This is a genomic window from Megamonas sp. Calf98-2 (assembly GCF_900110235.1).
Classification (GTDB): domain Bacteria; phylum Bacillota; class Negativicutes; order Selenomonadales; family Selenomonadaceae; genus Megamonas; species Megamonas funiformis.
Window position 1 is genome coordinate 1 of sequence record NZ_FOCY01000022.1, and the last position, 43704, is coordinate 43704.

Sequence of the window (43704 nt, forward strand, 5' to 3'; positions counted from 1 at the left end):
TTAATTCTTTTCTGATAACTCCGTCGTTAATAAATTTACCACCATTTTTATAATTTTCTTCCTGTTTTGCGAGAGTATAATTATAGATGAATCTAGCAGTTCCTACAGATTGCCACAGTTTTTGTTCTTGCTCTTTTGTTGGATAAATTCTAACTTCTTTCGCAAGTATCATCTTCTATTAACTCCTTAATCATTTTTTTAGCTTTATTAGCTCTTCTTTTTCCTTGAAGTCTACAACTAAATACAGTAACTATTTGAATTAAATCTTCTACTAACTCTTGTTCTTCAGTTCTCTCTGTATTATCAATAATTTCAATTGTTGTTCCATATTTTTCACAAAGATTTTCTATCAATTCATATCCAAATCTAATTAATCTATCTTTATAAAGAATTACTACTTTCTCAATCTCTGAATTAGTAATCATATCAATTAATTGATTCAGTCCTTTTTTATTATAGTTAATTCCGCTTCCAATATCCGTTATTATCTCAAATTGATAACCTTTTGCAATCATATATGTCCTTACATTTTCAATTTGCCTTTCAAGGTCATCTTTTTGCTTAGTTGAACTAACTCTGCAATAACCAACAATTTTTTTATTTATTTTAGTTTTTATCTTCAAACCTAAAAAATTATTAAGTTGTTCTTGAGAATAATATCTTGTACCACCAGTAGTTACATAAGCAGGTTTAAAAGTATTATTTTTATCCCAATTTCTAAGAGTTTGAATTGTTTTCCCTATTTTGTCTGCAAATTCTCCTATTGAGTAATATTTCATATTATCACCTCAATAGTATTATATCATAATCTTTAAATAATTTATAGATTTTTATATAAAATTATATATTATTTATAACAGCTTTAAGCCTCCTTATTTATATTATTATCAAATTTAAAATCATTTATAAATCCTAGTTTTATACTATTAATTATATCATATTAATAATAATTATTAAATAAGAATTTATTTTTGATATTTATAAGCTTTTATTGATTAACGACAGCTTTACAAAATAAAAAAAGTGCAGAAAATAAATTTCTGCACTTTTAATTGCTTTATTCTATATTTTAAATTACTTATTAATAAGCATAGCCCTGGGCAAGCATAGCATCTGCTACTTTTAAGAAACCAGCAATGTTTGCACCTACTACAAGGTTACCTTCAAAGCCATATTCTTTTGCAGTTGTTGCTGCATTTTTGTAGATATTTACCATGATTGAATGTAATTTTGCATCTACTTCTTCAAATGTCCAACTTAAACGTTCGCTGTTCTGGCTCATTTCAAGACCGGAAGTAGCAACACCACCAGCATTTGCAGCTTTTGCAGGAGCAAAGAGAACTTTATTGTCTAAGAAATAGTTGATTGCATCAATAGTGGAAGGCATATTTGCACCTTCACCAACAACTTTACAGCCGTTAGCTACAAGAGCTTTTGCGGATTCAAGATCAATTTCATTTTGAGTTGCACAAGGAAGAGCAATATCGCATTTAACAGTCCAAATACCTTTGCAACCTTCATGATATTGTGCACCTTCAACACGTTCAGCGTATTCTTTAATACGTTTACGTTCAACTTCTTTAATCTGTTTTACAACATCAAGTTTGATACCATCATTATCTACTACATAACCATTGGAATCGCTCATAGCAATAACTTTTGCACCTAATTCCATAGCTTTTTCAGCAGCATAAATAGCAACGTTACCAGAACCAGATACTACAACTTCTTTACCAGCAAAAGATGTATTACTATCTTTTAACATTTCTTCAACGAAATAGCATAAACCATAACCAGTTGCTTCAGTTCTTACTAAAGAACCACCGAAGGATAAACCTTTACCAGTTAATACACCAGTGAATTCGTTGCGAAGACGTTTGTATTGACCAAATAAGTAACCAACTTCACGAGCACCAACACCGATATCACCAGCAGGAACGTCAGTATCTGCACCGATATGTTTTGCAAGTTCAGTCATGAAGCTTTGGCAGAAACGCATGATTTCCATATCAGATTTACCTTTTGGATCGAAATCACTACCGCCTTTACCGCCACCCATAGGAAGAGTAGTCAAAGAATTTTTCAATACTTGTTCAAAACCCAAGAATTTAATTACAGAAGCGCATACGGAAGGATGTAAACGAAGACCACCTTTGTATGGTCCAATAGCAGAGTTAAATTGTACTCTATAGCCACGATTTACTTGTACGTTACCATTATCATCAACCCATGTTACACGGAAAGTAATCATACGTTCAGGCTCAACCATGCGTTCAATAATATTAGCTTTTTCATAAGCAGGATTTTTTTCAATTGCAGGTGTAATAGATTCTAAAACTTCATAAACTGCTTGTTGGAATTCTGCTTCGTTTGGATTTTTAGCTACTACTTTGTCGTAAACTTTCTGTAAATATGCGTTTTTTAAACTCATGATTAAACCACAACTCCTTGATAGAAATATCTTTATTCACAAATCATAAAATAAAATAGATATATAAATTTTACTTATATACCTTTTCTGTATTTAACGTAAATCATTATAGCACGTCATTTTTATCTTGCATAGATATTTTTTTACAAATTTACAATTAAATACTGTATACAGTATTTCCAAACTCCATTATAGCAGGTATTTATCACGTATTTTGGCTCTTGTGTACAGTATGATATAATAGATAATAATTTAATTATTATACAGAAAAGATGTGTTATCATGAATAAATTACAAAATTATCTAAATGATTATGTACAAAAATTAGATGGAGATTGGTCTTATTTAATCTACAATCTGAAAAATCCCCAAGAAATAATTTGCTTAAATGAAAATCACCTTCATAAATCAGCTAGTATGATTAAAGTTCTTATTTTAGCTACATTATGCGCTAGTGATTTAGATTTTAATGAAAAAATCTCTATTGATTATGTACCACATGTTGAAGGTGGTGGCGCATTACAAGAAATGGATAGTGATACAAAAGTCAGCATCAAAGCTCTTGCTAGTCTAATGATTGTCCTTAGTGATAATTTAGCTACAAATATTCTCATAAAAAAATTAGGTATGCATAATATTCAAGCTTATGCTGATAAATTAAATTTAAAACAGACAAAAATTCAACGTTATATGATGGATTTTGAAGCAAGTAAGCAAGGTAGAGAAAATTATTTAACTGTAAATGATTACCATAAATTACTTTGTCATATCTATGATAATCGTCATTTAGCAAGGTTTAATATCGCATGGCAAATCTTAGCTCGCCAACAATTTAGAGACCGCATTCCTTATTATTGGGATGAAGATATTGTATTCCATCATAAAACAGGTATGCTTGATTTTGTCGAACATGATGGTGGTATTTTAGAAGCAGATTTTGGCACTTATAGTATTATTATTTTTGCTTCTAATTTAAAATCAAATGCTATCGGTGGTCGTGAAATGGGAAAATTAGGGCAATATATTTATAATTATCTAGCACAAAAATAAATTTGATTATCTAATCATTAAAGGACTGATTATATGTTTAAAATTATTTCACCTAAATTAATTTTAATTTCTATATTCATAGTATATAGTTTCCTCATCAGTGGTTGTAGTGATGAAGCTATGACTGATGATACTGTTCGCTATGCTTTAGAAAGCGAACCATCTACTTTAGACCCTGCTAAAAGTACAGCTCTCGCTGAATCAAATGTAGAACTTGCTTTATTTGAAGGTTTGACTCGTTTAGATGAACATGAACAACCTCAACCAGCAGCAGCTAAAAGTTGGGATATTTCTCCAGACGGCACAGAATACACATTCCATTTGCGTGATAATCTTCTCTGGAATGATGGTACACCTCTTACTGCTCATGATTTTGAATATGCATGGAAACGCGTACTTGACCCTCAAACAGCTTCTGAAAATGCTTATATGATGTATCCATTAAATAATGGTGAAGCCTTTTTCAAACAAGAAGTATCTGCTGACCAAGTAGGGATAAAAGCTTTAGATGATAAAACTCTATATGTAAAATTAAAAGCACCTATCACATATTTTTTAAATTTAACTGCCTTTCATGCTTATTATCCTGTACCACGTCATGTTGTTGAAAAAGACCCTGAAATCTGGGCAGCTAATGATAAAATTGTTTCTAATGGGCCTTTCGTTTTAACTCATTGGATACATTCTAATCAATTACAATTTGTCAAAAATGATAAATATTGGGATAAGGATAAAGTTAAACTTGAAAATATGCAATGGCCTATCAGTGAATCTCAATCCACTCGTGTTTCTATGGTAGAAAGTGGTCAAGCTAATATCACTGTAGAACCGCCAATCTCTGAACAAGAACGCTTGACTAAAGAAGGCTTATTCAAAATGAGTCCTTATTTAGGCTCTTATTATTATAGTTTCAATACACAAAAAGCTCCATTTGATAATCCTCTAGTGCGTAAAGCTTTTTCTATGGCTGTGGATAGAAAAAAACTTGTCAGTAATGTAATTAAAGGTGGCAAAGAGCCAGCTTATGCTTGGGTTCCTCCTGGGCTTACTAATCCTATAACTAAACAAGATTTTCGCCGTGAAGGTGGCAATCTCGTAGAATACAATCCACAAAAAGCAAGAGAATTACTCAGTGAAGCTGGATATCCAAATGGCGAAGGTCTTCCTCCTATAACTATTTTATATAATACAAATGAAATGCATAAAGCTGTAGCCGAAGTAATCCAAGCTATGTGGAAAGAAAATTTAAACGTCAATGTAGAACTTTTAAATCAAGAATCAAAAGTGTATTTAGACGCTAGAAATACAGGAAATTTCCAAGTAGCTCGTGCTTCATGGATTGGAGATTATGCCGACCCTATGACTTTTATGGACGTATATCTTGATGAAAATAACGATGGTCAATATCACAATCCACTTTATAATGATTTAATTCGTAAAGCTCAAAATACAAACAATCAAGAAATTCGCATGCAAGCAATGCATGAAGCTGAAAAAATCTTGATGGACGATGCTGTTGTCTTACCGATTTATTACACTACTCAACCTTATATAGCTCAACCTTATGTAAAAAATTATCGCTGGTCAATATTAGGCACTATCGATTTTAAAGAAGCATATATCGAAAATTCCCCTGAAAAAGCTTCCGAAAAATAAATCTTATAAGTAAAACCATTATATATTTAAATATAATGGTTTTTTCTTTTATATTTTCAATAAAGTCAAAACATTTAATTGACTCATACTTATTCAAATGCTATTCTAATAATTAGATTTATTAATAATATTTATGAATAAAGGAGGCTTCCTTTATGATGAAGACTCGCCACAAAGGCAAAATTCTTGGCATTGGTAGTTGTATTGGCATCATAGCGCCAGCTACTGCTTGTGCAGATTTTGATTATACTCCTGGCATTGAACTTTTGCATCAATGGGGTTATAAAACAAAAATCTCCAAAACTTTAAAAACAAATGAAGGTTATCTCGCAGGTTCTGATAAATTGCGAGCAAGTGAACTCAATAAATTTTTTGCTGATGATGAAGTTGATGCTATCTTATGTTTTGGTGGTGGCTATGGTTGTACACGTATTCTTGATTTATTAGATTACGATTTAATCCGCAAACACCCAAAATTATTAATAGGTTTTAGCGATATTACAGCTCTTCATACTGCCATTGGACAAAATAGCCGACTTGTTACTATTCATGGACCTATGCTCAAAACTTTATCACGAAAACCTACGCAATATACGATTTCTTCTTTTTGTCGTGGTCTTCGCATGTCTGTTCCACTCGGTGCTTTTCCATTACCTAAAAAACATGATTTAGAATCATTTTATCCAGGTAGAGCATTTGGTAAGTTAATCGGTGGCAATCTAAGCGTTATCACTTCTCTTTGCGGTACTCCTTATGAATTAAAAGGGGAAAATAGTATTTTATTCTTAGAAGATATCGGTGAAGATGCTTATGCTATCGACCGTATGCTTCGTCAACTTTGGCAAAACGGTTTACTAAAAGACATCAAAGGTTTAATCTTCGGCAATTTTTCTCATTGCCAACCAAATAAACAAGAACCTTATGAATTTACTGTTAAAGAAATTTTACAGCAGTATGCTAATTTAGCCAAAGTTCCTACAATTTATAATTTCCCAGCAGGACATGAACGCACAAATGCATTTTTGCCATTAGGTGTAAATGCTACTATTAATATTACTGAGGATAATATTAATTTCTTTATCAGTGAAGCGCACTGCAAATTACGTTAATTCTATTAATTTCATCAATTAATTTTATTTTTAGAAAGATTTTATTTATGTACAAACAAGATTTAAAACAATTAGTCTGTCAAGAAATTGATAAACTCGAACCCGTCTTATCTAAACTTGCTGATTATCTTCATCAACATCCTGAAATCAGTATGCAAGAAATAAAAGCGGTAAATTATCTCAAAAAACTTTTAGAAGAATTTCAATTTATATTCACGCCTATTCTCAAAGACACATTTTCTACTGCTTTTATTGCCACTAAAGGAAATGGAGATAAAAAAATCGGCTTTTTAGCTGAATATGATGCCCTTCCTGATATTGGTCATGGCTGTGGTCATAATCTCATTTGTTTAATGAGTCTAGGGGCTGGATTAGCTTTCAATGCTGTAACAGATAAAATTGCCCAAACAGTAATCTTCGGCTGTCCTGCTGAAGAAACTATTGGCGCTAAATTAAATATTGCCGATAATGGTTATTTTGATGATTTACAAGCATGTTTAATCATTCACCCTGATGATAAAACAACTATCGGTGGCACATCATTTGCCACTCACCCTTTAGAAATAACATTTCTAGGCAAAGAAGCTCATGTAGCTGACCCTGTATATCACGGTATCAATGCTTTAGATGCTCTTGTAGATTTTTATCAAGAATTTAAAAATCTTAAGCAAAGCTTTACTAAACCTAATATCATTGGCACAATTATCACAGATGGTGGCATAGCTCCTAATATCATTCCAGCTAAAGCTACGCTAAGAGCTACTATTCGCAGTCTTGATACAGATTATTTAGAAGAAGTCATGCTTCCACAAATCAAAAAATTAGCACAAAAAATAGCGCTAAAACATCAAACACAGTTAAAAATGCATCACTATGAGCCACTTTATAAAAACTTGCGCAGTGATAAACTATTAAATCAATATTATCAAGAAAATTTCTCTCTACTTGGCGAAAAATATACTCTACTTCCTGATGATTTTGCTGATGGCTCTACTGATGTAGGCAATGTCAGTCATGTTACTAGAACTTGTCAACCTACTATTTGCATTGGCAATAATTTATTTGTTCACACTTTAGAATTTGCTAATGCCAGTGGTTCTGAATATGCGAAGAAACAAGCATTAATTGGTGCTAAAGCTATGGCAATGACTGCTATTGATGTGCTATTTGAAAAATAATCATATTTTGAGGTCTTATTCATTATGAAAATCATACAAATTCAAATCGGTAAAGTTAAAATTCCCTTAAAAAAACCTTTTATAACAGCCCTGCGCCGTGTTGACTTTGCCGAAGATATCATCATAAAAATAATCACTGATACAGGCAATATAGGTTTTGGCAATGCTCCGCCAACTGCTGTCATCACAGGAGATAGTCAAGCGTCTGTAGTCTCTGCCATTCATGATATCATTGCACCTAAATTAATCAGCTTAGATATTTGCGAATTAGAAACTATTTGCAATCAAATTGATAAAGCAATGCTTCATAATTCTTCTGCTAAAGCTGCTATAGATATCGCCATTTATGATTTATTCGCTCAGATGTGCAATTTGCCATTATATAAATTATTAGGTGGCTATCGTACAGATATAAAATCTGATTTAACAATTAGCTTACGCGAACCTGAAATCATGGCTCAAGATGCGCTTGAAGCTGTAAATAATGGTTATACTGATTTAAAAATCAAAGTTGGCAACGACTCAGCTTTGGATTTTAAACGCATTATTGCCATTAGAAATGCTGTAGGCAATGAAATAAACATTCGCCTAGATGCCAATCAAGGTTGGAAACCTAAAGAAGCTGTTCGCCTAATTCGCCAATTTGAAGATAAAAATTTAAATATTGAACTCATTGAACAACCTGTAATCGCTCATGATACTGTAGGTCTAAAATTTGTAACAGATAATGTAGACACTCCTATCATGGCTGATGAATCAGCTTTTGGCACATATGAAGTATTTGAACTTCTCGCTAAAAGAGCTTGCGATTTAATCAATATCAAGCTCATGAAAGCTGGCGGTATTCACAATGCTTTAAAAATCGCTGACATGGCAAAAATTTGTGGCGTTGAATGTATGATGGGTTGTATGCTCGAGTCCAAAGTAGGCATTACAGCATCTGCTAGTTTAGCTGGTGGTAAATCCATCATCACTAAAGCAGATTTAGATGCAGCTGATTTACTTGCCACAGACCCTATAGTTGGTGGTATATCCTATAAACAAAATCATATCATTTTAAATGAAAACAATGGTCTTGGCATAACAGATATCAAAGACTGGGAATTTATCACTGAAATAAAATAAAGGCTAGAAAATTCTAGCCTTTTTTTGTATCTTTATAAAAAATCTCAATTAATAATTAAATTTTATTTTAATCTTTGCTATAATAAAATTGTTATGCATATAATAATTATCATTTAAGAGGTGTTTATATATGGCTAAAGAAAAAAAAGATAAAAAAGCATTAAAAAATGCTAAAAAAGATATTTGGAATAATTATTCCGCTTCTGAAAAAAAAGCATTAGAGAAACTTTGCTTAAACTATCGTCATTTTTTAAGTAAATGCAAAACAGAACGTGAATGTGTAAAAGAAATTATTTTCCAAGCTCAAAGAGCTGGTTATAGAGATTTAAAAGATATCATCACTAATAAAGAAACACTTCAAGCTGGTGATAAAGTTTATTCCGTATGTATGAATAAATCTGTTGTATTATTCAATATCGGTTCTGAACCTATGGAAAATGGCATGAATATTCTAGGTGCTCATATCGATAGTCCTCGCCTTGATATCAAACAAAATCCACTTTATGAAGATGGTGGACTTGCTTATATGGATACACATTATTATGGTGGTATCAAAAAATATCAATGGGTTACTGTTCCACTTGCTATCCATGGCGTTGTAGCCAAAAAAGATGGAACTATTGTTGATATCAATATCGGTGAAGATGATAATGACCCTGTATTTTGCGTAACAGATTTATTAATTCATTTAGCACAAGAACAAATGCAAAAAAATGCTGCTAAAGTCATTGAAGGTGAAAACCTCGATATCTTAGTTGGCTCTATTCCTCTTGATGGCGCTGAAAAAGATGCTGTAAAAGCAAATGTTTTAAAAATAGTTGGCAAAAAATACGGTATCGAAGAAGAAGATTTCCTCTCTGCTGAACTTGAAGTAGTTCCTGCTGGTCGTGCTAGAGAAGCTGGTTTTGACCGTAGTATGATCATCTCTTATGGTCAAGATGACAGAGTTTGCGCTTATACTTCTTTAGTAGCTATGCTTGAAACTAAAAGTATGACTCGCACAGCTTGCTGTCTTCTCGTAGATAAAGAAGAAATCGGTTCTGTAGGTGCTACTGGTATGCAATCTCGCTTCTTTGAAAACGCTGTAGCTGAAGTTTTGAATTTACTTGGTCAATATAGCGATTTAACATTAAGACGTTGTCTTGCTAATTGCAAAATGTTATCTTCTGATGTAACTTCTGCATATGATGCTTTGTATAAAGGTTCTTTTGATATGAAAAATATCGCTTACCTTGGTCATGGTATGGCATTTAATAAATTTACAGGAGCTCGTGGAAAATCTGGCTCTAATGATGCTAATGCTGAATATCTCGGCAATATCCGTGCTATCATGGAAAAAAATAATGTAGCTATTCAATTTTCTGAGCTTGGTCGTGTAGACTTAGGCGGTGGCGGAACAATCGCTTATATCATGGCTCTATATGGTATGCAAGTAATAGATAGCGGTGTTGCTGTATTGAATATGCACTCCCCATGGGAAATCACTAGCAAAATCGATGTTTATGAAACTAAAAAAGGATATAGTGCTTTCTTAAAAGACGCTTAAAATAAAAAAATGCCTTCTAAAGCTAAAAACTTTATGAAGGCATTTTTTATTATTTTTATACAACAGCTACTAAGGCATAAAATAACATAATATAATTTATACTCAAAGCATAAGGCAAAATTTTCTTGATAACTAAATTAGTATCCACATCTACATATTGCATCAAAGCTATATTTTGCACATCTAAAGGGTCCATCATTTTTCTCAAATTGTTCAACGATAATAGTGCCATACCTAATACCATAGGATTCATAGATGTTGAAGATATTATCACAGCACTTAGACCAGCCCCCATACCTTGCAAGTTGAAAGGCCCTTTGTATAAAACAAGTGGTGATAATATCGTGAAAAATAATAGACATTGCGTTGGCGATTTTGGCATTAAATGCAACAATAACGGTGCCATTAAATCTACAACTTCTGGAGTCTTTACCGCATGCATGAAAATCCCCACACTTGATAATAAAATAATAACCTTTGTAGATTTATAAATACTAACCTTCAATAATTCCAACATATCCATAAATGGCTGCTTGGAGCCCATAGCTAAAAAGCCATAAGATAAGGCTAAAATTAAACCTGTTTCAATATTTAATTTAAAGCCAAAAACAGCTATAAATGGTATGAAAATAGTACATAATCCCTGCCAATTTACTTTTATATTTTTCTGCTCATAATCTATGCTTTCAATATCTTTAACATATTTACTGTTCAATAAAATATAAAAAACTAAAGCTATAACGCCAACAATTGCCATGATATAATAAAAATCTTTTACTTTATCAATATTCCATGACAATAAATTAGCGTACAAAATATGATATCCAGGATTTAAACAACTACCTATCGCACTAGATAATAATAACAACACGACTGAACCTTGCTTATTAAATCCTATTTTTAACAAAATAGGCATAAATATAATAGCAATCAAAATTATCGAACTAAAATTTGTTATTATACTAGAAACGATTATTGTCAAAATAGCTACTACCCATAAGATACCTTTTAAATTATGTTGCAAATACTTTAAACATAAATGATTTATACTCTCATCTAATTTAAATTCTACAATAAATATTGCTAGCATCACACTTAAAATATAAATAAACATCGGCTCAGCTAAAGTCGTAGCTCCTTTTACAATAACATAATCAGCAATGCTATATTCACTGCCTATTATGGGAGTGCCAGCTAATATCGCTGTAACTATACCAAAAGCTGGCAAAGCACGTACAAATTCTACTTTTTTTGTTATTATTAAACCTACTGTCAACAAAAATATTAAAAAAACTAAAATGGCTAATAATCCATAATCTTCCATGACACTATCACCCACTTTATATTTTATTTTTATTCATTAGCTTTATTTAGTTCATTTACTTTGGCAATAGTTTCTGGTGATACTACAATCTTACAAGCACCAGCTTCCACTTCCATCAAATCGCCAGCTTGATACAATAAACCTATTGAACCATCATGACAAATAAAATAATTATGACTTACATATGGTATTCTTTTTGATAAATTAACACCATTATCCAAACCATCAACGGCATAAGCTTGGCTGTTATTCAAAGCATCTTGCAATTGTTCTAAATTGATATTTAGATATCTACTCATAGGTACACGTTCGCCAGTATGTTTATCATATGTGATAGTATAACCTTCTAATTCCATACTATTAGAGAATTTCTTTTTCTTATTCACATAAAACATCAAAGAAATAATATTATCATCTTCATATTTTTCATAATAAGTCATATCAACTTTGCTATATACATGTTTTTCTATCTTTTCTTTTAAATCTTCAAGCTGTGCTTCAATATCTTCATTTATTTTGTCTTCAATCTTTTTATCCTCTATATCTACTACTGGATAAGCTAAACTATATGTTTGTTTTTTATCTCCCATATATTCACTAGACACTTGAGCTGTAGATATCGAGGGCAAGAAACTAAGTAACGTAAAAATTATACATATTTTGATTATATTATTCATAAAAAAACCTCCATTAACTATTAATATCCACAAATTATTATTAATTATATCATAAATATTTAAGACTATCACAAAATAAAAACAGAGTATAACTTTTCTTTCGATAAGCTATACTCTGTTTTATTTATCTATCCTTAATAACCATTTACTACCACATCAACTTTTCCTGTATCTGGATTAATGATTAAACCATGTACGGGGATATCATTAGGAATTAATGGATTTTCATGTATACTTGCTACGCTTTTTTCCACATTATCCTTAGGATTGTGAAATGTATCAATCCATTGGGATAATTCATCTTTTATTTTATCAATAGCTTTTCCATCAATACCACGTTTTATCATAGTATCAATCAATTCTTTTGAAGTAGCTGTTGCCATACCACAACCATAATGACCAATAACCATAATTTCCTTGATATCAAATTGATAAATACAAACTAACAAACTGCGAATTACATCATCAAATTTACTAGTTATTGTATTGCCTGCCGTTTTTATCATTTTGACTTCACCGCGACGAATACCAAGTGCTGGCTCTAATAATTCAACCAAACGCGTATCCATACAACTAACAATAGCTAGATGTTTTTGTGGATATTTACTCCAAGTATTCACTTCTTGTGTATGTTCAAGATAAGCTTGATTTGCCTGTAAAACTTCATCTAAAAGCGTCATATATCTTCTTATCCAAGCTCCTTTTTTATTTATTTAATTTATAGACTACCCAATAGTAATTGTATAAAAAGCATCAAATTGCTTACTTGGTGCTAAATGCAATATACCTTTTTTATTGGAAAAATCTGTTTTTTGAGTGCTATCAGCTAAACCATACCATGGTTCAATGCATAAAAATGGTGCTTTCACTGGTTTTGTCCAAATGCCAAGATATGGAAAACCTTTGAAATTAACTTTTACAAAATGATTGTTTGCTGTATTAGTTAATTTCACTTCTTCAGAAAATAATTTTTTAAATACTAGAGCATCTTCAATAAATAAATCATGGTTTAAGCGCAATACTTTACCATAAACAAGTTTTACTGGAGCTACTCCGCCATCAAATACTCCTGCAGAATTTACATGATAAGAAGTCAATGGATTAGCTTCTGTCTGTTCAAACTCGAGTTCATGTTCATCAAAAGAGCCTTCAACGCCAATTGGACAATTAAATGCAGGGTGAGCACCAATGGAAAAATACATATCTTCTTTTGTATCAAGATTTTCTACTTTCCATGAAACTTTTATTTCTGCAAAATTAATAGTATAGGTAACTGTCAATTTAAACTTAAATGGATACATTCTCAATGTATCTTCATCATAAGTCAATGTGTATTCCAAAGAATTTTCTGTCTGTCCGCTAAACTCAAATTCTTTATCACGAGCAAAACCATGACCTGGCATACGATAAACAGTTCCATCATATTCATATTGACCATTTTTTAATTTACCAACAATAGGAAATAAGATTGGCGCATGTCTTTGCCAGTAATTAGGGTCAGCCTGCCAAATATATTCAATACCTGTATCTTTAGCTACAAGGCTATGAATTTCAGCACCATGAGTATCTACAGTGAGGCGTAAAATATCATTTTCTAACGTTTTTAACATGAAAAAAACACCTTCTTATGTTTTATTTTTTATAACAAATCTCCCATGCGTTCTTGAGGTACTGTTAAATCTAAATGATTATCTAATGCTTCTAATACTTTTCCTTCAACAGTAAAGCGAACTGCTTTTATATCTTTGAATTCTGTTAAAGAATTTACAATAGAGCCAATCAACATTAATTCCCCAGTAGAACCACCTGTGAAATTTGTTTTAAATGCTTTATTAAAATCAACAGTGGCAATATTATTATTTACTTTAACTGATAAAACTTGTGTATCTTTTGGCATGATATAGATACCTTCTTTATCAGAAATAGGTCCATCTATTAATGCTTGTACAACAGCTTTGTATTTATCTTCACGATTTAAATTTATCTGTCTTTGTGTTGGAATTAATTTTTCACCATTAGCATCAGGGAAATAAATTGTAACACCAGATACTTTCTTTTCGTTTGTTTGGTCCATATCACTTGCACTAGTGCTAGAAGAACTTACTTCTTTATTTACATTTTCCTGTACAGAGCTAGAAGAACTTTTTTCTAAATTCGTACCTTGCTCTGTACAACCAGAAGTAATTGTTAAAATAGATATTGATAAAACTGCTAATAAACCTTTTATAGATTTTATTTTTACTCTCATTATTTTTCGCCTCTCAAATTATATTAATTAATTGCTAAAATATTCGTTAATACCTTCTGCTATAGCTTTTGCCATTGTTGTTTGCCATTCATCATCACTTAATAAAGCTTCTTCATCATAATTAGTAATAAAAGCTGTTTCAATGAGTACAGCTGGCATATAAGAATGTTTTACTACATAAAAATTACAAGTGGAAATGCCTCTATCACGCAAGCCATTAGCTTCAATCATTTTTTCTTGAATGCTTTGTGCTAATCTTTGTCCTTGATAGCTAGAACCATAATAAAATGTCTGTGTGCCATTTGCAGCAGGATTTACAAAAGCATTGCAATGAATACTAACAAATATATCTGAATTTGCATTATTTCCTACATCAACACGTGCTTGTAATTCATTTCTTGCAGAAGCATTTGGACCATAAACATCGACATCACTATCTCTAGTCATAACCACTTTAGCTCCTGATTGATTTAAAATAGAAGCTACTTTTTGAGATATAGCAAAAGCTCCCTCTTTTTCTGTATATCCATTATGTCCTACAGCTCCAGAATCAGAACCGCCATGACCTGGGTCAATAGTGATTATTTTATTTTTTACATTACTCAAAGCTACATCACTAACTACAGGAGTATTCACTACACTATTAAAAATATCGATTGCTATACCTTTTTTACCTAAACTATATATTTTGTAATTATTATTTACTTCTTCTTGTAAATATATTTTTCCTTGAACTGTATCCTTTTTTTCTTGTAAAAATACTTTTTTAGCGATATTTCCATCTAATTTTTCTTGTCTTGATATATTACTTATTTGAGCATCTTCTATATTAAAAATCAATTGATATTTATTATTAGGATTTTCCTGAATAGAAAAGTTTTTTACTTCTCTATTAGTATTTATTTCTATATGAAGATACGTATCTCCTTGCTCTGAAGTCATAAGATTATGAGAAATTTTTTCTACATTTACACTACTTTTAGCCAAAGAAATATTTGGTATGACCATAAGCAACAAAACAACTGAACATAAAATTACCTTTTTTAATAAATTATACACTCTTACTACCTCTTTAATTTATTTATTATCATTTTTTAAGGACTTTAATAAATCTTCTATTTCTGCTACAGCTTTTTTTGTAGCTACTTCATCATATTTAATATCTATAGATAAATAATCTCCCTCCTTTAAATTCTCATCTAATAAATTCTTAGGAAAAACAACTTTTTGTTCATCTTCCCCTACTAATAATACAACTTTATCTTCTTCAAATCTATCAATAACAGCACTTATCATATCTTTGCCTCGATTTTATTTATATTTTATTTTTCTGTAGTAATTTTATAATCTTTACTACCATCACTTGTTATAGTAATAGAACCATTTTTATCTGTTTCATATACTTTCATACCTAATTTTTTATAACGTTCCATAGTTTGTTTATGCGGATGTCCATATTCATTACCAGCACCTAAAGAAATCAATACCGTTTTAGCATCTACTTGTTTTAGAAAAGCTTCACTTGAAGATGTTCTACTGCCATGATGAGGAGATTTTAATACTAATGAAGCGAGCTCACTACCATATGTTTTCACCATATTTTCTTCAGCTTCTTTTTCAGCATCTCCTGTGAACATCATTGTAAAATCATTGTATTTTAATTGACCAACTAAAGAATTATTATTTAAATCATCTCCAGATTTTAACATCTGTTTTGTAGGGCTAAAAACTTTGAATTTTACGCCACTACCAAAATCTAATTCATCATTTGCTGATAATTGTTGATATTTTATTTTTTTCTCTTTTATATTTTTTAAATAAGTCTTATATGTTTGTGTTGTTGTAGGGTCTCCATTATCATAAACTTCTTTGACTTCAAAATTCTTAAATACTGCATAAGCTCCACCCAAATGGTCTGCATGCGGGTGAGTTATGATTAATTTATCAATAGTTGTAATATTTCTTTCCTTCAATAATTTAACTAAATTATCACGCTCATCAATATCGCCTGTATCAATCATGATAGTTTGTTCTTTTGTTTGTATAAGCGTTGCATCACCTTGACCGATATCTAACATCTCTATTTTTAAAGCTTCGTCTTTATTTGCTGACTGTGTAGCATTATCTTTTCCACAACCCCATAAAAATAAACTGCACAAAATCATCAATAAGGCAACAATCTTTTTCATTCTATCAACCTTTCACCAATTTAATTTGATATTAAGTTATATAGCAAAAGTGCTCCTTAAAATCATCAGGAGCACTCCGCATACATCAACTATTATATAAAATTTTTTATGTATAGACAATTCGTTTTACTTTTTTAATCAATTTAGTTTAGAACTTAACTAGCCCTAAACTAATCATCAATGCCTTGTTTACTTCCTGCATAAAATTTTTATCCAGCGTGGTAACTTTCTTACTCAATCGAGATTTATCAATAGTACGTAATTGTTCTAACAATACCATAGAATCTCGTTCTAAATTACAGTATTTTGCAGGCAAATCAACATGTGTAGGCATATGTGTCTTACCTAATTTGGCAGTAATTGCAGCTACTATAATAGTTGGACTATATTTATTACCAATATCATTTTGTACAATGAGTACTGGTCGTAGTCCACCTTGCTCTGAGCCAATTACTGGGCTTAAATTAGCATAATATATATCGCCACGCTTTACAATCTCATTTCTTCTCAGCGGATACACCATTACAAGAAATTTATTAAATAATAAATTGCGCTCTTGCCTCAGGCTTTCAACTCCTTTTCTAAATAAAATATGACTAACGCGACTTTGTAGTCATTTATATTTAATATGTTTCCTCCAACATATTAAGAAATTGCTAATATCATTGATTTTTATAAAAATTACTTCTAGTATAACAAACTGTCTTGACTTAAGCTTCTTGCTTATTTAAAAATCCTATATTTTCCTATCAACTAAGCTCATTATAACATATTTTTAATAAGCATACATCTTTTTTACTATTTGTTTGCAAAATAGTTTTACAAAATTAAGCTAAATTTTTGTTATTAGGGCAATAAAATTTACTATATGTCCAAAATAGTGAACTATTGCCCTTTATTACAAATATTATCTCAATTAGTACCTTATTTAATGTCTATTTGTTTACGAGCTTTAGACAGATTTAATAAAATATCTCCTGCTATTAAACCAGCCTGTCCATTTTCTCCAGCTAAATCACCAGCAAGTCCATGTAAATAAACGCCCACTGGAGCTGACATTTTTCCAGCTAATTTTTCAGCTACAATACCCGCTATTGTACCAGCTAAAACATCACCACTGCCGGCTGTTGCCATACCTGCATTGCCAACTGTAGTTACAAATATATTTCCGTCTGGATAAACAACAAGTGTTTTTTCACTTTTCAACACAAATATTGCATTAAAATATTCTGCTGCTTTTCTAGCTATTTCCCAAAGATTATCTTTTAAATCTGAAATAGTGATATGCAATAGGTTTGCCATTTCTCCCAAATGAGGTGTGAGTATTGGCATTTGTTTTATTTTCTTTAATTCATCAGGTGCTTGGCTAAAAGCAAAAATAGCATCAGCATCTAATACTAAAGGTTTATCTAAATCAATAGCTAATTTTCTTACCATTTGACATGTTTCATCATTTCTACCAAGTCCAGGTCCCATTAAAACTACATCAAAATCTTTAGCTATATCTTTTATATTTTCCACAGCACTATCGCCTAATACGCCAGGCAATATTTCTGGCAATGGTTTTACCATGACTTCTGTATTTTTCATGGATAAAATATCATATAAACTTTCAGCAGAAATAAGTGTAGATACGCCAGCACCTATTTTTAATACAGCTTGGCTAGATAAACAAGCAGCGCCTGTATAACCTGTTGAACCTGCTAAAGTTAAAACTTTTCCACAAGAACCTTTATATACATCATCTGCTCTTGAAGCTAAATGTGCTTTTACAAAAGCTTCATCTATAGCTTCTTGTTTTATATCTTCTTTAGTCAATAAATCATTTGGTATGCCAATAGTTTTTACGATTATATTACCTGTATGTTTGCAACCAGGATACATAATCAAACCAATTTTTGGTAAACCAAAAGTAATTGTAGTAGTGGCAAAAATAGCATCACTTTCCACTACTCCTGTATTAGCATTAACACCACTTGGCATATCTACTGATAAAACAGGTCTATTCGAAGTATTTACTATTTGGATACATTTTTTAATGTTTTCTCGTAATTGTCCATGAATACCTGTACCTAGCAAAGCATCAATAATACAATCAGAAAAAGTTATTGATATTTGCAAACGAGTCCAATCACGTTCAGAAACAATATGGTATATTTCAGCTTTCATATTCACTAAAACATTGTAATTAATTTTAGCAGATGGTGTAAAATGTTCTGTATTTCCTAAAATAAAAATCTTAACTTTTGCACCATTATTCATTAAATGTCTAGCTGCTACAAAGCCATCTCCGCCATTATTACCACAACCAGCTAAAATGCAATAGCTCTGTCTAGCTACAGCTATATCTTTGCATAAATTCATAGCTTCTTTTGCTATTTCATGCCCTGCATTTTCCATTAAAGCTATTTCTGGTATACCAAAATGATTAATCGCTTCATTATCAATTTGTCTCATTTGTTCAGCAGATGCAATTTTCATATTATCATTATCCCTCCAAGATAGCTTGAGCTACTGCATATTCTTTGCAATGACTCAAGGAGATAAAAATATTATATATCTTTCTTTTTGTAGCTATATATGCAAAATATCCATAAAGTTTTACATGTGGTGCTCCATCATCATCTGGTAATATCTCAATATCAGTCCACAATCCTCCACCAGATATACCTGTACCCAACGCTTTTACTACAGCTTCTTTAGCTGCAAATCTAGCTGCATAAGAAGAAACTGCCATTTGTTTTCTAGAATTACAATATTCCTGTTCTTTTTTTGTAAAAATGCGCTCGATAAATTTTTCATTGGTTAAGGATTTTTCTATTCTTGATATTTCTATGATATCAACACCTGTACCCTTTATCATTCATACTTCACCCTTTATTTTATTTTAATGCCTCTTGTAATGTAAGTGCATTTTGTTTCATAGCCTTGATATAAGCATCAAGATCATTTTCTCCTGTTACTACAGGATCTAAGGTATAAACTTTAGCTCCTGTTTCATTGGCAATCGTTTTGGCTGCTGTTGATGAATATTGTGGTTCTGCAAATAAAGCCTTTGCCTGTAAATCATTTACTTGTGCAATAATTTCATCTAATTCACTAGGTGTTGGCGCTGTTCCTGGTTCACGTTCAATTACACCAACAATATTTAAATTAAATTCTTTAGCAAAATAAGGAAATGCTTCATGGAATGTAACAATATCTTTATGTGGTAAATTATCAATCTGATTATGCATATCTTGTTTTAAATCTTCCAATTTAGCAATATATTCTTTGGCATTTTTTTGATAAGCATCTGCATGTTCAGGATCTAATTTACTCAATTCATCAGCAATTGTCTGTACTTGTGTCATACAATTAGATACACTAACCCACACATGTGGATTTTCTCCATGTTCATCTGCTAATAATTCAATGCCTTTAGCAGCTTCAACAACTTTTAAATTCTTCTGATTATCAATTACATCTTGTAAAAAAGATTCCATACCAGCTCCATTAGCTATGAAAACATCTGCATTTTCTAACTTTTTCATATCAGCTGGTGTCATTTGATAATCATGTAAACAACCTGTTTGTGGTTTAGTCATATTTTCTACAACTACCCCATCAATTCCTTTTGTAACATTCAAAGTTTCTATATAAATTGGATAAAAAGATGTAACAATTTTTATTTTATCCTCTGAATTTGCTTTATCCTCTTGACTTGTACTTGTCTTTTCATTACCACAAGCTGTAAACACCATCATTGTCATCAAACTCAAAACCACTAATAATAATTTTTTCAAAATAAAAACTCCTTTAAGATTTTATTTTTCCTCAATCATCACCAATATATATACAAAATTATATAAAATGTGGCGATACTACCAAGGATAAAATCCTCGATATACTCGCCACTAAATTAATTTATATCAAAGTTTAATAGTTGCTGCAGCAGATAATGTTTCGCGAGCTTGTTTCATGATATCTTCAATGATTGTAGCTACAGGTTCTACTTTTTGTAAAACAGTCAAAGATTGACCAGCCTGCATCATACCATTTACTACATCACCTTCAACAGCTGCTAATTTATTTGTACCTGTTGCCATGCGAATAAGTTCTTCTTTAGAAGTTTTACCTTCATTTTCTTTTTGTACAAATTCTGTAGAGAATTTATTTTTAATACCACGTACAGCACCACCAAGAGTAAGACCTGTAACAATAGTATCTGTATCTACAGCTTCAATTAATTTTTGTTTCATATTTTCATGAACAGAACATTCTTCTGCTACTAAGAAACGAGTACCCATCTGTACACCGCCAGCACCCATGAGCATAGCTGCTGCTAAACCACGACCATCGCCGAAGCCACCAGCCATAACAACTGGAATATCTTTTATCTCTGGAATTACTTGTGTCATAAGAGCCATTGTAGTCAATACGCCAATATGACCGCCAGCTTCCATACCTTCTGCTACCATAGCATCAGCACCAGCAGCTGCTACACGTTTTGCAAGTTTTACATTTGGAATTACAGGAATTACTTTTATACCTGCTTCTTTTAATTTTGCAAAATATGGAACTGGATTTCCTGCACCTAAAGTAACAAAAGCAGGTTTTTCTTCGCAGATAACATCTACGATTTCATCTTTATTTGGTGCCATGAGCATTACATTTACACCAAATGGTTTATCTGTTAATTGTTTTGCTTTGCGGATTTCTTCGCGAACATATTCTGTAGTTCTACCACCACAAGAAATAATACCTGCACCACCAGCATTAGAAACAGCTGCTGCAAGTTTTGCATCAGAAATCCAAGCCATACCGCCTTGAATAATTGGATATTTTATACCTAAAACTTCAGTAATAGACTTTGCCATTATAATCCTCCTAAATGAAAAATCTTTTTGCTCAATTTTAATTCAAATCTTATTTTAGTATATCATAAAATCCATACTAAATCATTAGGGATTAATTATAAATAATAATTTTTGCTTGCGTGATAATTTTTTTATTTGAGCTTCACGCTTCATAGCTTCGCTTTTTGTGGCAAAAACTTCATAATAAACTAATTTAACCGGCAAACGCCCACGTGTATAGCGAGCACCTTTGCCGGCATTGTGTTTTTCTAGACGCTTTTTTAAATCATTTGTCCAACCTGTATATAAAGTACCATCACTGCATTGTACCATATACGTATAACAATTCATTATTCAGCATCTTTAATTTCTATTTTATTAATAACTACATCTTCGATAGGTTTATCCATGAAATCAGTCTGTACATGACCAATAGCTTCCACTACGTCCATGCCTTTTATTACTTTACCAAAAACAGCATGATGACCATCAAGCCATGGAGTTTTATCTAAAGTGATGAAGAACTGAGAACCACCTGTATTAGGGCCAGCATTTGCCATGGATAATACGCCAGGGCCATCATGTCTTAAATCTTTGTGGAATTCATCTTTAATTGTGTAACCAGGGCCACCTGTACCATTGCCATTAGGGTCTCCACCTTGAATCATGAAACCATCAATTACACGATGGAAAATTAAACCATCATAAAAATTATGTTCTGCTAAGTCGATAAAATTACCTGTTGTGATTGGTGCTTTATCTTCGAATAATTCAATTTCAAAAGTACCCATATTTGTTTCAAATACTGCAATACGATTTTTACTCATTGATTGAACTTCCTTTCCTATTTGTTCATTAGAATTTATTTGTTGCTCTGCAATACCATTACTTGTAAATAAAGATAAGGTAAATACAGATGCTAATAAACATAAAAATATAAATTTTTTCATCTCATCTATTCTCCATCATACTTATTTTATTTAGTGATAAAATGACTCTCTCCAGGAACTTTAGGGCACCAAATAGAGTTCATTTTCTCTTTATTGGGAAAATCTTCTGGTATTATCCAATCTTTTTCACCTACATTGTGCATAGTAATTAAATTTTTAACTTCCGTAACTTTGCAAAACTCAGTTACACCTAAATCTAAAAATTCTTCTAATCTACTATCTACAGGGAAAAATGCTATATCCATTTTTAAACCAGATAAACGCATCATTTGTTTTACAAATCCATTTTTAGCAAATACATTATTTTCTTTTGTATCACCTTTCCAATGCCACCAATTAAAATCGCCTGCATGGAAAATCTTCCAATCATTTTTTTCTACAAAAAAAGAAATTCCTTCATCAGTAGAACTAAATGAGCGTACATGTATATTTTTATCATCATAAGTCATATATTCATCTAAAATAATAGTCTTTTCTTTAGGCAATACATCAGTTACTACATCATAGCTGATAAAATATTTCGTTACCTTATCTTTAAACTCACTTATTTTAGGATTAAAATGGTCATAATGAACATGCGATACAAAAAAATAAACTTCTTTTTTATCTTGAATAATTTTGTCCACTATATTTTTTTCATCTTGATAATAATCAAAAATTATTGCACAATCGCCTATTTCTAAAATAAAACCGCTATTTAATAAATAAGTTACTTTTACTTTGTCATACATCAAACTCACCTCAAAAAGGCATAATATATATTCATTTTCACAAATTTTAGCAATAGTGTCAAGACCTGTTTATTTTTGTCAACAAAATAATATTTTTCTAGCATGATTTTCTATTTTTAGTTATAATATCTATTGATAACTTGTAAACATGAAAAATATAAGGGGTTGAACATAATGTTTAGATTTTTAACTGCTGGAGAATCTCATGGACAATGCTTAACAGCATTAGTTGAAGGAATTCCCGCTGGTCTTAAAATAAATCTTGATGAAATAAATAGACAAATGGCACGCCGTCAAAAAGGCTATGGTCGTGGTGGTCGTATGTCTATAGAAACGGATAAAGTAGATATCTTATCTGGTGTACGTTTTGGCGAAACAATGGGCGACCCTATTACTTTGCGTGTAGTGAATAAAGACTGGGAAAACTGGACTGACCGCATGTCTGTGATGGGTACACCTACATGGACTAAAGTTACAGCTGCTCGCCCAGGTCATGCAGATTATGTTGGTATCAAAAAATATAATCGTGAAGATATCCGCGATATTTTAGAACGCTCTAGTGCTAGAGAAACAGCTGCACGCGTAGCTGCTGGAGCTGTTGCTCGTCAATTTTTAGAAGCTTGTGGTATAAAAATCGTATCTCATGTAATCAATATCGGTGGTGTAAAAGCTAATACAGATAATATTGATTATGCTAATTTACAACCTAATGATAGCGATTTAAACTGTAACGATGCTCAAGCAGAAGCTAAAATGCGCGAAGCAATTCGCGATGCTGGTCAATCAGGCGATACTTTAGGCGGAACTTTTGAAGTTGTTGTCCAAAATATGCCAATCGGCGTAGGCAGTCATATTCAATGGGATAAACGCCTCGATATGCAACTTGCTGGAGCCATGATGTCCATTCAAGCTATCAAAGGCGTTGAAATCGGCGATGGTTTTGATTATGCAAATCACCCAGGCAGTCAATTACATGATGAAATGTTCTACAATGAAGATAAAACAGTTTATCGCAAAACAAATCATGCAGGTGGTATCGAAGGTGGTATGAGTAATGGCGAGCCTATTATTGTTCGCGCTTGTATGAAACCCATTCCTACACTTATGACACCACTTCACTCCATTGATATTGAAAGTAAACAAGAAGTTTTAGCTTGTAAAGAACGCAGTGATGTTTGTGCTGTTCAAGCAGCTTCCGTAGTTGGCGAAGCTATGGTTGCACTTGCTATCACTAAAGCCATGATTGACAAATTCGGCAGTGATTGCATGGTTGATGTCCTTCAAAATTTACAAGCTTATAACGAAAGAATAAAAGGATAGGATTAAAATGAAATCTAATATTGTACTTATAGGATTTATGGGCAGTGGAAAATCTATTACAGGTAAATTATTAGCTTATCGTTTAGGTTATAGTTTTGTAGATACAGATACAGCTATCGAACAAGAATACAAAACAAAAATAAAAGATATGTTTGCTAAAGAAGGCGAAGCAGTATTTCGCCAACGTGAAACAGCTACTATCCAAAAATTAGCACAAAAAAGTCATCAAGTAATTTCTACAGGCGGTGGCGTTGCTACTAAAGAAACTGATATGCAAGAGCTTCGCAAAAATGGTATCATTATAGCGCTGACAGCTATGCCACATACTATTTTAAAACGCACTGGAAATGATAAACGTCCTCTACTTGCAAAAAAAAGCAATGAAGAACGTTTAAAAACTATTATTGAACTTATGGCTAAGCGTGCTCCATTTTACAAAAAAGCTGATTTAATCATAAAAACAGATGATACAACACCACTGCAAAATGTCGAAATCATTATGAAATACTTAAAGGGTGTGAAATAATGCGCATTGTTCCCGTAAATCTCAATGAAAAATCTTATAATATCTATATTGCTCATAATCTAGAAACAACTATCATTAATTTTTTTAAAGCACAAAAATATTCTCAGAAAGCTTTAATCATCACTGATACAAATATTGCTCCATTATATGCAGACAGCGTCAAAGATTTACTCACTAAAGCTGGTTTTAATGCCAAAATTGCCATCATTCCAGCTGGTGAACAATCTAAATCTTTATCCGTTGCAGAAACACTGTATACACAAGCAATTGAACATGGTCTTGACCGCAAATCTCCTATCATTGCTCTAGGTGGTGGTGTCGTTGGTGATTTAGCTGGTTTCATTGCCGCTACCTTCATGCGTGGTGTGCCTTTCATTCAAATGCCAACTAGCCTACTTGCACAAGTTGACTCTAGTGTTGGTGGCAAAGTCGCTGTAAATCATGCTCTAGGCAAAAATCTCATTGGTGCTTTTTATCAACCACAAGCCGTTTTCATGGACTTAGAAATGATGAAAACTTTACCTACTAAAGAGATTTCCACAGGCTTAGGCGAAGTCATTAAATATGGCTTTATCTATGACCATGATTTTTATACTTATTTAACTGAGCACCAACAAGAAATTCTTCAATTGAAGCCAGAAGCCCTAATTCATATCATTGCACGTTCTTGTGAAATAAAAGCAGATGTAGTATCTAAAGATGAATGTGAAGCTGGTCTTCGTGCCATCTTAAATTTTGGTCATACTTTAGGTCATGCTATTGAAAAAGAAACTAATTATGCTATTTATAATCATGGAGAAGCAGTAGCTATCGGCATGGTTGGCGCTAGTAAATTAAGTTTTAAATTAGGCTTAATCTCGCAAGATGTAGTTGATAAAATGTGTCAATTACTTGCAAATATGAACTTGCCACTTAAAGCTAAAAATTGTGATGCTCAAAAAATTTATCAAGATATTTTCCATGACAAAAAAACTGTTAACGGTAAAGTTAATTGGGTTTTATTAGAAGATATCGGCAAAGTATGTATAAAAAAAGATGTTCCTGAAAAATTAGTCAAGGAAACTATTTTAGAAATACTGTAAAAACTTTATAAATAATGCTTTAACAAAACGAGTATTTTTTTCAAATTTGAATGAAATACTCGTTTTAATTTTAAATTCTAATTTAAATTTTAAAAAAATTGTAAAAATACTTGACAAATTTACACAAAAGTATTATAAATTTATTTGTAAAATAAATAATATTAATATTTTAATAAATGAATGCAAGTTATTTTTTTAACAAAGTATTAAATTTTATTTAGTTTATTAAGCATAGTTCCGGAGCTATCTTAAAATTTTATAATTTCCTAAAGAAGGTGTATCCTTATATGATTACTTTTTTTATTAGTTTAATCGCTCTTATTGTAGGTTTCATGATTTATGGTCGTTTTGTAGAAAAAGTTTTTGCTCCTTCACTAAAACCTACTCCTGCCATAACTCATAACGATGGTGTAGATTACATACCACTTCCAACATGGAAAGTTTTTATGATTCAGTTATTAAACATTGCAGGTCTTGGTCCAATTTTTGGTGCCATTGCAGGTGCTCTCTGGGGTCCAGTTGTTTATTTTTGGATTGTAATTGGGACTATTTTCTCTGGTGCCGTTCACGATTATCTCTCTGGTATGATTTCCCTTCGTCATAATGGTGAAAGTATTTCAGAAATCGTAGGTATCTATCTTGGCGATACTATGAAAACTGTAATGCGTATTTTCTCCGTTATCCTTTTAGTCTTAGTAGGTACCGTATTTATGACAGGTCCTGCATTACTTCTTGCCAAACTAACTCCTGATTCTTTAGATGTTACTTTCTGGTTAGTAGTTGTACTCATTTATTATTTCTTAGCTACTTTATTACCTATCGATAAAATCATTGGTAAAATTTATCCACTTTTTGGTGCTTGCCTAATTATCATGGCAGTTGGTGTTTCTAGTGGTATTATCCTCGGTGGCTGGCAAATGCCAGAAATGACACTTCAAAATCTTCATCCAAAAGATTTACCTATTTGGCCATTAATGTTTATCACTGTTGCTTGCGGTGCTACATCTGGTTTCCATGCTACACAATCTCCACTCATGGCTCGTTGCATGAAAGAAGAAAAAAATGGTCGCGTTGTTTTCTATGGTGCTATGGTAGCTGAAGGTATTATCGCTCTTATCTGGGCATCTGCTGGTATCGCTTTCTATGAAACAACTGGTGGATTAGCTGCTGCTATCGCTAGTGCAGGTCCTGGTGGCGTTGTTTATGATGTATCCTTTGGTACATTAGGTACTGTCGGTGGTATTTTAGCTATGATTGGTGTTATTGCTTGTCCTATCACTTCTGGTGATACTGCATTCAGAAGCGCTCGTTATACACTTTCTGATTGGTTCAAAATCGATCAAGTTTCTTATACAAAACGTTTAGCTTTAGCTATTCCACTTCTTGGTATCGGTGGCATCTTATCTCAAATGAATTTTGATATCATTTGGCGTTATTTCTCTTGGGCAAACCAAACATTAGCTATGATTGCTCTTTGGACTGGTGCAATGTATCTTTGGAAACAAAATAAAGGTGGTTGGCAACATTATATCGCTGTAATTCCTGCCATTTTTATGACTATGGTTACTTTCACTTATATCCTCCAAGCTCCTGAAGGTTTTGGTTTACCAACTAGCATTACTTATCCTGCTGGTGTCATCATCACTATCTTTTGGGCTATAGTTTATTTCAAATCTACTATTTTCAAAAAATAAAATTGAAATATAAGAAACCTCCACTATTGTTTTTCAATAGTGGAGGTTTTATTTTAGCTTAAAGTTTTATTTTTCGTCCAACTTTATATTCATGACGCAAATAATTTTGGCAATCGATTAATTCATCGCCTTCTTTTATTTCAGGCTTTTTATATGTTCCATCGCTACATAAAATTCTAGCTTTAAGATTATCTTTCCACATTATGCGTAAAGTATCATAAATGCTATTTTTTATTTTTTGGTCATAAATTGGTGCTGCTATTTCTACACGATTTTCTGTATTTCTAGTCATCCAGTCAGCAGAAGCTATATACATTTTCATATTTTCGCCTGTACCAAAGCAGAAGATACGAGAATGTTCTAAAAATCTGCCTACTACACTTATAACTTCAATATTATCTGTTTTTCCTTCTATTCCTGGTAAAATACAGCAAATACCACGAATAATCATTTTTATCTTAACGCCAGCTTGAGAAGCTTCTTTTAATGCATCTATTAACTGTCTATCTGTTAAAGAGTTCATTTTCAAGAAAATGCTTGTTTCCTCTCCAGCTTTAGCTTTTTCAATTTCTTCTTTAATTAAATCTAATAAAGTATTTTTTAGACTAACAGGTGCTACTAATAGATTATTATATTCTCCATAGAGATTATCAATACCCATATTTTGGAAAAATTCTACAGCATCTTTACCTATATCTTCATTGCTAGTTATCAAGGAAATATCTGTATATAAAGAAGATGTAGAAGCATTATAGTTACCTGTACCTATTTGTGTAAAGTATTTTATGCCTGTTTTATCTTGTTTCATAACTAAGCAAATTTTGGAATGAACTTTATAACCTTCCATGCCATAAATAACTTTACAGCCAGCATCTTGTAAAAATTCTGCCCAGTTTATATTATTTTCTTCATCAAAACGAGCTCTAAGTTCCATCAAGACAGTTACATCTTTACCCATTTTAGCCGCCATTGATAAATAATTCATCAATTGAGCTCTATGACTTCCTACACGGTATAAAGTAATCTTTATAGCAAATACTTTTTCGTCCGTTACAGCTTCTTTAATAAATTTCAAGAAAATATCAAAACTTTGATATGGATATTGTAACATTACATCATTATTTGCCACATAATCCATCACACTAGCATTTTCAGGTACACAGCAGATATGAGATGGTTCAAATGGTGGATACATCAAGCTATTTTTCTGTTCTTCATTAAATTTACTACCTAAGCTGAAAATATAAGATTTATTGATAGGAGATTTATAGATAAAAATTTGCTTTGATGTGATTTTAAATTGTTCTGTGGCATATTTCATCATTGTTGAATCTATATTGCCTTCTATTTCTAAACGAACAGGTGCAAGTCTTTGTCTTTTCAATAAAACTTCACGTGCATGTTCTAAGAAATCTTCTCCTAAATCTAATCGCTCATCATCTAAACTAATATCTGCACTTCTAGTAACAGATAAAATTGCTGTATTTTCTACTTCATAGCCATCAAAAATTTTATCAGCATATGTAGCTATGATATCTTCTGTCATTACATAGCGAATTTTAGATTTATTTGGTATATATACGATTTTAGGTAAATTGCTAGGTACTGGAATAATTCCGAAAACCTTTTTCTTTTTGCGTGTTAAAATTATACCTACATATAACGCTTTATTTAATAAATGAGGAAATGGGTGTCTTACATTTATAATTTGTGGCGATAAGAATGGGCTAATTTGATTATCAAAATATGTTTTAACATAAGTTTTATCTTTTTGATTTAAAGATTTTACTTTTTTACGTTCAATGCCATATGTTTTAAACTGTTTTTCCACAGTCGCAAAAATTTTATCAGCTTTTTGATTTAATTGTTTTGTAGCTACAAAGATTTTATCTAATTGCTGATTTGGTGTCATAAAACTTTTATTATCAAAACCATTTGTATCCACAGAAGCCATTTCATATAAACTACCTACACGTACTTGATAAAACTCATCTAAGTTACTAGCATAAATTGCTATAAATTTTAGTCTTTCATATAGAGGTACATTTTCATCTATAGCTTCTTCTAATACTCTATCATTAAAACGAAGCCATGATAATTCTCTATTTTGTGTATATGATGTATCTATCTTTTTATACATTCTGTTCTCCCTCTTTAGTTAATACTTGCTTATATAAATATCCTTCACGTACACCTGCACGACTTACATAAATGCTTTGTACATTAAAATATTTAACAATAGTATTTAAGATTATCATACCTGGCATAATTGTACGCACACGTTCAGGTACGACTTTTAATAATGTTTCTAAAGTTTCACGAGGTACTAATTTTTTATTTTCACGATTTTCTAGTTTTTTAACCATCCAGTTTAAATTTTCAGCAATGACAAAACGATTATTTTTACTTAAATCATAAAAGTAGCTATTTAATCTATCTACATTACGAATAGTTCCACCTACACCGCAAACATATGGACAATCGCCCCATTGGTCTACATCGTAACGAACTATCATTTCTCTTACGCATTCTTCAATTTTTTTGCGTTCTTTTTTTGTTGGGAATAAATGTTTTACAAATTTTGTATACATACTTAAAGAACCGATTGGTAAGCTTATAGAATTTTGTATTTGCATATTATTATACATAACTAATTCTGTACTACCGCCACCAATATCTACTAATAAACCACTTTTTAAATCAATAGTTCTAGCTGCACCAACAAAATCATATTCAGCTTCTTGAGCACCACTTAATAAATTAATAGCTAATCCTGTTCTATCTTCAATTTCACTAACTGCTGCTTGGCTATTAGAAATATTTCTTAAAGATGCAGTAGCAAAAACATGTAAATTATTTACACCTAAATCTTTAGCCAATAAATTAAAACTATCCAAGATATAACAAGCTCTATTGATACCATCTGCTACCATCATACCATCTTGAATAAATGATGCTAATTCTGCCATTTCTTTTTTATTTAAAAGTACTCTTGGTTTACCACCTTCTACTTTATAAATAACAAGACGCATTGTATTTGAACCAATATCTACAATACCATACATCTAAATCCCTCCTACTCTATTTTAAATATAATATTTTTTTATGCTAAATTCTATATATCCTCTCGTTTTTCCTTCACTATTTTACAAAAATATTAAAAAATACAATCTTTTTACTAAAATAGACAAAAATAATAGCATTCTTCGTTTCACAACTTAGAATGCTGTATTTATAAATTTTATTTATTATCTACTTCAATAATAGATTAATTTCACCTTTAATAATATTATAGTATAAAAATAAGAAAATTAAATATAATAAATGTTAAATCTTTGTAAAATTTTCTAAGCTTCTACTTCTATATTCTGCTTAAATAATTTAATTTGCTCATTTCTTATCCAATCACCAATCGCTTTGCCTTTTAAATTTGCTGGACAATTTTTCATGGATACACTATGAATTTTTTGGAGATAACTATGATAATCTGCTAAATAATAGGGTAATGATTTACTATCCGCCAAAATTACACAATTAAAGCCAGCAAAGCCTAAAGGATTTTTTTCTACAATCAATAAAAAATCGACAATTTTTCCTACTTTTCCTAGTCTAGCTGCTCGCATATGTTCTTTGATGACAAATAATCCACCTTGAAGCCATTTTTTAGGAAGCGTCATGCGTTTATTCCATGCTTTTAATACTGCTAAACCTTTTTCTTCATGTCCATAATGATGAGGTAACATTTCTTTTGGCGTTACACCTTTGCCCAAATCATGCACAAGACCTGCAAAACGCACTGCGACATCATCAGTCATATCAGCAACTAAATCCACAATCTCCATAGTATGCTCAAACGCATCACCTTCTGGATGAAATGCTACAGGTTGAGTTTTCCCTATTAATGCATAGATTTCAGGAAATAAAATTTCCAATAAATCCGCTTTCACTAAACTGCGGAAAAATATTGAGGGTTTTTTTGTTTTTAACGCACGTTGTAATTCATTAAAAATGCGTTCTTGTGGTTCTGATTTTATTTCCTCTCTACATGCTCGCATCAAATTTATAGTATCTTCATTGATTTTAAAATTTAATTCGCAAGCCTGACGCGCAGCCCGAAGCGCTCTTACAGGGTCTTCTTTAAAATGATGTGATACTGCATTAATACATCTTTTTTCAATATCTTCTCGCCCTTTATATGGGTCAATTATTTTTCCATCACGTACGCGGTAAGCTATGCTATTCATAGTCGTATCTCTACGATATAAATCTTCTTCAATCGTTACTTTTTCATCATAATCTACAATAAAGCCTGTATAACCTATACCTGTTTTTCTTTCCTTACGGACAAAAGCTACTTCACATTCTTTGTCTTCAATTTTTACTAAATACACAGGAAAAGATTTTCCTACTTTTTTTGCCTTTGGAAAATTTTGTTTAAAATCTTCTTCTTTTACATGACAAATGACAAAATCTTTATCTTTAGGAATAACACCTCGTATTTTATCGCGCACCCAACCACCTACAATATATAAAGTGCCACCTAAATCATCTATCTTCTGTGAAAATTCCATTTCATTCATAATTTTAAATCACCTACTTATAAAAAAACCCAGTTAGATATAATATCTACTGGGTTTTATTTTAATTTATTCTATTACCATAGCACCTTTATTATCAATATCTAATACTAAGTATTTAGAGCTAATATTATGTTTTGCAAAAGCCTCAACCATTGCTTTACCAATTTCTTCACCATTTTCTATCGTATAAGCAATAAGTGTTGGACCTGCTCCACTTATAGTTGTACCAAGTGCACCTTTAGAATTTGCTACTGCAAATACATCATACATACCAGGAATTAAATCTGCTCTATATGGTTGATGTAATTTATCTGCAAAAGCACCTTTTAAAGCTTCTATTTTTCCTTGACAAATAGCTGCAATAATCATAGCTGTATGACCAATGTTAAAAATAGCATCTTTTAATGGCACTTCTTGTTTTAAAGCTGCTCTAGCTTTTTTAGTTGGTAAATAAAAGTCAGGTATAGCCACTACCATTTTTAAATCAAAATTTGGCATAAAAGATACATATTCTAATTTATAATCAGTTTTTGTGCTGACTGTTATTCCACCAAATAAAGCAGGTGCTACATTATCAGGGTGTCCTTCAATCTCAGTAGCTAACTCAAATATATCCTGTATAGAAAATCTATTATTCAAAAATACATTAGCTGCAAATAATCCCGCTACTATAGCAGTTGCACTACTGCCAAGACCACGTGATAGCGGCACATTATTTGTCATTTTTATATGTGCCCCTTGATATTTTTTCTCCAAGTGAGCTTTAACTAATAACTTTTCTATAGAGCGCCATACCATATTTCTTTCATCACATGGTATATTTGTTGCTCCATCTCCATAAATTTCTATACATAAATTTTTTTCTTCTAAGAGTTTTAATTCCAATTCATTATAAATACTACAGGCAATACCCATAACATCAAAACCAGGGCCACAATTGGCTGTAGTTCCTGGAACTCTTACTTTGACAAAATCACTCATAATTAAGCCTCCTGAGACATTACTACTCGGATAATATTAGAAATTTCATGTACTACATCTAAATTATTTAAACGAACTTTGAGGTCTTCAATTTGATTATTATTTACATTATGAGTAATTGCTACTATTTCAGAAAATTCCCCTACTCTGCGTTTTTGAATTACAGAATATAAACTTACATTGCTTTCACCAAAAGCTGTAGCAATCGCACCTAATACACCAGGTTTATCTTCAACTAATAAGCGAATATAATATCCTGATAAAACTTTATCTGGTGGGCATAATTTCTTTTCTTCATAACAAGTACAACGTATTTTACCAAAACGGTCTTTACCCATATCTCGTGCTACATCAATAATATCTGCTAAAACGGCTGAAGCAGTTGGTCTTTCACCTGCTCCTTTACCATAAAACATAGTATCGCCGACAGCGTTACCATGAATAAATATAGCATTAAACACATTGCGAACAGAAGCCAATGGATGATCTTTATCAATAAATGTCGGATGAACGCGAACATCTATACCTTCTTCTGTATGTTTAGCTATAGCCAATAATTTTATAATATAGCCTAATTCTTTAGCGTAAGTTATATCTTCTGGTGTAATGTTAGTAATACCTTCTACTTTTACATCTTCTAAACTTACGCGTGTATTAAATGCAATAGAAGATAAAATTGCTGCTTTTCTAGCGGCATCTAAACCAGCGACATCTGCTGTAGGATCTGCTTCTGCATAACCTTTAGCTTGAGCTCTTGCTAATGCAGTATCATAATCCATACCTTGCTCTGTCATCTTAGTTAACATGTAATTAGTTGTACCATTTACAATACCAATTAATTCTGTGATTTTATTCGCAGTTAAACATTGTTTTAATGGAGTGATAATCGGTATGCCACCTGCTACACTTGCTTCAAACATGAAATCTACATCATGTTTTTCCGCCGCATCAAACATATCTTTACCAAACTGTGCTAAAACATCTTTATTTGCTGTAACTACATGTTTGCCATTTTCCATAGCTTTTAACATATATTCACGTGCTGGATGTATACCACCTAATAATTCTACAACAATATCAATGCTTTCATCATTTAAAATATCATCAATATTATCTGTAAAAACAACATCTCCATTAAAATCACGTTTTTTGTTTAAATTGCGAACTAAAACTTTGCTCACTTCGATATCATTGCCAATTTTTGCTCTGATATCATGATAATTTTCTTGTAAAACCTTTAAAACACCTGTACCTACTGTGCCACAACCTAATAAACCTAATTTTATCTTCTTTGCCATAAATATCCCTCTCTCAAGACTAGACTTTTAAACTTGACCAATAACCTCTAAACGTCTTACGCCGTTCACAAGACGCAATTTATCGAGCAATGCTTCAAGGTCAATATTCATATTTTTAGTTTCAATAGAAATTGTTGCTACTGCTACTCCTTGAAGAGGAATACCTTGGTTAATAGTCAATACGTTTCCTTTATCTTCAGAAATCATATTTAACACATTAGAAAGTACTCCCTGTTTATTATCAAGAACAAAAGAAACAGAAACAATTTTATTGATACTTGCTTCATAAAATGGTAAAACAAAGTCTTTATATTTATAATAAGCACTACGGCTTAAACCCATTTTAGAAACGGCATCATTTATGGTCATATTATCATGACGACGTAACATTTCTTTTACCTTGATTGTTTTTTTGATTGCAGAAGGTAAAATATCTTCTTTTACTAAATAGTATCCTGAATCTTTTTTTGTCATTATTAAATCCTCCGTACTTTTACAATGGATAATATTCTTTTTATAGCAGACATTATATCATTTTATCGCCATAATAGCAAAGGGTATTATTAAGTTTTAGATAAATTATCTATGACCTGCTTTTATTTTATTTTCATTTCCATTTAAAAGACGTACTATATTTGTTTTGTGGCGGTAAATAACAAATATAGCTGCTACTATACCGAAAATGACAAACTCCATAGGCATATCAAAAGCATAGGCTAAGATTGGCACAAACGCTGCTGCAACGATTGAAGCAAGTGATACATATTTACTAATCATTACAATTATAAGCCAAATAAAAAAGACACAAACAGATACTTTTGGCATCAACATAATCAATACACCAAGTCCTGTTGCTACACCTTTTCCACCTTTTAATTTTAAAAATATGGAGGCAGAATGACCTACTATTGCTAATATACCACCTAAAATCATAACTATAGAGCTACCAACTAAAGTCATACCTAGATACACACCTAATAAGCCTTTTATTAAATCAGCTAAAAATATGACAAATCCAGGAAATTTTCCTAAAGTACGCCAAGCATTAGTAGCACCAATATTTTTACTACCATGTTCACGTAAATCTACATGCCAAATTCCTTTTCCTAAAACCAAGCCACTTGGAATAGAACCAATGACATAACTACAGATTATTACTATAAGAAAATTAAATTCCATTATTCATCATCTTCCTCTTTTCTTCCACGAACTACTAATTTAAGAGGAGTTCCTTCAAAACCAAAACTTTCTCTTAGTTTGTTTTCTAAAAAACGCAAATAGGAAAAATGCATCAATTCTGGGTCATTAACAAATACCAAGAATTTTGGTGGTTTAATATCAGCTTGAGTCATAAAGTAAATTTTTAATTGTTTACCTTTATGAGATGGTGGTGGATTGATAGAAACAGCATCCATTACTAATTGATTTAATACGCTTGTCTGCACACGCATAGCTTGTTGTTCAGCTACATATTTTACAAGGTCAACTACGCGATGTACACGCTGTTTTGTAAGTGCAGAAGTGTATAAAACTGGTGCATATTGTAAAAATCCAAGTTCATCACGAATATCTTCAGTAAAACGCAAAGAAGTTTTATCATCTTTTTCAATTAAATCCCATTTATTGACAACAATGATACAGCCTTTACCAGATTCATGAGCATAACCGGCAATTTTTTTGTCTTGTTCTGTTACACCTTCAGGAGCAGAAATTACCATTAAAACTACATCTGCTCTATCTACAGCACGAAGAGAACGCATTACACTATAACGCTCGATAGGCATATCAATTTTACCTTTACGTCTCATACCAGCAGTATCAATCAAAGTAAAATGTGTATTGCCATCATCAAATTTTGTATCAATAGCATCACGAGTAGTTCCTGCTACATCACTTACAATTACACGCTCTTGACCTAATAGAGCATTTACTAAAGAAGATTTACCTACATTTGGTCTACCAATAACGGCAATGCGAATTTCATCATGTTCGATATCATCTTCTAAATCTTTAGGGAAATTAGCTACTATTTCATCTAATAAATCGCCTACATTCAAAGCATTTGCAGCAGAAATACCGATTGGTTCGCCAAGTCCTAAATTATAAAATTCATATACATCTAAATGCTGTTTTGGACTGTCAATTTTATTTACAGCGACAATAACAGGTTTTCTTGTATTTCTTAAGATATGACCTATTTCTTCATCATCATGAGTCATTCCTGTACGACCATCAACCATAAATACAATTACATCAGCTTCTTCAATTGCTAGACGTGCTTGTTGACGCATGGAAGCTAAAATTTTACCTTCGCCGTCATTTTCAAGTTCAATCCCGCCAGTATCAATCATTGTGAATTGATGATTTAACCATTCAGCGTCCATATAAATTCTATCTCTAGTAACACCTGGAAAATCCTCAACAATGGATACTCTCTTTTTACCTATTTGATTAAAAAACGTAGATTTACCTACATTAGGGCGTCCTACAATAGCTACTATTGGTTTACTCAAATTCTTCACCTCATCAATAATATTATTTTGCAAAACTCATTTATTATATACTGTCATCATTATTTTGTATAGCTAGCATTTGATTGCCATGTATAAATAGCTTTGCTTCGTTCACATTTTATGTTATGCCAATCAGCTAACAAATTCTTTAACATGATGGCATCGCTGGCAACTTTAACTTCTTCATCAGGAAAAGCTTTTTTGATATCCTCTAAAGTATAATCATCTAAGAAAATATCTTCACCTTCACGAAGTGCACAGTTTGGAATAATAATACCATCTCTATTAGCTTTATTCTGCTTTAGATTTTTTATAATATCCTGACCTGTCAATAGTCCTGTAACAGTTACTTCATGACCAAAAAATTCATTTTCTAAAGCTAATACATTAGCATTTAAATTATCTATATTCAATTCATCAACTAAATTTTTAATCACTTTTCCTGCTGATTTTCCACAGATAATATCTAAATTTAAAAGTTTTTGATAATTATTTGGATTAATCTCTGTTTCTTTCCATTGTTCAATGAAATTACGTGTAAGACCTATACCATTATCAAGCTGTGGGAAACCATCATATTCTTCAGCTTTTGGCAATGGTTCACCAGCCAACAGATAAAATTCATCACTTAAATAAATAAAATTCTTACCTGTTTGTTTACGCATTTTTTCTTGCCAATGACGTACTTGCTCGATGACTTTTTTAGCACCTTGTGCATCAAATGTTTTAAGTGGATAACAATTTTCTCTAAATTTAGTAAGACCTACTGGTACAATACCTAAAGTTTTTGCACACGGCTGCATACTGATGATATCTTGAATTGTTCTATCTAATTCCGCGCCATCATTTAACCCTGGGCATAATACCACTTGTGTATGATATTCCACATCAGCCTCATTTAATTTAGCCAATTGTTCCATGATTAACTCACCACGTTTTGTCCTGAGCATTTCTCCACGAAGTTTTGGATTAGTTGTATGCACAGAAATATACAATGGTGATAAATGCAATCTGTGTATTCTCTCTAAATCACGAGGTCCCATATTCGTCATGGTAACAAAATTCCCATAAAGGAAAGATAAACGATAATCGTCATCTTTTATATACAAGGAATCACGCATATTAGGAGCTACTTGATCCACAAAACAAAAATAACAATTATTAGCACATTGGCGAATTTTACCAAATACAGCTGATTCAAATTCTGCCCCAAGTTCTTCATCTATATCTTTTTCAAAAGCAATTATTTCTTGCTCTCCATTTTCATGTTCTATTAACATTTCAATTTCTTCATCTGCTAAAGCAAAACTTAAATCAATAATATCTGTCAATTCTTGTTCATTTATAGATATTATTTTATCACCAGGTACTAATTCTAATTCTTCAGCTAAACTTCCTTGATGTATAGCCGATATGATACCGCCTTTAGCCAATCAAATCACCTCTTTTATCTTATTTTTATGTTAATTATACAATTTATTAAATCAGAAAAAAAGAGTGATGATTTCCACCACTCTTTTTGCATTTAAATATTAAATAATTATTCGTTTACTTCGTCGCCGATTGTAACAGCTGTGTTATCTTGTTTTGCTAAGAAATCTTGATATTCAGCTTTTTCAGCGTCTTGTTGCACTTTTGTAATGCTAAGAGCAACTTTTTTATTATCCATATCTACATGAATAACTTTTACAGTAACTTCATCGCCAACACTTACAGCTTCAGAAGCTTTTGTAATGTGTTTTGGAGAAAGTTCACGCATACGAATTAAACCATCAAAACCAGGTTCAATTTCCATAAATGCACCAAAATCTGTTAATTTTACGATTTTGCCTTTTACATAAGAACCTACTGGATATTTTTCTGCTTTATCGAACCAAGGATCACGAACAGTATCTTTAATGCTTAAAGAAATACGTTTTGTTTCTGGGTCAAAAGCTTTTACTAAAACTTCTACTTCTTGACCAACGGATAATACGTCTGCTGGATTTTTGATATGATCCCAAGAAAGATCAGAGATATGTGCAAGTCCATCAACACCACCGATATCAATAAATGCACCATAATCTACTAAACGTTTTACAACACCTGTACGTTTTTCACCTTCAACAATGCTTGCTAAAGCTTCTTCACGTTTTTGTTCACGTTGTGCTTCAAGAACGCTACGACGAGAAAGAACGAGGCGTTGTTTTTTAGGGTCTGCTTCCATAATTTCAACTTCAACTTTTTGACCTACAAATTCATTTAAATCTTTGACAAAATGAAGTGCAATCTGAGAAGCAGGAATAAATCCACGAAGACCAAAAGCAGTAGTGAGTAAACCACCTTTTACAACCTGAAGAATTTCTACTTCAATGATTTGTTTTTCTTCTTTAACTTTTTCTACTTTTTCCCATGCAACTAAACGGTCTGCACGAGTTTTGGAAAGAATTAATCCATTTTCTCCGCCTAAAGCAACTACATATACATTAATTTTGTCGCCAACTTTAACTACATCTGTAGCAGCTTCTGGTTCTGGATAAGCCAATTCTTTTTTTGCGATAGGAATTTCTGTTTTATAACCGATATCAACATACGCTTCATCACGGTTAACTAAAACCACAGTACCTTCTATAACTTCATGTGGATTAAATTCCTTCATAGATTCTTCTGCTAATAAGCTTGCCATGTCTTGCACTTTTCATATACCTCCTTGATAATCCAGTCAGGTGTAGATGCACCTGCTGTAATACCAATTTTTTTAATATTATTGAACCAATCATCATGTAATTCATCAACCGTTTCTATATGATGTGTTACACAATGCTCGGTGCATAATTGCGCTAATCGAGTTGTATTAGCACTATTGCGACCACCAACAACAATCATCATATCTACTTCTTTAGATAATTTTATCGCAGCAGACTGACGTTTATCTGTGGCTGTGCAAATTGTTCTTAAAATCCTGATATCATAAGATTTAGTTAATAAAATATTAACAATCTCACTAAAGGCTTTTGCTGAAAATGTTGTTTGCGCTACAATACCCAATTTGGATACAAAAGCTATATTTTCAGCTTCTTCTTGTGAACCAATAACTAATGAATTTTTACCAGCCCACTCTTTAATACTTTTTACCTCAGGATGATTTTTTTCGCCTATAATAATAACTTTGAAGCCTTCATCAGCTAGCGTTTTGGCTGACATTTGAGCTTTCTTAACATGTGGACAAGTAGCATCTGCAAGCTCTAGCCCTTTTGCTTTTATCGCATCATATATGCTTGGACCTACACCATGAGATCGAATTATTATTTTCCCATTCTCCATTTCATCAACTGATTCTACTATTCCGATACCTTCATCAGCTAATGATTTTACCATTTGCGGATTATGAATTATTGGTCCTAAAGTGCAAACTTTTTTTGATAAATCAATATTATCTTTAGCAGTTTTTATTGCTCTTTTTACGCCATAACAAAATCCATAATCGTCAGCTAAAATTACTTCCAAAATTTATCACCATCAAAAATTATATTACTAAGCTTACCATATAGTATACCATACTATGCTATCTTTATTCTACTTTATTTTTAGCATTGACGCAATTTCTTGCATTATTTTTTCAGTAAATTCTTGTAAATTTTCTTTATCCACTTTTTCTGCTTCAAAAGTCATAGGTTTTCCATAAATTAAAGTTATTTTTCTAAACGGTCTTAATTTAAATGTTCCTTGTATTGCTACAGGAATAACTGTCGCTTTTGATTTTGCGGCAATGAGTGCTACTCCTGGTGCACCCTTGTGTAATTTTCCATCTTTACTTCTAGTACCTTCAGGAAACATACATATACACTCTTTTGCTTCTAACATCTGCAATGCTGTTTTTATTGCAGCTCTATCTGAAGCACCTCTTTTTACAGGAAAAGTATGCACATTTTCTAAAATATTTTTCAATATCGGCACTTTAAACAACTCTTCTTTAGCCATATAAGCCAAATGACGAGGTATGAATGTTCCTACCAGTGGAGGATCCCAGTTGCTTAAATGATTAGCAGCTAAAATTACAGCTCCTTCTTTAGGTATATTTTCTTTTCCTTTGACTGTTGTAGGAAAAATAACAGAATAAATAAATGTAAATATTATTCTAAGTAATCCATATAACATAATTAAAAATCCTCAAATTATAAATTCACAAAAATAGCCTTAAGCATTAGCTAATCTTATAATTTCTTGTAAAACTTCATCAATAGTCATTTTTGTTGTATCTAATAAAATAGCATCGTCTGCTTTTTTTAATGGAGAAACTTCTCTTTGCATATCAGCTTCATCTCTAGCTATAATATCTTTTTTTATTTCTTCTACATCTACATCATAGCCTTTTTCTCTCATTTCTTTAGCTCTGCGATTTGCTCTTTCATCAGCAGAAGCTGTCAAATAAATTTTTAAATCAGCATTAGGAAGTACACATGTTCCAATATCTCTACCATCCATCAATACAGAACCATCTTGTGCCATTTTACGTTGAAGCTCTACCATTTTTTGACGAACTTCACTAATTGCTGCTACTTGTGATACTAAAGCTGTTACTTCTGGTGTTCTAATCGCTGTACTTACATCTTGTTCATTTACAAAAATGAGCATATTTCCATTATCATCATAAGCCAATCGTATATTAATATCTTCAATTACAGATAAAACTTGTGCTGTATTTACAGGCACTTGATATTTTTGCAATACAAGCCAAGCTACACCTCTATACATCGCACCAGTATCAATATAAATATAATTTAATTTTTTAGCTGCCATTTTCGCTATAGTAGATTTACCTGCTCCCGCTGGACCATCAATAGCAATTACAGATTTCTTCATCATTCTCACCTATATAAAATTTGTAAATTATTCAAAACGAGTTAATATCTCATAAAAAGTTGGATAGGAAATATTTACACATTCACTATTTTCAATCTCAATACCTACACCACTAGCTCCTAATATTGCAAGTGCCATAGCAATTCTATGATCATCATGAGAATTACATACAACTTTTTGTAAATTATTTCTTTGACTGCCAGTAATAATTAAACCATCTTGAGTTCCTTTTATGCATGGACAAACTTTGTTAAATTCATCTGTGATAACTTGCAATCTATCTGTTTCTTTTACACGTAATTCGCCAGCACCTGTGATAATAGTTTCACCTTCTGCAAACATACTAGCTACAGTGATAATAGGAATTTCATCAATGAGTCTAGGCATGATATCTGCACCAAAGCTTGTACCATGTAATTTAGCATAACGCACACGAATATCAGCAATAGGTTCTACTTCATCGCGAACATTTAAAAGTTCAATATTAGCTCCCATAGCTTTTAATACATCAATAATTCCTGTACGTGTTTCATTTATACCTACATCTTTTAAAATAATATCGCTATCTTCGATAATTGAACCAGCTACAAGCCAAAAAGCAGCTGAAGAAATATCACCTGGTACATGAATTTCTTTTGGAGCTGTCATTTTTTCCACTTTACTAATTGTTATACTAGTACCAGATTTTTCTAATTTTACGCCAAAACCTTCAAGCATACGTTCTGTATGATCTCTAGAAGTATATGGCTCAGTTACTGTAGTTCTGCCTTCAGCATTCATGCCAGCGAGTAAAATAGCAGATTTCACCTGCGCACTAGCCATTGGCATTTGATAATCAATGCCTTGTAAATTTTCTTTTGCAGGAATTACAGTTATAGGCAATAATTTATTTTCTTTTCTTCCTACAATATTAGCCCCCATTTGGCTCAATGGGTTAATTACCCTTCCCATAGGACGACGACTAAGTGAAGCATCACCTGTAAAAGTAGTTAAAAATTTTTGACCTGCCAATATTCCCATCATTAAACGAAGTGTTGTGCCTGAATTTCCAGCATCAATTATACTTTGCGGTTCTTGAAGTCCATGAAAACCATTACCTTTTACAATTAAAGTATTTTCATCTAATTCTTTAACTTTTACACCTAAAGCTCTCATACAATTAACAGTAGACATACAATCTGCTGCATGTAAAAAATTAGTGATTTTTACTTCACTATCACAAAGACCAGCAAACATTACACTGCGATGTGATACTGATTTATCTCCAGGTATTAAAATTTCTCCTTTTAATCCTGTTTTTATCGGTTGAATTTCTTTTAAAGCCCCCATAACTTCAAACCTTTCTTTAACAAATTTAATTATTTTAAGCATAATTATAACACTATAGCACGATAATTGTAAAAATTTTTATATTTACATCTTTATTACTAAAATTTATTACTTAGATAAAATATTTATCATAAAAATTTTAAAATCTATAGTTAAATTTATACTTTTAATCATTAAATTTTTCTCATACATTTTTTATATAGTCTAGATAATCAACGCCTTCATAAATTACTTTATTATCTCTTATAACAAAACCAACTTCTGTACCCCAATCGCCTTCACCTTCGACAGCATAAGCTATTTCATCATCATCATTTATCATATCCACATATAAAGCCTCAAACCAACAATAATTCAAGATTTCACGAACATCATTTATCTTTGTTGACATACTCCCCATGCCTAAAGGCAGGGGATTCTTGGATACAAACGATACTTGCCTACTAAAATAGCAGGTCTTACTATATCTCTCCAAAGAAGGTTGATG

General features: G+C 31.9%; 44 protein-coding genes. 10 read left to right on the forward strand and 34 right to left on the reverse strand.

What is annotated here, in order from left to right; genetic code table 11:
• From BMX03_RS07655 to gdhA, 3 genes are all read right to left on the reverse strand, one after another.
• A partial coding sequence (locus BMX03_RS07655; RefSeq protein ID WP_177159369.1) for a helix-turn-helix domain-containing protein occupies positions 1–172 on the reverse strand: 172 nt, incomplete at its 3' end.
• Positions 150–779 (reverse strand): IS607 family transposase, encoded by a 630-nt coding sequence (locus tag BMX03_RS07660; protein ID WP_091694692.1) that lies wholly within the window; start codon positions 777–779, stop codon positions 150–152. The genes BMX03_RS07655 and BMX03_RS07660, both read right to left, overlap by 23 nt.
• Positions 780–1081: 302 nt before the next feature.
• On the reverse strand, positions 1082–2431 hold the full coding sequence (gene gdhA / locus BMX03_RS07665; protein ID WP_018998675.1) for an NADP-specific glutamate dehydrogenase: 1350 nt from the start codon (positions 2429–2431) through the stop codon (positions 1082–1084).
• Positions 2432–2713: 282 nt separating this feature from the next.
• Here gdhA and BMX03_RS07670 point away from each other — a divergent pair, with 282 nt between their 5' ends.
• The 6 genes from BMX03_RS07670 to BMX03_RS07695 all read left to right on the forward strand — a co-directional run bounded on the left by BMX03_RS07670 (position 2714) and on the right by BMX03_RS07695 (position 10095).
• Positions 2714–3481, forward strand: coding sequence for a serine hydrolase (locus tag BMX03_RS07670; protein WP_091694695.1), 768 nt, complete (start codon positions 2714–2716; stop codon positions 3479–3481).
• A 33-nt stretch (positions 3482–3514) separates the two neighbouring features.
• Positions 3515–5137 (forward strand): peptide ABC transporter substrate-binding protein, encoded by a 1623-nt coding sequence (locus BMX03_RS07675; protein ID WP_091694698.1) that lies wholly within the window; start codon positions 3515–3517, stop codon positions 5135–5137.
• A 155-nt stretch (positions 5138–5292) separates the two neighbouring features.
• On the forward strand, positions 5293–6246 hold the full coding sequence (locus BMX03_RS07680; protein ID WP_015563197.1) for a S66 peptidase family protein: 954 nt from the start codon (positions 5293–5295) through the stop codon (positions 6244–6246).
• Positions 6247–6293: 47 nt separating this feature from the next.
• Positions 6294–7424: an amidohydrolase gene (locus BMX03_RS07685; RefSeq protein WP_091694701.1), complete on the forward strand. Its 1131-nt coding sequence runs from the start codon at positions 6294–6296 to the stop codon at positions 7422–7424.
• Positions 7425–7448: 24 nt separating this feature from the next.
• Entirely contained in the window at positions 7449–8549 is a 1101-nt protein-coding gene (locus BMX03_RS07690; RefSeq protein ID WP_091694703.1) for a dipeptide epimerase, read from the forward strand.
• A 130-nt stretch (positions 8550–8679) separates the two neighbouring features.
• Positions 8680–10095, forward strand: coding sequence for an aminopeptidase (locus tag BMX03_RS07695; protein ID WP_091694706.1), 1416 nt, complete (start codon positions 8680–8682; stop codon positions 10093–10095).
• A gap of 55 nt (positions 10096–10150) precedes the next feature.
• Here the strand turns inward: BMX03_RS07695 and BMX03_RS07700 are convergent, their stop codons facing one another.
• The 16 genes from BMX03_RS07700 to BMX03_RS07775 form a co-directional block, all read right to left on the reverse strand.
• The gene (locus BMX03_RS07700; protein ID WP_091694708.1) at positions 10151–11419 is read right to left on the reverse strand and encodes a hypothetical protein; all 1269 of its coding nucleotides are present in this window, start codon (positions 11417–11419) and stop codon (positions 10151–10153) included.
• Positions 11420–11448: 29 nt separating this feature from the next.
• Positions 11449–12096: a hypothetical protein gene (locus BMX03_RS07705; protein WP_022228377.1), complete on the reverse strand. Its 648-nt coding sequence runs from the start codon at positions 12094–12096 to the stop codon at positions 11449–11451.
• A gap of 134 nt (positions 12097–12230) precedes the next feature.
• Positions 12231–12776: a beta-class carbonic anhydrase gene (locus BMX03_RS07710; RefSeq protein ID WP_022228378.1), complete on the reverse strand. Its 546-nt coding sequence runs from the start codon at positions 12774–12776 to the stop codon at positions 12231–12233.
• Between the two features lie 45 nt (positions 12777–12821).
• Entirely contained in the window at positions 12822–13706 is an 885-nt protein-coding gene (locus BMX03_RS07715; protein ID WP_091694711.1) for an aldose 1-epimerase family protein, read from the reverse strand.
• Between the two features lie 29 nt (positions 13707–13735).
• Positions 13736–14344, reverse strand: coding sequence for a GerMN domain-containing protein (locus BMX03_RS07720; RefSeq protein WP_015563189.1), 609 nt, complete (start codon positions 14342–14344; stop codon positions 13736–13738).
• A gap of 27 nt (positions 14345–14371) precedes the next feature.
• The gene (locus BMX03_RS07725; protein WP_091694714.1) at positions 14372–15403 is read right to left on the reverse strand and encodes an N-acetylmuramoyl-L-alanine amidase family protein; all 1032 of its coding nucleotides are present in this window, start codon (positions 15401–15403) and stop codon (positions 14372–14374) included.
• A gap of 18 nt (positions 15404–15421) precedes the next feature.
• Positions 15422–15640, reverse strand: a complete 219-nt coding sequence (locus BMX03_RS07730) for a DUF3006 domain-containing protein (RefSeq protein ID WP_008537303.1) — start codon at positions 15638–15640, stop codon at positions 15422–15424.
• Between the two features lie 26 nt (positions 15641–15666).
• Positions 15667–16533: a ComEC/Rec2 family competence protein gene (locus BMX03_RS07735; protein ID WP_008537302.1), complete on the reverse strand. Its 867-nt coding sequence runs from the start codon at positions 16531–16533 to the stop codon at positions 15667–15669.
• A gap of 148 nt (positions 16534–16681) precedes the next feature.
• The gene (locus tag BMX03_RS07740) at positions 16682–17056 is read right to left on the reverse strand and encodes a type II toxin-antitoxin system PemK/MazF family toxin (RefSeq protein ID WP_008537301.1); all 375 of its coding nucleotides are present in this window, start codon (positions 17054–17056) and stop codon (positions 16682–16684) included.
• 401 nt (positions 17057–17457) lie between these two features.
• Positions 17458–19014 carry an NAD(P)H-hydrate dehydratase gene (locus BMX03_RS07745; RefSeq protein WP_091694717.1) on the reverse strand — a complete coding sequence of 519 codons (1557 nt, stop codon included), beginning with the start codon at positions 19012–19014 and terminating at the stop codon, positions 17458–17460.
• A 7-nt stretch (positions 19015–19021) separates the two neighbouring features.
• A complete protein-coding gene (acpS, locus tag BMX03_RS07750; protein WP_022228383.1) occupies positions 19022–19396 on the reverse strand; it encodes a holo-ACP synthase in 375 nt (124 codons plus the stop codon).
• Positions 19397–19415: 19 nt separating this feature from the next.
• Positions 19416–20318 carry a metal ABC transporter substrate-binding protein gene (locus BMX03_RS07755; RefSeq protein ID WP_091694720.1) on the reverse strand — a complete coding sequence of 301 codons (903 nt, stop codon included), beginning with the start codon at positions 20316–20318 and terminating at the stop codon, positions 19416–19418.
• A 126-nt stretch (positions 20319–20444) separates the two neighbouring features.
• A complete protein-coding gene (locus BMX03_RS07760) occupies positions 20445–21392 on the reverse strand; it encodes a nitronate monooxygenase (RefSeq protein WP_008537297.1) in 948 nt (315 codons plus the stop codon).
• 84 nt (positions 21393–21476) lie between these two features.
• Positions 21477–21722 carry a GIY-YIG nuclease family protein gene (locus BMX03_RS07765; RefSeq protein ID WP_022228385.1) on the reverse strand — a complete coding sequence of 82 codons (246 nt, stop codon included), beginning with the start codon at positions 21720–21722 and terminating at the stop codon, positions 21477–21479.
• The gene (locus BMX03_RS07770) at positions 21722–22321 is read right to left on the reverse strand and encodes a peptidylprolyl isomerase (protein ID WP_015563179.1); all 600 of its coding nucleotides are present in this window, start codon (positions 22319–22321) and stop codon (positions 21722–21724) included. The genes BMX03_RS07765 and BMX03_RS07770 overlap by 1 nt, the downstream gene beginning before the upstream one ends.
• A 26-nt stretch (positions 22322–22347) precedes the next feature.
• Positions 22348–23052: an MBL fold metallo-hydrolase gene (locus BMX03_RS07775; RefSeq protein ID WP_022228386.1), complete on the reverse strand. Its 705-nt coding sequence runs from the start codon at positions 23050–23052 to the stop codon at positions 22348–22350.
• A gap of 174 nt (positions 23053–23226) precedes the next feature.
• Between BMX03_RS07775 and aroC the strand changes: the two genes are divergently transcribed.
• From aroC to BMX03_RS07795, 4 genes are all read left to right on the forward strand, one after another.
• Positions 23227–24372 (forward strand): chorismate synthase, encoded by a 1146-nt coding sequence (gene aroC / locus BMX03_RS07780; RefSeq protein WP_022228387.1) that lies wholly within the window; start codon positions 23227–23229, stop codon positions 24370–24372.
• Positions 24373–24379: 7 nt separating this feature from the next.
• Positions 24380–24898, forward strand: coding sequence for a shikimate kinase (locus BMX03_RS07785; protein ID WP_022228388.1), 519 nt, complete (start codon positions 24380–24382; stop codon positions 24896–24898).
• A complete protein-coding gene (aroB, locus tag BMX03_RS07790) occupies positions 24898–25980 on the forward strand; it encodes a 3-dehydroquinate synthase (RefSeq protein ID WP_075555320.1) in 1083 nt (360 codons plus the stop codon). Before BMX03_RS07785 ends, aroB begins: the two co-directional genes overlap by 1 nt.
• A gap of 287 nt (positions 25981–26267) precedes the next feature.
• A complete protein-coding gene (locus BMX03_RS07795; protein ID WP_008537289.1) occupies positions 26268–27674 on the forward strand; it encodes a carbon starvation CstA family protein in 1407 nt (468 codons plus the stop codon).
• A 58-nt stretch (positions 27675–27732) separates the two neighbouring features.
• Here BMX03_RS07795 and ppk1 read toward each other — a convergent pair whose 3' ends face one another.
• The 15 genes from ppk1 to BMX03_RS07870 all read right to left on the reverse strand — a co-directional run bounded on the left by ppk1 (position 27733) and on the right by BMX03_RS07870 (position 43608).
• Positions 27733–29814 (reverse strand): polyphosphate kinase 1, encoded by a 2082-nt coding sequence (ppk1, locus tag BMX03_RS07800; protein WP_075555318.1) that lies wholly within the window; start codon positions 29812–29814, stop codon positions 27733–27735.
• Positions 29807–30739, reverse strand: a complete 933-nt coding sequence (locus BMX03_RS07805; protein ID WP_015563168.1) for a Ppx/GppA phosphatase family protein — start codon at positions 30737–30739, stop codon at positions 29807–29809. Before BMX03_RS07805 ends, ppk1 begins: the two co-directional genes overlap by 8 nt.
• A 282-nt stretch (positions 30740–31021) precedes the next feature.
• Positions 31022–32254 carry an HD domain-containing protein gene (locus BMX03_RS07810; protein ID WP_022228391.1) on the reverse strand — a complete coding sequence of 411 codons (1233 nt, stop codon included), beginning with the start codon at positions 32252–32254 and terminating at the stop codon, positions 31022–31024.
• Positions 32255–32320: 66 nt separating this feature from the next.
• Positions 32321–33235: a homoserine kinase gene (gene thrB / locus BMX03_RS07815; RefSeq protein ID WP_022228392.1), complete on the reverse strand. Its 915-nt coding sequence runs from the start codon at positions 33233–33235 to the stop codon at positions 32321–32323.
• Positions 33236–33237: 2 nt separating this feature from the next.
• The gene (locus BMX03_RS07820) at positions 33238–34533 is read right to left on the reverse strand and encodes a homoserine dehydrogenase (RefSeq protein ID WP_091694722.1); all 1296 of its coding nucleotides are present in this window, start codon (positions 34531–34533) and stop codon (positions 33238–33240) included.
• Positions 34534–34560: 27 nt separating this feature from the next.
• Complete coding sequence (locus tag BMX03_RS07825) at positions 34561–35007, reverse strand: ACT domain-containing protein (RefSeq protein ID WP_008537283.1); 447 nt, start codon at positions 35005–35007, stop codon at positions 34561–34563.
• A gap of 105 nt (positions 35008–35112) precedes the next feature.
• Positions 35113–35712, reverse strand: a complete 600-nt coding sequence (gene plsY / locus BMX03_RS07830) for a glycerol-3-phosphate 1-O-acyltransferase PlsY (protein WP_091694725.1) — start codon at positions 35710–35712, stop codon at positions 35113–35115.
• A complete protein-coding gene (der, locus tag BMX03_RS07835; RefSeq protein ID WP_008537281.1) occupies positions 35712–37046 on the reverse strand; it encodes a ribosome biogenesis GTPase Der in 1335 nt (444 codons plus the stop codon). The genes plsY and der overlap by 1 nt, the downstream gene beginning before the upstream one ends.
• Positions 37047–37105: 59 nt before the next feature.
• The gene (locus BMX03_RS07840) at positions 37106–38479 is read right to left on the reverse strand and encodes a DUF512 domain-containing protein (RefSeq protein ID WP_091694727.1); all 1374 of its coding nucleotides are present in this window, start codon (positions 38477–38479) and stop codon (positions 37106–37108) included.
• A 107-nt stretch (positions 38480–38586) separates the two neighbouring features.
• Complete coding sequence (rpsA, locus tag BMX03_RS07845) at positions 38587–39711, reverse strand: 30S ribosomal protein S1 (protein WP_033405402.1); 1125 nt, start codon at positions 39709–39711, stop codon at positions 38587–38589.
• Entirely contained in the window at positions 39696–40532 is an 837-nt protein-coding gene (gene ispH, locus BMX03_RS07850; protein ID WP_008537277.1) for a 4-hydroxy-3-methylbut-2-enyl diphosphate reductase, read from the reverse strand. Before ispH ends, rpsA begins: the two co-directional genes overlap by 16 nt.
• Before the next feature lie 69 nt (positions 40533–40601).
• Complete coding sequence (locus BMX03_RS07855; protein WP_008537275.1) at positions 40602–41183, reverse strand: lysophospholipid acyltransferase family protein; 582 nt, start codon at positions 41181–41183, stop codon at positions 40602–40604.
• A gap of 39 nt (positions 41184–41222) precedes the next feature.
• Complete coding sequence (gene cmk, locus BMX03_RS07860) at positions 41223–41888, reverse strand: (d)CMP kinase (protein ID WP_022228397.1); 666 nt, start codon at positions 41886–41888, stop codon at positions 41223–41225.
• A 27-nt stretch (positions 41889–41915) separates the two neighbouring features.
• Positions 41916–43217 carry a 3-phosphoshikimate 1-carboxyvinyltransferase gene (gene aroA, locus BMX03_RS07865; RefSeq protein WP_091694730.1) on the reverse strand — a complete coding sequence of 434 codons (1302 nt, stop codon included), beginning with the start codon at positions 43215–43217 and terminating at the stop codon, positions 41916–41918.
• Positions 43218–43401: 184 nt separating this feature from the next.
• Entirely contained in the window at positions 43402–43608 is a 207-nt protein-coding gene (locus tag BMX03_RS07870) for a hypothetical protein (RefSeq protein WP_255361448.1), read from the reverse strand.
• Positions 43609–43704 lie beyond the last annotated feature (96 nt).

Coding starts and splice junctions, on each gene's coding strand:
- BMX03_RS07660 (WP_091694692.1), bottom strand. CDS start 779: ATGAAATATTACTCAATAGGAGAATTTGCAGACAAAATAGGGAAAACA.
- gdhA (WP_018998675.1), bottom strand. CDS start 2,431: ATGAGTTTAAAAAACGCATATTTACAGAAAGTTTACGACAAAGTAGTA.
- BMX03_RS07670 (WP_091694695.1), top strand. CDS start 2,714: ATGAATAAATTACAAAATTATCTAAATGATTATGTACAAAAATTAGAT.
- BMX03_RS07675 (WP_091694698.1), top strand. CDS start 3,515: ATGTTTAAAATTATTTCACCTAAATTAATTTTAATTTCTATATTCATA.
- BMX03_RS07680 (WP_015563197.1), top strand. CDS start 5,293: ATGATGAAGACTCGCCACAAAGGCAAAATTCTTGGCATTGGTAGTTGT.
- BMX03_RS07685 (WP_091694701.1), top strand. CDS start 6,294: ATGTACAAACAAGATTTAAAACAATTAGTCTGTCAAGAAATTGATAAA.
- BMX03_RS07690 (WP_091694703.1), top strand. CDS start 7,449: ATGAAAATCATACAAATTCAAATCGGTAAAGTTAAAATTCCCTTAAAA.
- BMX03_RS07695 (WP_091694706.1), top strand. CDS start 8,680: ATGGCTAAAGAAAAAAAAGATAAAAAAGCATTAAAAAATGCTAAAAAA.
- BMX03_RS07700 (WP_091694708.1), bottom strand. CDS start 11,419: ATGGAAGATTATGGATTATTAGCCATTTTAGTTTTTTTAATATTTTTG.
- BMX03_RS07705 (WP_022228377.1), bottom strand. CDS start 12,096: ATGAATAATATAATCAAAATATGTATAATTTTTACGTTACTTAGTTTC.
- BMX03_RS07710 (WP_022228378.1), bottom strand. CDS start 12,776: ATGACGCTTTTAGATGAAGTTTTACAGGCAAATCAAGCTTATCTTGAA.
- BMX03_RS07715 (WP_091694711.1), bottom strand. CDS start 13,706: ATGTTAAAAACGTTAGAAAATGATATTTTACGCCTCACTGTAGATACT.
- BMX03_RS07720 (WP_015563189.1), bottom strand. CDS start 14,344: ATGAGAGTAAAAATAAAATCTATAAAAGGTTTATTAGCAGTTTTATCA.
- BMX03_RS07730 (WP_008537303.1), bottom strand. CDS start 15,640: ATGATAAGTGCTGTTATTGATAGATTTGAAGAAGATAAAGTTGTATTA.
- BMX03_RS07735 (WP_008537302.1), bottom strand. CDS start 16,533: ATGAAAAAGATTGTTGCCTTATTGATGATTTTGTGCAGTTTATTTTTA.
- BMX03_RS07740 (WP_008537301.1), bottom strand. CDS start 17,056: ATGGTGTATCCGCTGAGAAGAAATGAGATTGTAAAGCGTGGCGATATA.
- BMX03_RS07745 (WP_091694717.1), bottom strand. CDS start 19,014: ATGAAAATTGCATCTGCTGAACAAATGAGACAAATTGATAATGAAGCG.
- acpS (WP_022228383.1), bottom strand. CDS start 19,396: ATGATAAAGGGTACAGGTGTTGATATCATAGAAATATCAAGAATAGAA.
- BMX03_RS07760 (WP_008537297.1), bottom strand. CDS start 21,392: ATGGCAAAGTCTATTACTGAAGTTTTAGGTATAAAATATCCAATTATT.
- BMX03_RS07765 (WP_022228385.1), bottom strand. CDS start 21,722: ATGAATTGTTATACGTATATGGTACAATGCAGTGATGGTACTTTATAT.
- BMX03_RS07770 (WP_015563179.1), bottom strand. CDS start 22,321: ATGAAAAAATTTATATTTTTATGTTTATTAGCATCTGTATTTACCTTA.
- BMX03_RS07775 (WP_022228386.1), bottom strand. CDS start 23,052: ATGTATGACAAAGTAAAAGTAACTTATTTATTAAATAGCGGTTTTATT.
- aroC (WP_022228387.1), top strand. CDS start 23,227: ATGTTTAGATTTTTAACTGCTGGAGAATCTCATGGACAATGCTTAACA.
- BMX03_RS07785 (WP_022228388.1), top strand. CDS start 24,380: ATGAAATCTAATATTGTACTTATAGGATTTATGGGCAGTGGAAAATCT.
- aroB (WP_075555320.1), top strand. CDS start 24,898: ATGCGCATTGTTCCCGTAAATCTCAATGAAAAATCTTATAATATCTAT.
- BMX03_RS07795 (WP_008537289.1), top strand. CDS start 26,268: ATGATTACTTTTTTTATTAGTTTAATCGCTCTTATTGTAGGTTTCATG.
- ppk1 (WP_075555318.1), bottom strand. CDS start 29,814: ATGTATAAAAAGATAGATACATCATATACACAAAATAGAGAATTATCA.
- BMX03_RS07805 (WP_015563168.1), bottom strand. CDS start 30,739: ATGTATGGTATTGTAGATATTGGTTCAAATACAATGCGTCTTGTTATT.
- BMX03_RS07810 (WP_022228391.1), bottom strand. CDS start 32,254: ATGAATGAAATGGAATTTTCACAGAAGATAGATGATTTAGGTGGCACT.
- thrB (WP_022228392.1), bottom strand. CDS start 33,235: ATGAGTGATTTTGTCAAAGTAAGAGTTCCAGGAACTACAGCCAATTGT.
- BMX03_RS07820 (WP_091694722.1), bottom strand. CDS start 34,533: ATGGCAAAGAAGATAAAATTAGGTTTATTAGGTTGTGGCACAGTAGGT.
- BMX03_RS07825 (WP_008537283.1), bottom strand. CDS start 35,007: ATGACAAAAAAAGATTCAGGATACTATTTAGTAAAAGAAGATATTTTA.
- plsY (WP_091694725.1), bottom strand. CDS start 35,712: ATGGAATTTAATTTTCTTATAGTAATAATCTGTAGTTATGTCATTGGT.
- rpsA (WP_033405402.1), bottom strand. CDS start 39,711: ATGGCAAGCTTATTAGCAGAAGAATCTATGAAGGAATTTAATCCACAT.
- BMX03_RS07855 (WP_008537275.1), bottom strand. CDS start 41,183: ATGTTATATGGATTACTTAGAATAATATTTACATTTATTTATTCTGTT.
- cmk (WP_022228397.1), bottom strand. CDS start 41,888: ATGAAGAAATCTGTAATTGCTATTGATGGTCCAGCGGGAGCAGGTAAA.
- aroA (WP_091694730.1), bottom strand. CDS start 43,217: ATGGGGGCTTTAAAAGAAATTCAACCGATAAAAACAGGATTAAAAGGA.
- BMX03_RS07870 (WP_255361448.1), bottom strand. CDS start 43,608: ATGTCAACAAAGATAAATGATGTTCGTGAAATCTTGAATTATTGTTGG.